The 44,532-nt window shown below is 66.0% G+C and carries 41 protein-coding genes and 1 pseudogene; 14 read left to right on the forward strand and 28 right to left on the reverse strand.

The annotated features are described in order from the left end of the window. The 3 genes and pseudogenes from ACI1US_RS04450 to ACI1US_RS04460 form a co-directional block, all read right to left on the reverse strand. Window positions 1-206 (reverse strand): annotated as a pseudogene (locus ACI1US_RS04450) (heavy metal translocating P-type ATPase); the annotation flags it as partial. A gap of 193 nt (window positions 207-399) precedes the next feature. After that, complete coding sequence (locus ACI1US_RS04455) at window positions 400-1,638, reverse strand: alpha-hydroxy acid oxidase (RefSeq protein ID WP_461638468.1); 1,239 nt, start codon at window positions 1,636-1,638, stop codon at window positions 400-402. 30 nt (window positions 1,639-1,668) lie between these two features. Further along, on the reverse strand, window positions 1,669-2,982 hold the full coding sequence (locus tag ACI1US_RS04460) for an enolase C-terminal domain-like protein (protein ID WP_461638470.1): 1,314 nt from the start codon (window positions 2,980-2,982) through the stop codon (window positions 1,669-1,671). A gap of 219 nt (window positions 2,983-3,201) precedes the next feature. Between ACI1US_RS04460 and ACI1US_RS04465 the strand changes: the two genes are divergently transcribed. After that, a complete protein-coding gene (locus ACI1US_RS04465) occupies window positions 3,202-3,942 on the forward strand; it encodes a GntR family transcriptional regulator (protein ID WP_461638472.1) in 741 nt (246 codons plus the stop codon). Between the two features lie 47 nt (window positions 3,943-3,989). Here ACI1US_RS04465 and ACI1US_RS04470 read toward each other — a convergent pair whose 3' ends face one another. The 10 genes from ACI1US_RS04470 to ACI1US_RS04515 form a co-directional block, all read right to left on the reverse strand. After that, on the reverse strand, window positions 3,990-4,313 hold the full coding sequence (locus tag ACI1US_RS04470; protein ID WP_461638474.1) for an L-rhamnose mutarotase: 324 nt from the start codon (window positions 4,311-4,313) through the stop codon (window positions 3,990-3,992). 14 nt (window positions 4,314-4,327) lie between these two features. Next, window positions 4,328-5,083 (reverse strand): SDR family NAD(P)-dependent oxidoreductase, encoded by a 756-nt coding sequence (locus ACI1US_RS04475; RefSeq protein ID WP_461638476.1) that lies wholly within the window; start codon window positions 5,081-5,083, stop codon window positions 4,328-4,330. Then, window positions 5,083-5,940: a fumarylacetoacetate hydrolase family protein gene (locus ACI1US_RS04480; RefSeq protein WP_461638478.1), complete on the reverse strand. Its 858-nt coding sequence runs from the start codon at window positions 5,938-5,940 to the stop codon at window positions 5,083-5,085. Before ACI1US_RS04480 ends, ACI1US_RS04475 begins: the two co-directional genes overlap by 1 nt. A gap of 169 nt (window positions 5,941-6,109) precedes the next feature. Then, entirely contained in the window at window positions 6,110-6,847 is a 738-nt protein-coding gene (locus ACI1US_RS04485; protein ID WP_461638480.1) for a copper homeostasis protein CutC, read from the reverse strand. Between the two features lie 5 nt (window positions 6,848-6,852). Continuing rightward, a complete protein-coding gene (locus ACI1US_RS04490) occupies window positions 6,853-8,196 on the reverse strand; it encodes an alpha-L-fucosidase (RefSeq protein WP_461638482.1) in 1,344 nt (447 codons plus the stop codon). A gap of 11 nt (window positions 8,197-8,207) precedes the next feature. Beyond that, complete coding sequence (locus tag ACI1US_RS04495; protein ID WP_461638539.1) at window positions 8,208-9,740, reverse strand: M81 family metallopeptidase; 1,533 nt, start codon at window positions 9,738-9,740, stop codon at window positions 8,208-8,210. Window positions 9,741-9,769: 29 nt separating this feature from the next. Next, complete coding sequence (locus ACI1US_RS04500; RefSeq protein ID WP_461638484.1) at window positions 9,770-10,747, reverse strand: ROK family protein; 978 nt, start codon at window positions 10,745-10,747, stop codon at window positions 9,770-9,772. Further along, window positions 10,744-11,667: a carbohydrate ABC transporter permease gene (locus ACI1US_RS04505; protein ID WP_461638486.1), complete on the reverse strand. Its 924-nt coding sequence runs from the start codon at window positions 11,665-11,667 to the stop codon at window positions 10,744-10,746. The genes ACI1US_RS04500 and ACI1US_RS04505 overlap by 4 nt, the downstream gene beginning before the upstream one ends. Further along, complete coding sequence (locus tag ACI1US_RS04510) at window positions 11,657-12,565, reverse strand: carbohydrate ABC transporter permease (protein WP_461638488.1); 909 nt, start codon at window positions 12,563-12,565, stop codon at window positions 11,657-11,659. The genes ACI1US_RS04505 and ACI1US_RS04510 overlap by 11 nt, the downstream gene beginning before the upstream one ends. Before the next feature lie 34 nt (window positions 12,566-12,599). Then, on the reverse strand, window positions 12,600-13,856 hold the full coding sequence (locus ACI1US_RS04515; RefSeq protein ID WP_461638489.1) for an ABC transporter substrate-binding protein: 1,257 nt from the start codon (window positions 13,854-13,856) through the stop codon (window positions 12,600-12,602). A 243-nt stretch (window positions 13,857-14,099) separates the two neighbouring features. Between ACI1US_RS04515 and ACI1US_RS04520 the strand changes: the two genes are divergently transcribed. Together ACI1US_RS04520 and ACI1US_RS04525 are read left to right on the forward strand one after the other, a co-directional pair. Beyond that, entirely contained in the window at window positions 14,100-15,284 is a 1,185-nt protein-coding gene (locus tag ACI1US_RS04520) for an ROK family transcriptional regulator (RefSeq protein ID WP_461638491.1), read from the forward strand. Between the two features lie 39 nt (window positions 15,285-15,323). Then, window positions 15,324-16,688, forward strand: coding sequence for an alpha-L-fucosidase (locus ACI1US_RS04525; protein ID WP_461638493.1), 1,365 nt, complete (start codon window positions 15,324-15,326; stop codon window positions 16,686-16,688). 101 nt (window positions 16,689-16,789) lie between these two features. Here the strand turns inward: ACI1US_RS04525 and ACI1US_RS04530 are convergent, their stop codons facing one another. The 3 genes from ACI1US_RS04530 to ACI1US_RS04540 form a co-directional block, all read right to left on the reverse strand. After that, window positions 16,790-17,098 carry a chorismate mutase gene (locus ACI1US_RS04530; protein WP_416549961.1) on the reverse strand — a complete coding sequence of 103 codons (309 nt, stop codon included), beginning with the start codon at window positions 17,096-17,098 and terminating at the stop codon, window positions 16,790-16,792. A 10-nt stretch (window positions 17,099-17,108) separates the two neighbouring features. Continuing rightward, a complete protein-coding gene (locus tag ACI1US_RS04535; RefSeq protein ID WP_416549962.1) occupies window positions 17,109-18,395 on the reverse strand; it encodes an adenylosuccinate synthase in 1,287 nt (428 codons plus the stop codon). Window positions 18,396-18,526: 131 nt separating this feature from the next. Next, entirely contained in the window at window positions 18,527-19,018 is a 492-nt protein-coding gene (locus tag ACI1US_RS04540) for a Dps family protein (RefSeq protein ID WP_416549963.1), read from the reverse strand. A 181-nt stretch (window positions 19,019-19,199) separates the two neighbouring features. Here ACI1US_RS04540 and ACI1US_RS04545 point away from each other — a divergent pair, with 181 nt between their 5' ends. Next, window positions 19,200-20,267 carry an epimerase gene (locus ACI1US_RS04545; RefSeq protein WP_416549964.1) on the forward strand — a complete coding sequence of 356 codons (1,068 nt, stop codon included), beginning with the start codon at window positions 19,200-19,202 and terminating at the stop codon, window positions 20,265-20,267. A 99-nt stretch (window positions 20,268-20,366) separates the two neighbouring features. Beyond that, window positions 20,367-20,900, forward strand: a complete 534-nt coding sequence (locus ACI1US_RS04550) for an HNH endonuclease (protein WP_461638497.1) — start codon at window positions 20,367-20,369, stop codon at window positions 20,898-20,900. A gap of 28 nt (window positions 20,901-20,928) precedes the next feature. Here the strand turns inward: ACI1US_RS04550 and ACI1US_RS04555 are convergent, their stop codons facing one another. Beyond that, complete coding sequence (locus tag ACI1US_RS04555; RefSeq protein ID WP_461638499.1) at window positions 20,929-22,392, reverse strand: NAD(P)/FAD-dependent oxidoreductase; 1,464 nt, start codon at window positions 22,390-22,392, stop codon at window positions 20,929-20,931. Between the two features lie 248 nt (window positions 22,393-22,640). Between ACI1US_RS04555 and ACI1US_RS04560 the strand changes: the two genes are divergently transcribed. The 3 genes from ACI1US_RS04560 to ACI1US_RS04570 all read left to right on the forward strand — a co-directional run bounded on the left by ACI1US_RS04560 (window position 22,641) and on the right by ACI1US_RS04570 (window position 25,225). Next, a complete protein-coding gene (locus tag ACI1US_RS04560; RefSeq protein ID WP_461638500.1) occupies window positions 22,641-24,101 on the forward strand; it encodes an aldehyde dehydrogenase family protein in 1,461 nt (486 codons plus the stop codon). A 107-nt stretch (window positions 24,102-24,208) separates the two neighbouring features. Continuing rightward, window positions 24,209-24,709, forward strand: coding sequence for an Lrp/AsnC family transcriptional regulator (locus ACI1US_RS04565; RefSeq protein ID WP_461638502.1), 501 nt, complete (start codon window positions 24,209-24,211; stop codon window positions 24,707-24,709). Between the two features lie 93 nt (window positions 24,710-24,802). Next, window positions 24,803-25,225, forward strand: coding sequence for a cupin domain-containing protein (locus ACI1US_RS04570; protein ID WP_461638504.1), 423 nt, complete (start codon window positions 24,803-24,805; stop codon window positions 25,223-25,225). 9 nt (window positions 25,226-25,234) lie between these two features. On the opposite strand, the gene ACI1US_RS04575 is transcribed toward ACI1US_RS04570, so the two are convergent. Beyond that, entirely contained in the window at window positions 25,235-27,853 is a 2,619-nt protein-coding gene (locus ACI1US_RS04575) for an MMPL family transporter (RefSeq protein ID WP_461638541.1), read from the reverse strand. 167 nt (window positions 27,854-28,020) lie between these two features. On the opposite strand from ACI1US_RS04575, the gene ACI1US_RS04580 reads away from it, so the two are divergent. Then, entirely contained in the window at window positions 28,021-28,602 is a 582-nt protein-coding gene (locus ACI1US_RS04580; protein ID WP_461638506.1) for a TetR/AcrR family transcriptional regulator, read from the forward strand. A gap of 290 nt (window positions 28,603-28,892) precedes the next feature. On the opposite strand, the gene ACI1US_RS04585 is transcribed toward ACI1US_RS04580, so the two are convergent. Together ACI1US_RS04585 and ACI1US_RS04590 are read right to left on the reverse strand one after the other, a co-directional pair. After that, on the reverse strand, window positions 28,893-29,309 hold the full coding sequence (locus tag ACI1US_RS04585) for a DUF3151 domain-containing protein (RefSeq protein WP_461638508.1): 417 nt from the start codon (window positions 29,307-29,309) through the stop codon (window positions 28,893-28,895). A gap of 56 nt (window positions 29,310-29,365) precedes the next feature. Further along, a complete protein-coding gene (locus ACI1US_RS04590) occupies window positions 29,366-29,854 on the reverse strand; it encodes a YajQ family cyclic di-GMP-binding protein (RefSeq protein WP_461638510.1) in 489 nt (162 codons plus the stop codon). Between the two features lie 162 nt (window positions 29,855-30,016). Between ACI1US_RS04590 and ACI1US_RS04595 the strand changes: the two genes are divergently transcribed. After that, window positions 30,017-31,519 carry a dicarboxylate/amino acid:cation symporter gene (locus ACI1US_RS04595; RefSeq protein ID WP_461638512.1) on the forward strand — a complete coding sequence of 501 codons (1,503 nt, stop codon included), beginning with the start codon at window positions 30,017-30,019 and terminating at the stop codon, window positions 31,517-31,519. A gap of 101 nt (window positions 31,520-31,620) precedes the next feature. Further along, on the forward strand, window positions 31,621-32,178 hold the full coding sequence (locus tag ACI1US_RS04600) for a septum formation family protein (RefSeq protein WP_461638514.1): 558 nt from the start codon (window positions 31,621-31,623) through the stop codon (window positions 32,176-32,178). Window positions 32,179-32,280: 102 nt separating this feature from the next. On the opposite strand, the gene ACI1US_RS04605 is transcribed toward ACI1US_RS04600, so the two are convergent. The 8 genes from ACI1US_RS04605 to ACI1US_RS04640 form a co-directional block, all read right to left on the reverse strand. Beyond that, complete coding sequence (locus tag ACI1US_RS04605; protein WP_461638516.1) at window positions 32,281-33,807, reverse strand: class I adenylate-forming enzyme family protein; 1,527 nt, start codon at window positions 33,805-33,807, stop codon at window positions 32,281-32,283. A 47-nt stretch (window positions 33,808-33,854) separates the two neighbouring features. Further along, a complete protein-coding gene (locus ACI1US_RS04610; protein WP_461638518.1) occupies window positions 33,855-34,667 on the reverse strand; it encodes an enoyl-CoA hydratase-related protein in 813 nt (270 codons plus the stop codon). Further along, window positions 34,639-35,793 (reverse strand): acetyl-CoA C-acetyltransferase, encoded by a 1,155-nt coding sequence (locus ACI1US_RS04615; RefSeq protein WP_461638520.1) that lies wholly within the window; start codon window positions 35,791-35,793, stop codon window positions 34,639-34,641. The genes ACI1US_RS04610 and ACI1US_RS04615 overlap by 29 nt, the downstream gene beginning before the upstream one ends. Window positions 35,794-35,813: 20 nt before the next feature. Then, entirely contained in the window at window positions 35,814-36,323 is a 510-nt protein-coding gene (locus tag ACI1US_RS04620) for a MaoC/PaaZ C-terminal domain-containing protein (protein WP_461638522.1), read from the reverse strand. Beyond that, window positions 36,320-37,078: a 3-hydroxyacyl-CoA dehydrogenase gene (locus ACI1US_RS04625; RefSeq protein WP_461638524.1), complete on the reverse strand. Its 759-nt coding sequence runs from the start codon at window positions 37,076-37,078 to the stop codon at window positions 36,320-36,322. The genes ACI1US_RS04620 and ACI1US_RS04625 overlap by 4 nt, the downstream gene beginning before the upstream one ends. A 91-nt stretch (window positions 37,079-37,169) precedes the next feature. After that, window positions 37,170-38,330, reverse strand: coding sequence for an acyl-CoA dehydrogenase family protein (locus ACI1US_RS04630; RefSeq protein ID WP_461638526.1), 1,161 nt, complete (start codon window positions 38,328-38,330; stop codon window positions 37,170-37,172). 8 nt (window positions 38,331-38,338) lie between these two features. Then, window positions 38,339-39,124 carry an enoyl-CoA hydratase/isomerase family protein gene (locus ACI1US_RS04635; RefSeq protein ID WP_461638528.1) on the reverse strand — a complete coding sequence of 262 codons (786 nt, stop codon included), beginning with the start codon at window positions 39,122-39,124 and terminating at the stop codon, window positions 38,339-38,341. Window positions 39,125-39,158: 34 nt separating this feature from the next. Beyond that, entirely contained in the window at window positions 39,159-40,013 is an 855-nt protein-coding gene (locus ACI1US_RS04640) for a CoA transferase (protein ID WP_461638530.1), read from the reverse strand. Window positions 40,014-40,095: 82 nt separating this feature from the next. Here ACI1US_RS04640 and ACI1US_RS04645 point away from each other — a divergent pair, with 82 nt between their 5' ends. The 3 genes from ACI1US_RS04645 to ACI1US_RS04655 all read left to right on the forward strand — a co-directional run. Continuing rightward, window positions 40,096-40,698 carry a TetR/AcrR family transcriptional regulator gene (locus ACI1US_RS04645; protein ID WP_461638532.1) on the forward strand — a complete coding sequence of 201 codons (603 nt, stop codon included), beginning with the start codon at window positions 40,096-40,098 and terminating at the stop codon, window positions 40,696-40,698. Window positions 40,699-40,725: 27 nt separating this feature from the next. Next, the gene (gene glsA / locus ACI1US_RS04650; protein ID WP_461638533.1) at window positions 40,726-42,528 is read left to right on the forward strand and encodes a glutaminase A; all 1,803 of its coding nucleotides are present in this window, start codon (window positions 40,726-40,728) and stop codon (window positions 42,526-42,528) included. Between the two features lie 387 nt (window positions 42,529-42,915). After that, window positions 42,916-44,532: choice-of-anchor A family protein (locus tag ACI1US_RS04655; RefSeq protein WP_461638537.1), on the forward strand; the 1,617-nt coding region annotated here is incomplete at its 3' end.

Below are 44,532 nucleotides of genomic sequence, written 5' to 3' on the forward strand. Positions count from 1 at the left end.
AGGATGTCGAGGCCTGCGTGGCCGCGCATGAGCTGCCGCACCATGCCGTAGGCCTCCCACGCGGCGATGCAGAGCGCGTAGCCGCCGACGAACCACGGGACGACGTCGCGCGCGGGCGTCGCGAGCATCACGAGCCCGATGACCGCCACAACAATCGTGAGGGCCACCGCCGGGTACGCCTTGGTCCACCGCAAAAGTGTGCTCATAGCCTTCATCTTGCTACTCCACAGCCCGGCAGCGCAATGGGAGGGCGAGGGGCGCCCGGCCTCCCCGTGCGCCGAAAAGACATCAGTTCAGCAAAACCATGCCTCTTCAGCGGTAGAAAATGGCTTACCTCGCTGAGACGATGTCCTTTGAGCGAGATTTGGGGGCGGGGGGCGAAGTGGGGCGGGGCCTGCCCTACCTCGGGGTGCGCGGCACCAGGCGCTGCAACTGCGTCACGTGCTCCGGCGTCAGCTCCTCGAGACTCTTCACCTCGAGCAGCTTCATGGTGCGCACGATCTGGTCGGAGAGGATCTCGATCGTGCGATCCACCCCCTCGCGCCCGCCGGCCATCAGGCCGTACAGATACGCGCGCCCGATGAGCGTGAACTTCGCCCCCATCGCAATCGACGCGACGATATCTGCGCCGTTCATGATGCCCGTGTCGATCGCGATGTCGGTGTGGTGGCCGACCTCGCGCGCGACCTCGGGGAGCAGATGGAAGGGGATCGGGGCGCGGTCGAGCTGCCGCCCGCCGTGGTTCGACAGGATGATTCCGTCGACGCCGAGGTCGACGAGCTTCTTCGAATCCTCGAGGTTCTGCACGCCCTTCACGACGAGCTTGCCAGGCCACATCGAGCGGATCACGTCGAGGTCTTCGAAGGAGATCGACGGATCCATCGCGTCGTCAAGGAGCTGACCGACCGTGCCGCCGGTGGTCGACAGCGAGGCGAATTCGAGCTTCGGGGTGGTGAGGAAGTCCCACCACCACCAGGGGCGGGGGATTGCGTTCACGATCGTGCCAAGCGACAGCTGCGGCGGGATCGAGAAGCCGTTGCGCGCATCGCGCAGCCGGGCCCCCGCGACCGGGGTATCGACGGTGAACATGAGGGTGTCGAAGCCCGCGGCGGCGGCCCGCTCGACGAGCCCGTACGACACCTCCCGCTCGCGCATCACGTAGAGCTGGAACCAGTTGCGCCCGTTCGGGTTCACAGCTTTCACGTCTTCGATCGAGGTCGTGCCGAGCGTCGAAAGCGTGAACGGAATACCCGCGGCGGCAGCTGCCCCCGCGCCCGCCGTCTCGCCCTCGGTCTGCATGAGCCGGGTGAAGCCGGTCGGCGCGATCCCGAACGGCATCGCCGATTCCCCGCCGAAGATCTGCGCCCGGGTGTCGACCTCGGAGACGTCCTTCAGGATCGAGGGGTGAAACTCGATGTCCTCGAACGCCTGGCGGGCGCGGGTGAGCGACAGCTCCCCCTCAGCTGAACCGTCGGTGTAGTCGAAGGCCGCCTTCGGGGTGCGCCGCTTCGCGATGCGCTGCAGATCGTAGATCGTGAGCGCGCCATCGAGGCGGCGCTTCTTGCCGTCGAGCTCGGGCTTCTTGAACTTCATGAGCTCGAAGATCTCGCTCGGGCGCGGGAACTGTCTCTGAACCACTGGGTGCGGCCTTCCTATCGGGAGCTTTGCTTAGATCTTGCCGGCGGCGCGGAGCTCGTTCCAGCCCTCGCCGTCCGGGAACACCCAGCGGTCGCGCGAGCTTTCGAGCATCTCGGCACCGGTTCCGGGGAGCTTCGGGGCGACGTAGCTGCCGTCGACGACCCGCGCGGGCTCGACGAAGTGCTCGTGGAGGTGGTCGACGAACTCGACCCGCTTCCAGCCGATCTCACCCGTGAGTGACGCGTAGTCGAAGAATGAGTAGTGCTGCACGAGCTCGCAGAGCCCGACGCCGCCGGCGTGCGGGCAGACCGGCACCTCGAACTTCTTGGCCATGAGCAGGATCGCGAGGTTCTCGTTGACGCCCGCGACGCGCGTCGAGTCGAGCTGCAGCACGTCGAGCGAGCCGGCCTGCAGCATCTGCTTGAAGATGATGCGGTTCATTACGGCCTCGCCGGTGGCGACCTTGATGGGCGCGACGCCGCGGCGGATCTCCGCGTGGCCGAGGATGTCGTCGGTGCTGGTGGGCTCCTCGATCCAGAACGGGTCGAACTCTGCGAGCGCGTTGGTCCACTCGATCGCCTCGGCGACCTCCCAGCGCTGGTTCGCGTCGATCGAGATGCGCACATCGGGGCCGACTGCCTCGCGCGCGAGGCGCATGCGGTTCACGTCGTCTTCAAGACTCGTGCCGACCTTGAGCTTGATCATGTCGTAGCCGGCCGCGACGGCTTCTTTCGAGAGCCGCACGAGCTTCTCGTCGGAGTAGCCGAGCCAGCCGGGGGTCGTCGTGTAGGCGGGGTGCCCGTTCTCTTCGAGCCAGGCGATGCGCTCGGCCTTGCCTGGTTCTCTCGCTCGGAGGATATCGAGCGCTTCGGCGGGAGTGAGGGCGTTCTGGATGTGTGTGAAGTCGATCGCGCTGACGATCTCTTCGGGGCTCATCTCAACAAGCAGCTTCCACAGCGGCTTCTGCTCACGCTTGGCGCGGATGTCCCACAGCGTGTTGATGACCGCGCCGGCTGCCATGTGCGAGACGCCCTTCTCGGGCCCGAGCCAGCGCAGCTGCGAGTCGTGCACGAGGCGCTTGGCGGCGTCGCCGAGGTTCGTGACGAGGTCGTCAAGCTCGAGGCCAATGAGGCGCTGGCCGTAGCTTTCGATGGCCTTCGCGACGATCTCGTTGCCGCGGCCCGCGGTGAAGACGAGGCCGTAGCCGCGCTCGCCGTTGTCAGCCTCGAGCACCGCGTAGGCGGCCGAGTAGTCGGGGTCAACGTTGACCGCGTCGGAGCCGTCGAGCTCAAGGGAGGTGGGGAACCGCACGTCGTAGCTGCGGACCGAGGTGATGCTGGGCATGTGTGTCTCTCTTCTCGGCGGGGCCGGTGGTGCCGGGGGTGGATCGGGGCGCGTGCCGTGCCGTCGCTCACCGAGAGCATGCGCAACATCGCTTCGCTAATCCTATACGACTTTGCATGATCGTATATTCTCTTGCGCGGATTCCCGTTCCTCCGAGATACGCTGGGAACATCACGCACTCGCACGGGTGCACAGACGCACAACAGATGGGCACAGCAGATGGCACCGGAGACCGATCCCTCAAGCGCCGAGCGGCACGCATCACAGTCGGTGTACGAGCAGATCCGATCCCGCGTCCTCAGGCACGAGATCCCCCCGAGCACCCGAATCAACATCGACGCCCTCGCCCGCGAGCTGCAGGTCTCCTCGACCCCGATCCGCGAGGCCCTCCGGCAGCTCCAAGGCGACCGGCTCGTCGTCCAAGAACCGGGCCGCGGCTACCGCACGACCCCGATCCTCGACGCGACCGAGCTGCGCGAGCTGTTCGAGTTCCGGCTGCTCGTCGAGCCCTGGGCCGCGAAGATTGCCGCGCAGGATCGGCTGCAGAACCCCGGCCACACCCTCGAGCGCGAAGTGGCCGCGATCTCAGCTCTCATCGAGAAGCAGTCGGACATTCGCTACGAGCTCATGGATCACGACATCAGGTTTCACGATGCGATCCTCGGCAGCACCTCGAACGACGTGCTGCGCTCGGCGTACGCGCAAACCCACTGCCACCTGCACGCGTTCAGGCTCCATCCCGGCGAGCGCACCGGCGAGCTCACGCTCGAAGAGCACCGCGTGATTCTGGCGGCGATCCGCGCGCAGGATCCGGAGGCCGCAGAGCAGGCCATGCGTGACCACCTCGTCGGGGCGTACCTGCGTTTCGAGGCCGGGCGAGAAGAGGATCAGGCCGCCACAGGCTTCCTCCCCGGCACCCACGCGGACCGTCCAGCCCCGAACACCTCGGTCGGGCTGTAACCGAGAGCGCCCCGCCGGAAGCAGTTCCGGCGGGGCGTACGTCTCGCTCAGTCCTGGTGGAACACCTCTGGGATTGTCGTCCACCAGTCACCCTCCGCGCGGTCGGCGAGCGGCCGCTGGAGCGGCTCCTGCACCGACCACCAGCGCTGGGTTTCGGGATCCTCCGCCATCTTCGCCATGTCGGCCTCGTAGTCGTCACCGACGTACTCGAAGTAGGAGAACAGCAGCTCCCCGTGCCGGAAGATGGAGTAGTTCTGGATGTTGCTGAGCGTGATGCGCTCGAGCACCGTGGGCCAGACCGCGGCGTGGTACCGCTCGTACTCCGCCCAGTTCTCTTTCGGCAGGCCGATGACCTGAGCAACGCGCTTCATCTGCGGCTCCCCCGCTAGTTCGCGGGCCGCAGTCGCAGCCCGTCCATTCCGCCGTCGACCGCGATTGCGGTGCCCGTCGTGGAGCCCGCGAGCGGGCTCGCGAGGTACGCGACCGCCGCGGCGACCTCTTCGGGCTGCACGAGGCGGCCGTGCGGCTGCCGCTTCTCGAGCGCCGCACGCTCAGCGGCCGGGTCAACCGCGCTGTCGAGCAGCCGCTGCACCCAGGGGGTGTCTGCGGTGCCTGGGTTCACGCAGTTCACGCGGATCCCCTCACGCAGGTGATCCGCCGCCATCTGCAACGTGAGCGAGGAGACGGCGCCCTTGGAGGCGCCGTAGAGGGCGCGCTCGGGGAGGCCTGCCGTGACCGCGATCGAGCCGGTGTTCACGATGGCCGCGGCCGGCGACTTGCGCAGCCACGGCAGCGCCGCGCGCGACACCCGCACGAGCCCGAGCACATTGATGTTCAGCACCCGCTGCCACTCCTCGTCGTCGTTGGCCTCGATCGTGCCCTGCGCGCCGATGCCCGCGTTGTTCACGACGATGTCGATCCGCCCGAATCGCTCGGCGACTGCGGCGACGCCGGCGTCGACGCTTGCGGTGTCTGCGATGTCGACCCGCTGCGCGAAGCGCCCCTCGGGCACACTCTCGATGTTGATGTCGAGGATCGCCACCTCCGCGCCGCCGTCAGCAAGTCGATCCACGATCGCGGCACCGATGCCTGACGCGCCGCCCGTGACGATCGCAACGAGCCCAGAAAATTCCTTCGACATTAACGCGCCTCCGTGTATGCGATGTAGTTCTGCCGCTGCGAGCCGAGGCCCTCGATCTCGAGTTCGACGACGTCGCCGGCTGCGAGATACGGGAAGCGGCCCGAGAGCGCGACGCCCTCCGGGGTGCCGGTGAGTACGAGATCGCCCGGCTCGAGCACCATGTACTGGCTGAGCTCGTGGACGATGTGGGCGATGCTGAAGATCATGTCGGCGGTGCTCGAATCCTGCCGCGGTTCGCCGTTCACCCAGCTCTTCAAGCGGACGTTCTGCGCGTCGATGTCGTCGCGGGTGACGAGCCACGGGCCCGTCGGCGAGAAGCCGGGGGCCGACTTGCCCTTGCCCCACTGGCCGCCCGAGATGTCGATCTGCCAGGTGCGCTCGGAGAGGTCGTTCACGAGCACGAAGCCCGCGATGTAATCGTGCGCGTCCTCGACCGAGGGGATGTAGCTTGCGCGCTGGCCGATGACGATGCCGATCTCAACCTCCCAGTCGGACTTCTCGCTGCCCTTCGGGATGGTGACGACGTCGTTCGGCCCGGCGATGGTGTTCGGGAGCTTGTTAAAGATCACCATATTCTCGGGCGGGGCCGAGCCCGACTCTGCCGCGTGGGCCGCGTAGTTCATGCCGACGCACACGAGCGCGCTCGGGCGGGCGATCGGCGAGCCGATCCGCATCTCTGCCGCGCCCGCGAGCTCGGGGAGCTCACCGGCGTCGAGCAGCCGCTGCGCCTCGGGAAGCTGGCTCTCAAGGAACGCTCCGTCAATCGCGGCGGTGAGGCCGCGCAGGTCAAGGGCGCGTTCGCCGTCGTAGACGACGGGGATCTCTTCGCCGACTGGTCCGAGCTGAGCAAATTTCACTACTGCATTCCTTCAATCAAAAAGTGAACAACCTGTGGAGGGAAATCCGGGCCCGCGTCTGCGAACCGAAACACCCGCGCCTGCGGCCGTACTCACGCGAAGCTGGCCGACTCTGGCCAGCTAATCCTATAGGACTAGCTCTGATCATATATTCTACGGATCGCGGGGGCTAGCTCCGCCCGTCGCCCGATAGCTGCAGAGCGGCCGCCGCGTCGGCGACGATCCCGCCGTCGGTGACGTCGTATTCGGGAGCCCCGCCGCCCGGACCGCTCGGAGCGGTCGCATCGGCGGGGCGGCGTGCCGACAGGTGCACCGCGTCCACGCCGGCCGCTGCGATGCTGGCGATATCCGCAACGGCGACGCCGCCACCGGCCATGATCTCGATTCGCCCTGCGGAAATCTGCACCATGCGCTCGAGCGCCGAAACACCGTCGATGCTGCGTGCGGCTCCCCCGGAGGTGAGCACCCGCTTCACACCGAGCGCGATGAGATCCTCAATCACCGTCTCGGGTGCCGCAAGGGTGTCGATCGCGCGGTGGAAGACTACGTCGGCCTGGCCGGCCGCATCCACCCAGGCGCGCATTGCGCCGGTGTCGACCGCGCCATCGATCGTGAGGGCACCGACGACGACACCGCCGGCACCGCGGCCGACCGCGTCAGCGATATCGCTGGCGACCAGCGCGATCTCCTCGGCACCGTAGACAAAGCCGCCGGGGCGAGGACGAATGAGCACTGCGACCCGCTCACCCCCGATGGCCGCGGCCACCTGATCGATGGTTCCCGCGGAGGGGGTGAGCCCGCCGACCCCGAGCGCCTGACAGAGCTCAACCCTGACGGCACCACCGGCGACCGCGGCCCTGGCGCCCGCCGCGTCTTGTACAGCGATCTCCAGCGCTGGCACGGCCATGGCGGTTACACCGCGACCGTGAACATGGCAACGGCCTGGGCCCGCAGCGCCTCGGGAACAACGGCACGGGCAACGCCGTCGGCACCGGTTTCGATCTCAACAGCTGTGCCGTCTGCCCAGTGTGCCGCGCGGCCGGTGAGCTCCTCGGGGAGCTCGCACGTGCCGCCCGCCGGTTCCATCACGTGCACGTGCACCGCGCCGGCCGAAGCCGTGTAGCGACGGGGTGCGCCAACGGGCTCCTGCGAGCGGATCCACGGCCGCGTGCCGTAGATGCCCGCGCCGTTGACCTTGAGCCACGCACCCATCTCGCGCATTGCCTTGAGCTGCAGCTCGGGAATCTCGCCCGCAGCGGTCGGCCCAATGTTGATGAGCAGGTTGCCGTTCTTCGAGACGACGTCAACGAGGTAGCGCACCAGTTCGGTGCCGGAGAGCGAGTGCTCCGGGCCCTCGGCCTGGTTGTAACCGAACGAGTACCCGAGGCCGCGCGTCGACTCCCACGGCTGCGCCTGAGTCTCGTCGACGTGAGTGTATTCGCGGGTGAGGAAGCCGCGGTAGGGCACGCCCCAGCGATCGTTCACGACCCCGTCGGGTACCGCGTCGTAGTAGCGGCGAAGGATCGCGGCCACGCCGAACTCCTCCGGCCCCTTGCCGCCGTCTGGCCAGTCGATATCGTTCCAGAGCACGTCTGGTGAGAACTGCTCAACGAGCTCGCCGACCTGCTCAGCCGCGTACCGCGAGTAGGCCTCATCGTTGCGGCGGTAGCGGAAGAGGTCGGTGTCCGACTCAATGGGCGGGAAATCGCTCGCGTGCCAGTCGAGCGCACCCGAGAAGTACAGGCCGAACCGCGCACCCGCGCTCCGGGTCGCGTCGTGCAGCTCACCGATGAGGTTGCGCTGCGGGCCGCGCGCGACCGAGTTGAATCCGGTGGTCTGCGTGTTCCACAGGCAGAATCCGTCGTGGTGCTTCGTCACCGGGATAATGTACTTCGCGCCCGCACCGACGATCTCGCCAACGAACTGCTCGGCGTCGAAGGCCTCCGCCTTCCAGGCATCGGCGAAGTCCTCGTAGCTCGTTCCGGGGCCGTAGATTTCTTGGTGCCGCTTCCAGGTCGGGCTGCCCTGGATGCGCACGGTATTGCCGTACCACTCCGCGTACTTGTGCCAGGCGTACGCATCCTCGGTGGGGATGAAGTCATCGGTCTGCACCGCCCAGGCGGGAACCGAGAACAGCCCCCAGTGCACGTAGAAGCCGAGCTTCGCGTCGCGGTACCACTCGGGCACGCCCTCGCTCGGGTACTCGGGGGCGTACTCGCCAAAGTTTGGACCAATGCGTGACTCAAAATTCATCATGATGTGACTCCTTAGCTGTCTTCACCGCGGCGGGAAACGACCGCCGCGAGCGCGGGATCGCCGCTCTGATCAAATGGGTAGACCCCGGGGAGGAGTCGGTGGTGGCCGAGCCGGAGCAGATCCTGATCCACGCCCCCGGGCGTGAGCGCGAGAGTCCAACCCGCCGCGAGCTCGTAGAGCTCTGGTTCGAGGTAGCCAATCTTCACGACGACGATATCGGCGGCCTCGGGGTCGAGCCCCAGCATGCGGAAGTCGTCGAGGTGGTGGAATGGCTTGCGCCGCTCGGTGACGATGACGTGCAACCCACCGACGGCGATCACGGCCTGCGTGCCGGCGTCGGCGTCGCCATCGGTGAGCGAGAACACGGTGCCCGTGAGAGTCACGGGGCCGGCGGGCCCCGCGTCAACGCGTGCGCCAGCGGTGAGCGTGATCGTCGCGCCGACACCCGCGGCGACGGCCTCCGCCACCGCGCCGGCGTCGAAGATCGAGGCGACGAGCGTCGTCACAGTGCCCGCAGTGAGCTCGGCGCGCTGCAGCAGCTGGTCCAGCGTCCACGTCACGTCGCCCGCCCCGCCGGCGGTCGGGTTGTCGCCCGAGTCGGAGATGACGTAGGGGCGCGCTGCACCCGGGGCCAGCGCGCTCGCGAGCGCGCCGTCGAGCGAAGCGGTTTCGGCGACAAAGACAAAGTCGTCGCGGGCATCCCAGTACATCCGCGCCACGCGCTCAGCCTCGCGCGCGATGAGCTCGCGGTCATCACCCGTCACGACCACATAGGCCTGGCAGCGCGGCTCGTCGGCCCACGCGTAGCCAACCCACACCGCGGCGTCGACCACCCCGGGCAGCGCTTCAATACCCGGCAGCTCGGCGTAGATGCTCAGCGCGGGCTCGAGGCGCGTGCTCGTCTTTTCGCCAGGGAGCAGCACGGGAACCGGCACCCACGCCTTGAACGGCCTGCGCTCAAGCGGATCCGTGCCGTGCGGCCCGCGGAGCCGCGAGAGCAGCCCGTGCACCGCGCGCTCCTTCGTGTTCATCCAGTCCTCGTGCGGGGCCATGCGGTAGCAGGTGAGCAGATCGACCGCGTCGCGCAGCGTCTCTGAAACGTTTCCGTGGAGATCCATCGACGTCGTCACCAGGGTGTCTGCGCCAAGCGCCTCGCGCACCGCGGTCGCAAGGTCGCCCTCGGCGTCGAGCATGCCCTGCACGCTCATCGCCCCATGGATGTCGAAAAAGAAGCCGTCGAACGGGCCCGACTCCCTGATGCCGTCGACGATCGCCTGCTTCATCCGCTGGTACGTCGCCGGAGCGACCGCGCCGCCCGGCAGCGAGCGGCCATGGACCAGCGGGACCCACTCGGCGGCATCCCCCAGTTCACGCCCCTCTGCGAGGAACGGGTAGTAGCCGCGCAGTTCAGAACCGGTGCGAATCGTGAATGCCTCGTCACCCGAGACGTGGGGCGAGAACGTGCTCGACTCGATAGAGATGCCGGCGATCCCGATCCGCGGCCGCGCCATCCCGCCCTCGCTGAGCGCAGGCAGCGGTCCCATCCAAATCTCGTGTGCTTCAACTCGCTCGTTCACGCCGGGACTCCTTTGTCTGCTTGCGCGGCCAGGTCTGCCTGTGCCGTTCGGTATAGCTTTTGTGCTGCAGCGGCCGCGCCCAACGCGACCGCCACTTCGCCGCGTTTTGCTCGCTGGATTCGGAGCGGCGTCCCCGTAATTGGCGACGCGTCGCGCAGCGTTTCCTCGATCGCTGGGTTAAGTAGATCCCACGACTGCGACACCCCACCGCCGACGATCACCTCTGCGACATCCAGCAGCGTAGACATCGAAGCACACGCAAGCGCCACAGCGCGGCCGGCGGCCGCGTACACGGCAGCTGCGTCAGCGTCGCCCAACCGCGCAAGATCTGCGACCTCTCGCGCGGTGAGCCCCGGCACGCCGGTGCGCTCCGCATATCTCAGCCCAATCGACGTGCCCGAGGCCAACGTCTCAAGGTGCCCGGTCTGCTGGCACGTGCAGACAATGTCTCCGTACCCGGGAGTATGACCGATCTCGCCAGCCCCTCCGCGGGCCCCGCGCCGCAGGGATCCATCAAGGATCAGCGCCCCACCAACTCCCGTGCCAAGCATCACGCCAAAGGCATCCTGCTCGGTCCGCGTCTCGAACGAGACCTCGCCGAGCAGAAAAGCATTGACGTCGTTTTCAATCGCAATCGGCACGTGCAGTGCCGATTCGAGGGCCGCTCGCAACGGGAACCCGACCCAATCGACAAAGGTCGAACTCGCTGCGCTCACCACTCCAGTGTCGTAGTCAAAGACACCCGCGGCGCCAACGCCGGCCGCACAGAGCTCGTACGATCCCGAGCCAAGCAACTCGTAGGTGAGGCGAACGGCTGTGTGAGCCATCGCCTCGCCGCCTTCCTTCGCGGGCGCAACGGCAGAGCCGCGAGCGAGTATCTCGCCCGCGGCGTCTGCCAGCACGACCGCGATCTTGGTTCCACCAATGTCAATCCCAGCAAAGACGGCGCTGGGCGGTTCTGCTGAATTCGTCATCGTCCGCCGAGACCTGCCATCGCGATGCCCTTTACGAGGTGCTTCTGCAAGACAATCACGAGGACCGTGGTCGGAACCATCGAGATGATCGCTGCGGCCATCTGCAGGTCCCAACGAGTTCCCGTGAGGCCCGCGAAGCTCGCGAGGCCAATGGGAAGCGTGCCATGGGCGCTCATGTCTACCGTGACGATGAGCGGCCAGAGGTAGCTGTTCCAGAAGTTCAGGAACGTGAAGACCGCAAGCACCGCAACGGCAGATTTGGCGAGCGGGAGCACAATCTGCACGAAGGAGCGGATCGGGCCGGCCCCATCAATGCGTGCAGCCTCCTCGAGCTCAAACGGAATCCCCCTGAAGAACTGCCGCATCAAGAATGTTCCGAAGGCCGTGAATGCGAAGGGAAAGATCAGCGCTTGGTAGGTGTCCACCCACCCCATCCACTGCATCAACTGGAACATCGGAATCACGACAACTTCGGCCGGCACCATGAGCGTGCCGAGGAAGAGTACGAACACAGCATCCCGACCCTTCCACCGCAGCCTGCTGAACGCATACCCCGCTGTGGTCGAAACGAAGAGCACCACCAGGGTGCCCGCGATGGCGACGAAGAACGAGTTGCCGATGTAGGTCAGGAACGGCCCGAACTGGAACACCTCGATGAAGTTCGACCAGCGAACCTCTGAGGCGATCAGAGTTGGAGGAGAGGCGAAAATCTCTTGGTTTGGCTTGAGCGCAGAAAAGAATGCGTAGATGAGCGGGGCGATGAAGATCAGTGCTGCGAGGTACACGCCAACGTGTGCCAACACCAACCGAACGCGCTCCGCTTTGCTCAGCGGGGCACCCTTCGATGCGCGCTTCTTCGCTGCCGGCGATGTGACGCGGGCTAGGGCGATCGCGCGAGTCTCGTTGGTCTCAGTGCTCATAGTGGACCCACTTCTTCTGAACGCCGAACTGGACCGCAGTCAGGCCAATGATGATCGCAAACAGAATCCAAGCTGCTGCTGCGGCAAGGCCAAGTTCTTGGAACTTGAAGCCCTGGTTGTAGATGAATTGCACGATCGGCTGCGTCGCGGTTCCTGGCCCACCGCCCGTAAGGAGCTGAGGCTGCACAAAGACCTGCATCGAGCTAATCATTGTCATGATCGTGGCGAAGAAGATCGATGGCGAGGTGAGCGGGACCGTTACCTTCCAGAGCATGGTTAGGCCCTTCGCGCCGTCAATGCGGGCCGCCTCGATTACTGTCTCTGGCAGCTGTTCAAGCGCGGCCGAGAAGATCAGCATGTTGTAGCCGAGGCCCTGCCACACTGACATCGCCACGACCATGATCATGGCCCACTGCGGATCCGCCAGGAAGTTCGGGAGTTGAATGCCGAACCACGACTGGGAGAGCCCGTTGAACAGGCCCTGGGGCTGCAGCAGCATCTTCCACACGAGCACGTTCGCCACCATCGGCGTGACGACTGGGATGAAGAACAGGACACGCAGCGCGCCGCGCCCGCGAATGCGCGAGCTGAGTGAGAGCGCGAGCAGGTAGGAGAGCACGACGCTCACCGGAACGTACAGCAGCGTGAACACGAAAGTGTTCCGAAGCGCTGGCCAGAAATCAGGGCTCTTAGTGAAGAGCGTGACGTAGTTCTGGATGCCGACGAATGTCTTCTCACCAAAGGTGGGCCAGTCGAAGAAGCCCATGATGATCGACAGGCCAACCGGCACGACAGTGAACAGGGCAAGCCCCGCCAGGGCCGGGCTGACGAAGCCCAGCGCCTGGCGCGACTCGCTGCGAGCGAGGGCCCCTCGACGAGTTGTTTGTTTGGTATTCAAAACTGCAAGTTCTCCTCGCACTGTGAACGGCTAGTTACTTCTCGAACTGCGTCTGCGCCGTGCTCAAGACGTCTGCCATCGAGGTCTGTCCCCCGTAGACGCTGACGAGCTGTGGCTGCAGGAACGTTTCGATCTGGTCCCAGTTGTTCGTCACGTTCTGCCCCTCAACGTTTGCGAACGCTGCGTCGAAGGTCTCCTTCACCTGGTCGCGGTAGGCCGGATCGAGCGATTCGTAGTACAGGGGCTGCGACGAGATTCGTGCGGGGTAGGCACGGCCCGACTCCGCAATGGAATCCTGGCCCGCTGCGCTGAGCATGCCGCCGATGACCTTCAGAGCCGACTCCTTGTCTTCGCAGTCGGCTGACACGCCGTAGCCCGAGCCGAGCACGAGGCCCTTGGACTGCTCACCTGCGGAGGGGAGCGGCGCGAGGCCGCCCTTGAACCCGAGGTCGTTGTCGAGGTAGGAAACTGCGTTCCACGTGCCGTCAACCGCCACGGCTGCCTGGCCACTTGTGAGCTGGTTCTCGCCCCACCCGATGTCCGAAGCCGAGCCTGCGGGGAGCGCCACCTTCTGCTTCGTGACGAGCTCTCCGTACCAGGTTGCTGCGTCGACGAACGCCTTGTTCGTGAGATCGAGTGTTCCGTCGTCCTTCACTGGCTGCTGACCGGCCTTGGCGATCGGAAGCGCCTGCCACTGGAAGCCGCCCATGCCGATGCCGAAGCCGGCGTGCGTATCGGTTGTTCCGCCCTTCACGGTCGCCTCGAAGTCGTTGAAGTCCCAGCCGATCTCAGGGATCGGTGCCCCGGATTCCGCGAGCATATCTTCGTTGTAGTAGGTCACCATCGTCGACATATCGAGGGCGAGGCCGAGGAGATTGCCGTCGTGGCTGAGGATCTCAAAAGAACCGGGGTCGAACTCGTCTGAGACGATGCCTGCGGTCTTGAGGTCTGCTTCAGTCAGCGGCATGAATGCCTCTGCGTAGCCGGCAAGCTTGCCGCTGTTCATGCCAGTGACACAGGCCATGTTGCCCGAAGCCATGTTGGTTGTGAGCTTGGTGAAGAAGTCGCCCCACGGGGAAGTGCGTACTTCGATGTTGATATCAGGGTTCAGCTCGCGTGCTGCCGCGACCTGAGCTTCGAGGGCTGAGACGTCAGTTTCGCTACCGGCCCAGAAGTCTACGACGATGCTCTTCTTGCCGTCGTCTGCGCCGCCGCCCTGGCCTGCAGAGCAGCCGGTCAGCGCGAGCGCTGCAACTGCGGACACCGCTAAAGCTGCGTGAATCTTCTTCATTGAAATTTCGCTTCCTGTAGTTCGATCGCACCAGCGCGATCGGAGTGAGAACACCGATGAGTTCTTGCAGAACCCCTCGACTTATTTCGATAAGTGCATTAAGTTAGTAACAAGGTTGCTGTAAGGTGATGTTTGCAGATTTGAGCGCGGCCGTCAACTTTTTCGCTTGCGAACTTTCTTTGCTCCCCGGGCTCATCCCCAACCACCTGCAGCACCCACACCTGATCCAATGAAGGAGACAACGTGCCCACTTCGCCTGCAGGCCCCCCAGAAAACACGCCAGATCCGCAGTTGCGGGAGATACTCAACCTCATTCGAATCAAGGGGTCGGTCTCGCGGACCGATATCGCGCGAACGCTCGGCATCGCCCCCTCGACCGCCGCGCTCCGAGTTACCGAACTTGAATCGACAGGCCTCATCGAGGAGTTCGGCGAGGGAACTTCGTCCGGCGGACGACGCCCTCGCCTCCTTCGACTTCGAGAGGATCACGGCGTGTTGGCAGTCGTTGAGATAGGCGGAACCCACGCGCGCATCGGGTACGCAGATCTCTCGGGCTCGCTCATCGGGCAATCTACCGTCAGCATCGATATCGCATCCGGGCCAATCGCAACGCTTCGCCTCATCGCCACCAACCTGCAGGAGCTTTTGCAGCAGGTCGCCCCTGAGAGCGTTCTCCACGGAGTTGGGGTAGCCCTCCCAGGGCCCGTGTCTGCGGCTACCGGAGGCGTGGACCTTGCGTCGCGAATGCCTGGCTGGCAGTCCTTCTCCGTTCGAGACTGGTTCGCGAAAGAACTCAGCGTCCCAACCTTTGTCGACAACGACGCAAACCTCATGGCGCTCGGTGAGCATCACGCGCAGCTCGCGGCCACCGAGCACAGCGTGACTGTCAAAGTTGGCACCGCGATCGGCAGCGGCGTCGTGATCGCGGGCTCACTGTACCGTGGGGCCACGGGCGCCGCCGGCGACGTCACGCACACGCGGATCGCTGCGGCGACCGACATCCCCTGTTCTTGCGGAAATACCGGATGCCTGGAGACCTTAGCGAGCGGTGCCGGGCTCGTGCGCCAGCTCCGCGCCGAAGGCTTCGATGTGCACTCCACAGCAGATGTCGTAGCCCTGACGCACGATGCGAACCCCACAGTCACCACCCTGGTGCGCACCGCTGGGACGTACCTCGGCGATGTCCTCAGCCCAGTGGTGAACTTTTTCAACCCCACCGCTCTCTTCCTCAGCGGCGGCATGGCGAGTTGTGAGCCATTCATTGCGGCCGTTCGCGGGCGCATTTACGAGGGATGCCACCCCCTCGCAACGCGAGACCTCCGCATCGAAGCGGCCTCTACCGGCCCCGACGCCGCCCTGCTCGGAGCGGCTCGCATCGCCCTCGAGGGCACCCTCTTTTCTCCGATTTCCATCCCAGCAGAGCCCTAGGGCTCGATTCATAACACAGCAGTTAGGAACGCACCCACCATGACCACCGAAGCCGAATGGGTTGGACGCAAAGTCCACCACCCAAAGGACACCGCGAGCCTCGCAACGGGTTCAGCAGAGCTCACAGCCCCCTGGTTCAGCGGCGCAGGCCTCGGCCTGTTCATCCACTTTGATCACGCGAGCCAGCAGGGCCTTGAGGCATCGTGGCCTCTCGTCGGCGGCGTCTCCACGCTTCCGGGCGCACCGACACTCTCGGTGAACGACTACCACAGCTCCGCGCCCACGTTCGATCCGGTGAACTGGAATCCGACCGAGCTCGCTGAGCTCGCTGCGTCTGCAGGCATGACCTATGCGGTCTTCACTGCCAGGCACCACAGTGGCTGGTCGGCGTGGCCCTCGAAGGTCAGCGACCGCACCATCGCAAGCTCCCCCTACGGCCAGCGTGGTGGCGATCTCGCCGGTGAATACGTTGCGGCGTTCCGCGAAGCGGGCATTCGCGTGGGCATTTACTACTCCCTCTCGGACTGGGGGCACGAGGACTACCCAGCGTTCACCGATGAGATGCGCCCATACGAGCACAAGGATTACCCGCGCCCCTCAGCCGAGCAGTGGAGCAATTACCAGCAGTACATGCGCGACCAGCTCACCGAGCTTCTCACGTGGTACGGCCCCATCGACCTGCTCTGGTTCGACGGCGAGTGGGAGCGCGACGAGCAGGAGTGGGACACCGCGGGACTCGAGCGCCACATCCGAAGCATTGCGCCAGACATCGTCATCAACGACCGGCTGCTCGCGGCCGGAAACTATCGCACGCCAGAGCAGTTCATCCCCCCGCGGCCTCCCGCTGAGGCGTGGGAGTGCGGCATGACCATCAGTGGGTCATGGAGCTACGTACCCTCCGACACGAACTACAAGTCGCTCAATGAAATTGTTCGCACGCTGACCGAGGTCGTTGGCACGGGCGGAAATCTCCTGCTGAACGTCGGGCCGCGGCCCGACGGCTCCTTGGACCCGGTTGAGGCAGAAACGCTGCGGCACCTCGCTGACTGGATGTCGATCAACGGCGAATCGATCCACAGCGTTCTGCCGGGCCTTGAGCCCTGGCAGTTTTACGGGCCGAGTGCCCGCCGCGGAGACCGCGTGTACCTGTTCGATACCTCCAACGCCCAGGAGGCTGTAATCGTTCGCGGGATTCCCGTACGCCAGGTGGCCGGCGTGCAGCTCCTCGGCAGCCCGGATCCGCTGCCGTTCACGTTCCGCACGGCAATGGAAGACGCGTTCCTGTACGACCCTTCCGGCGAGCTCCGGATCGAGATCGGCGGTGTGCCAGCTGGCTCTGGCGTGCGGGTGTTCGCGCTGGATCTTGATCCCACGCGTATCGAGGGATCCGACACGTTCGACTAGCCGCGCTCGCCTGCGCCTGCCGCCGCAGCGCAGCGCAGCGCAGGCCCAGAAATAGCTGATGCGGGCCCCGATCTCCCGGGGCCCGCATCAGCTATTCGTCGCTACGCGCCTTCTCGGGCGTCAGCCGCAATCTCGGTGTGGTGCTGAATCACCTCGGCGACCACGAAGTTGAACCACTTCTCGGCAAACTCCGGGTCGAGGTTGGCATCGCTTGCGAGGCTTCGCAGTCGCGCGATCTGCCTGGCCTCGCGTGCCGGATCCGACGGCGGCATCTCGTGCTCAGCCTTGAGTTGGCCGACCTCCTGAGTGCAGCGGAAACGCTCAGCGAGCATGTGCACGAGAGCCGCATCGATGTTGTCGATGCTCGAACGCAGCCGCCCGAGCCGTTCCTCAGGGGTCAAGCCACTCATCTGGATACCCTCAGCTCAGCAGGTCGTGGAGTTCGACAACCTGCTCGCGCTCCGGGCCGACGCCGACCGCGGAGAAGCGCGCGCCGCTCATCGCCTCGAGCGCCACGATGTAGTCCTGCGCGTTCTTCGGCAGCTCTTCGAACTTGCGGCAGCCGGTGATGTCTTCTTCCCAGCCAGGGAACTCCTGGTAGATCGGCTTCGCGTGGTGGAAGTCGGACTGGTTCACGGGCATCTCGTCGTGCCGCACGCCGTTGACGTCATACGCGACGCAGACGGGGATCGTCTTGATGCCCGAGAGCACGTCGAGCTTGGTGAGCACGAAGTCGGTGACGCCGTTGATGCGTGCGGCGTACCGCGCCATCGGTGCGTCGTACCAGCCGCAGCGGCGGGCGCGGCCGGTGGTCACACCGAACTCGCCGCCCTTGGTCTGCAAGAACTCGCCCATCTCGTCGAAGAGCTCGGTCGGGAACGGGCCCGCGCCCACGCGGGTCGTGTACGCCTTGATCACCGCGATGATGCGGTCGATCTGGTGCGGCGGAACGCCCGATCCGGTCGACGCGCCACCGGAGGTGGCGTTCGAGCTTGTCACGAAGGGGTAGGTGCCGTGGTCGATGTCGAGCATCGTCGCCTGGCCCGCCTCGTAGAGCACCGTCTTGTCGTCGGCGAGCGCGTTGTGCAGCAGCAGTCCGGTGTCGCACACCATCGGCTCGAGCAGCTCACGGTACTGGAGCAGGTCGTTTACAACCTCGTCGGCGTCGATCGCGCGGCGGTTGTAGATCTTGACGAGCACCTGGTTCTTGAAGTCGAGCGCTGCTTCGACCTTCTGTCGCAGGATGCCCTCGTCGAAGATGTCCTGAATGCGGATCCCGACGCGGTTGATCTTGTCTGCATACGCGGGGCCGATGCCGCGGCCGGTCGTGCCGATCTGGCGCTTGCCGAGGAAGCGCTCGGTGACCTTGTCGAGGGTGCGGTGGTACTCGGTGATGACGTGCGCGTTCGCGCTCACCTTCAGCTTCGAGACGTCAACGCCGCGCTCCTTGAGCGCGTCGAGCTCGAGCTTGAGGACGGCGAGGTCGACGACGACGCCGTTCGCTATGACGGGCACAACACCGGGGGTGAGGATGCCGGATGGCAGCAGGTGAAGCGCATATTTCTGGTCGCCAATAACGACGGTGTGACCGGCGTTATTGCCGCCGTTGAACTTCACGACGTAGTCGACACGGCTTCCGAGGAGATCGGTCGCCCGACCCTTTCCTTCATCGCCCCATTGGGCACCGGTGATCAGTACAGCGGGCATCTCAGCCCCTTCCTTCGCACTAGGCAGATACCGAGCTAGTCTAGCGGAGCCACAGATCCCATGCCCCTGAGGGCGCAAAACAGCGCCCGGCAGCAGGCGTTTCTGCTGCCGGGCGCTGCCTGAACTCGGGGCTATGCCTCAGCGAAGTGGGAGGACAGGAACCAGCGATCCTTATCGAGCTGCTGGGCGACCGCGATCGCGATGTCCTGGCTCACGGGGTCGACGCTCTCGAGTCCCTCGATCGCGCGATAGATTGTCTCAAGTGTCGCGTCGAGCTGCGCGACCATCTCGCGGACGGTCACCTTTGCCTGCTGGAATCCTGGGCTGAGCTCGGGGTTCGTCGCACGCGCCGCGACGGTGCTCATGCGAGCGTCGATCGGCAGGCCAAGTGCGACGATTCGCTCAGCGACGGTGTCGGCAGCGTTCTGCGCGTTCTCCACAATCACGTCGAGAAACTCGTGCACGCCGACGAAGTTCATGCCGCGCACGTGCCAGTGCGCCTGCTTCGCGTTCACGTGGAGCGCGGTGAGGTCGTGGACGACCGGGCTCAAGTACTGGGCGACCCCACTCGGGCGATTCATGTCACCCTGCGCGGCCGGGATCCGGGCTTCTTGCATTGTCATACTGGCTTCCCTCTCTCTCGGGAGCGCCCGTAGGTGCTGGGCACTCGGTACACCTCAGGGTACGCGGTGCACCTGAACACCGCACTAAGAATTCCATGTGCTTTTGCCACGGCCTGGCTAGGCTGATGCCAAGTTGCCAGGATCCTCCTGCCGCAGCCACTGCCCGTCACGAAGGGGATCAATGACCACCAACCGCATCGTCATCGGCGGGGCGTCCGGCTTCCTCGGATCGCGCCTCCGCGAGGAACTCACCGCCGACGGTTGGCAGGTGGCGACGATCGGCCGCAGCGGTGCCGACGCGAGTTGGGATGACCCGGCCGCGATCCTCCGCCTCGTTGACGGTGCCGACGCAGTCATCGGCCTCGCCGGCAAGAGCGTCGACTGCCGGTACAACGACGCCAACCGCACTGAGATCCTCCGCTCGCGCGTGGAGACGACTCGGGCGCTGGCGACCGCGATTGCCGCGAGCGAGCGCCCGCCTGCGGTCTGGCTGAACGCGAGCACCGCAACCATTTACCGGCACGCGATGGATCGCCCGCAGACCGAGAGCACCGGTGAACTCGGGAGCGGATTCTCCGTCGACATCGCTCGCAATTGGGAGCGCGAGTTCTTCGCCCCCGAGCTGCCGGACACCCGCCGGGTCGCGCTGAGGATCGCAATCGCGCTCGGCGACGGGCCCGCCACGAACATGCTGTTCCGGCTCGCGAGGCTCGGCGTTGGCGGGCCGCAGTTCGACGGGCCGTGGTTTCGGCATCGCCGCTATCGAGGGATCGGCTCCGACCCGACCGAGCCCGCCGGTCACGGTTGGCATCGCACGCGCGGCCGGCAACGCTTCAGTTGGGTGCACGTCGACGACGTCGTGGGGGCGGTGCGCTTTGCGCTCGCGACCGACTCGCTCGCGGGGCCGGTGAACGTCGCGTCGCCCGGCGCGAGCGACAACCGCACGGTGATGCGGGCGATGCGGCGCACCGTCGGGGCCTGGTTCGGGCTGCCCGCGTTCAGGTGGATGCTCGAGCCCGCGACGTGGGTGCTGCGCACCGAATCCGAGATGGTGCTGAAGAGCCGCTGGGTGGCTTCCGAGAAGCTGCTGGCCGCGGGCTACGAGTTTCGCTGGCCGGAGCTTGAGCCGGCGCTGCGCGACATCTACGCGGGGCGCCGCGCTGGGTCCGCCCGATCCGCCGCCGCGACCCCGGGCTCCGCGGCGACCCCAGGCTCCGCGGCGACCCCCAACCCCAACCCACCCGATTAATCCATTCCGACCCTTATACAGGCCATACAAGCCTCGGAATAGATTAAACGGGGGGGGTGGGGTGCGCAGGAGTTCCGCGCCGCAGAGTACGGTGGAGCCGTGCCTCCTCGCCGCAAATACCCCGCAAAGCGCTCTGCCGCGACGAACGCGCGCTACGCGAAGCGCCGCCAGAACCGCCTCGCTCGCGTCGACAACGACCTCACGGACGACCAGTGGCAAAGCCTGCTCGACGCCTGGGGCGGCTGCGCCTACTGCCAGGGCGACGGGGCGGCGCTGCAGCGCGACTGCGTCCAACCCGTCTCGCGCGGCGGCCGCTACACGCTCGGCAACGTCGTGCCCGCCTGCGCCTCCTGCAACGCGAGCAAGCACAACACCGAGGTCACCGGCTGGCTTCGCCGCAAGAAGCTCGACGAGCGCGCATTTCTACTGCGGCACGCGACGATTCTGCAGGAGTTGCTGCCGGACGAGGATCCCGCGCCCACGGGCGAGCCGGCCGCGGGCGCCCCGGCAGCAGGCGCCCCGGCAGCAGGGGCCCCGGCAGCAGGTGCCCCGGCAGCAGGTGCCCCGGCGGCAGCTGATCCCGCAGCAGCGGATCTCCCGCCGAACGCCGAGGTCAGCACCGAGCCGCGCTAGCCGCCCGCAGCTCTAAGCGCGCGCAGTACTACGAGTCGAAGCCCATCCCGACCGCGTCCATCGTCGACAGCCACAGCCCGCGCTTGCCCTCGTTGCGATCCGAGCGCGCCATCTCTGCGGTGGTGATGCGCACGCCCATCCACGCGACCGGCTCTGGGGGGAACGGGATCGGCTTCTTGCGCACGAGCTTCAGCCGGGTGCGCTCGTTGTCGATGCCGTCGAGCAGGTCGAGCGTGACGTTCGCGCCGAAGCGGGTCGCGCCCACGCCAAGGCCGGTGTAGCCGGAGGATCCGACGACACGGTCGCCGTGCGCCCGCGTAAAGAACGAGAAGAAGCGGCTGCAGGAGTCGATCGCCCCGCCCCAAGCGTGGCTGAAGCCGATATCGCCGAGCACCGGGAAAGTCTCATAGAAGTGCGCGACGAGCCGGCGGTAGGTCGGTTCGCTGTCGTAGTACTCGTCTTTCAGCTGCTTGCCGTAGTGGTACAGCGCGTCGTAACCGCCGAAGAGGATCCGCTCACGGCCCTCGTCGTCACGGGTCTTGCGAATGTAGTGGAAGCGGTTATTCATGTCGGCGAGGCCCTGGTTCTCCACCCAGCCGAGTGCCTCGGACTGCTCAGGGGTGAGCGGGTCGCTCATGATCGAGTAGTCCCACACCGGCACAATGAAGGGCCGCGCGCGCCGCAGCAGCGACGGGAAGACGTTGCTCGCGAGCGCGACGCGGTCAGCGCGCACAGTTGCCACGGTCTCGTCGACGTCGCTCGCCGTCGTGCCGCCGACGGTGAGGGTGATCGCGTCGGGCGCGGCCTGCAGGTCGCGCACGGGTGAGTGCTCGTAGATCTCCACTCCCAGTTCAAGGCAGACGCGACGGAGCTCCCAGGCGAGTCGCGCGGGCTGCACGAGCACGTTGCCCTCGTGCTCCCAGAGGCCCGCGTGGTACGCCGGGGAGTTCACCTCGGCCCTCACACGCTCGCGATCCATGTAGACCGCGTCGGGGTTCTTTGCGGCCTCCGCTTCAAGCCAGGCGACCTGGTGCTCTTCGGTCGCCACGCGCAGCACTCCCGTCTCCTGGTAGCCGCAGTCCATGCCGTAGCGGCGTACGGTATCGCCGAACTCGCGAATGTTCTCGAGCCCGAGCTCGTGCAGTCGCGCGGTCTCCTTGGGAAGGTGCCGCTCGCCGTTACTTGCGCCGTGCGTGAGGCTCGCTTCACAGAAGCCGCCGTTGCGGCCGGAGGCTGCCCAGCCGATCCGCTTGCCCTCGAGGAGCACGACGCGGCGGTGAGGATCGCGTTCCTTCGCCAGCAGCGCTGTCCACAGGCCCGTGTAGCCGCCCCCGACGATCGCGAGGTCGGTCTCGATGCTGCCGCGGGCCGGGGCGAGCGCGTCCGGGCGGCGGGGATCATCGAGCCAGTACGGTTCGCGCTTCGTGCCGGCGAGGGCGGAATCGATGCGTTCCGCCGATACGGCGGCCTCGGCGCGTTCGTATGTGGTCATGCTGCTCCTTCGGGGTTGGGTGCCGGTCCTGCGCCGATGTGGTGTTGCGCCGCTGCTGTGCGGGCCTGCGTGGCGATCTGCGGCCGGATGTCTCACCAGTAGCATCGTGCCCCGAGTTGCCGAAATAGTCAATATTTGAAGCACGCCTTGCTGTCAGAGCAAACTCTCAGGGATTAGTTTTGTGTTTCCATGAAGTCTGACCTACAGTGATGGGACACAACGAAGTTTCGATACACGGAGGTATCCCCATGAGTTCTCTGCCAACGCCGCCTCGGACCCAGCTGTTCATTGCCGGCGAATTCACTGACGGGCAGTCGACCGAGCGTGTGGACATCACGAGCCCCGGCTCCGGCGAGGTTATCGCCTCGATCCCGGTTCCCACCCAGGCAGACCTCGACCTCGCGGTTGCCAAGGCGCACGAGGCAAAGACCGCCTGGCGCAAGCTCGGCGTCTTCGCTCGCGCTGCCATCTGCCACCGCGTCGGCGATGCGCTCGAAGCACGCGTCGATGAGCTCGCCAAACTGCAGTCCCTCGAGCAGGGCAAGCCGCTTGAGGAGTCCCTCGCAGACGTGAAGGAAGCAGCGCAGCTGTTCCACCTGCACGCCGAAGACGCGATGCGCCTGTACGGCGAGACGCTGCCGTCGAACGACATCAACAAGCGCCAGATGACCACGCGCGCGCCGATTGGCGTGTTCGGCATCATCACCCCCTGGAACTTCCCCCTCCTCATGTTCGCCGAGTTCGTCGCACCGGGCCTTGCCACGGGCAACGCACACGTCGTCAAGCCACCGACGAACACGCCGCTCACAGTCCTCGCCGCGATGGATGCCATCGTCGAGGCGGGCGTTCCCGCAGGCCTCGTCAGCGTGCTTCCCGGCGGAGGCGACTTCGGCGCAGCCCTCGTGTCGCACCCGGGCATCGACGCCGTCGGCTTCATCGGCTCCTCGGCAACCGCCGCGAAGATTCAGGCCACCGCGGGCCTGAAGCCCCTGCTCATCGAGGCATCGGGCAACGGCCCGGTTGTCGTGCTCGCTGACGCCAACATCAAGCGCGCCGCCAAGGCCGCTGTCGACGGCGCGTTCTACTGCGCCGGCCAGGTGTGCTGCGCAACCGAGCGCGTCATCGTTCACCGGGACGTCCACGAAGAGTTCGTCGCGGCTGTGCTCGAGTACGCGAAGGAGACCGTCGTGCTCGGCGATCCCTTCGACCCGAAGACGAACCTCGGCCCGCTGAACAACGAGGGCGTCGCAGAGAAGATGGACCGTCACCTCGCAGACGCACGCGAACGCGGCTTGAACATCCTCATGGGCGGCGGCCGCCGCGAGGGCCAGGCGACTGACCTCTACTACGAGTTCACCGTCGTCGATGACGTTCCCGTCGATAGCCTGCTCTCCCGCGAGGAGTCGTTCGGCCCGGTCCTCCCCATCATCATTGCGGAGGACGACGACGACGCGCTGCGCATCGCCAACGACGACCCGCTGGGCCTGCAGGGCGCGGTCTTCACCGAGAACCTCACCAAGGCGTTCCGCTTCATGGAGGAGATGGAGGTCGGCCAGGTCATCGTGAACGACTCCAACGGCTGGTGGGACGTCAACATGCCGTTCGGCGGTGCCGGCGGCAAGGGCACCGGCTGGGGGCGCATCGGCGGCATGTACACGCTGCACGATATGACCTACCTCCGCAACGGCGTAATCCACATCGGCGAGTAGCCGAATGCGCTGGCCGGCCGGTTGCGAGTGTGCGAACACTCGCAACCGGCCGGCCAATCTTGGTAGGTTGTGAACACAACCGAACCGACGAACACCAAGGAGCCCGCATGCCGGTCGACCTCGACGAGACCGATCGCAAACTCATTGCGATCCTGCAGCAGGACGGCCGCCGTTCTTTCAAGGACATCTCTGAGGAGACTGGTATTCCGGCATCATCGGTGCGCTACCGCGTGCAGCGCCTCGAGGAGTCGGGGACGCTCCAGATCGTGGGCGTCGCCGACCCGCTGAGGATCGGCTTCGACCGCCTCGCTCTCATCGGCATCAAGTGTGCGCTCGGCAAGGCCCGCGAGGTCTGCGAGGAGCTCTCGAAGCTCTCGGAGACAAGCTACGTGGTCCTCACCACCGGACAGTTCGACGTGATGGTCGAGGTCGTGTGCCGCGACATCGCTCACTACACCGAGTTCTTGCACGAGCTCCTGCCGAAGATCGACGGCATCACCGGCACCGAAACATTCTTCGTACTCGAGGCCCACAAGCTCGCGTACGGCTGGGGCATCGGTGACGAAAGCCCCACCCCCACCGACGGCGCCGCGGGGGATCCCAGCTAGGCCCCGCCACAGAGCGCTCCTGCGGGGGATGCCAGAGCCGTCGGCTCTGGCATCCCCCGCAGCTATTTCAGCGACCACGCAAAGGAATTCAGTATGACCACCGAGAACACCGCCACCACCGAAGCCACCGTCAACGCCACCGCCCCACTCGCGCTATCGCCGGGAACTGTCATTCAGCTTCCGGAAGCTGCTCTGCAGCTGGCAGAACTGCCCACTGACGAGATCCGCGCGGGGGCACCGCAGGCAGGCTCCCGCAAGATTGCAGCAGGCCCGGGGCTGAACATTGGCATCTGGGAGATGACCACGGGCACCGCCGTCGATGTCGAGGTCGACGAGTGCTTCCTCGTGCTCGAGGGCCGCGCGACGGTGACCGTGCAGCCGAGTGATGCAGCGCAGGATCCGCGCGTGATGGAGCTCCGCGCGGGCACGATCGGGCGGCTGGCGGCGGGGATGCACACCGAGTGGGTCGTGCACGAGACCCTGCGCAAGGTCTACCTCTTCCCCGCCACCGCGTAACGCTCCGGGCTACGCGCCCGAACCGGCTTGCACAGGGTGCTTGCGCTCGATGCCCGCGCCCTCGACGTCGACGTTCGGGATGATCCGGTCGAGCCACTTCGGCAGCCACCAAGCGGACTTGCCGAGCAGGTGCATGATCGCGGGCATGAGCAGCATCCGCACGAGGAACGCGTCGAGCGCAACGCCGACCGCGAGCCCCACACCGAAGGACTTGATCATCACGGAGTCCGAGGTGATGAAGCCGCCGAATACCGCGATCATGATGAGCGCCGCCGCGATTACCACGCGCCTGCCGGCCCGGAAGCCCTGCGCGACCGCAAGCCGGGCGGGGGCGCCGTGCACGTAGGCCTCGCGCATCCCTGTCGAGAGGAACAGCTGGTAGTCCATTGCGAGCCCGAAGAGGATCCCGACGAGGATGATCGGCAGGAAGCTGAGCAGGGGCCCCGGGGTGTGGATCCCGAGCAGTTCGCCGAACCAGCCCCACTGGAAGACCGCCGTCGCGACTCCGTAGGTGGCGAACAGCGACAGCACGAAGCCGGCGGTCGCGATGAGCGGGACGAGCAGCGAGCGGAACACCATCGTCATGATGATGAACGACAGGCCGACCACGACGAGCAGGTAGACGGGCAGCGCGTCTGCAAGGCCCTCCGAGATATCGATGTTGATGGCCGCCTGGCCCGCGACGCCGAGCTCGATGCTGCCGTCGACCGGCGGTAGCTCGCGGAGTTCACGCACGAGCGTTTCGGTGGATTCGCTGTTCGGGCCCTCGGCCGGAATCACCTGGAACGCCGCCATGCGGTTGTCGTCTGACACCGCAATCGGGGCGACGGCGGTCACATCGTCGAAGGCCGCCAGTTGCCGGGCGACGCTCACCTGAGCGTCGAGCAGCCCTGCGTCATCGAGGCCCTCGGGGAGGTCCGCCGTCACGAGCACGGTGCCAGTTGCGCCCTCTCCGAACTGGGATTCGGTGAGGGTGTGCGCGAGGTGCGAGACGGAGCCCGCGGGCTCCGACTCGCCGCCTGGCAGGCCCATGCGCATCGAGAGCGAGGGGATCGCGATGACGAGCAGCGCGACCACGACGCCAACCGCAGTGACGACGGCACGCCACGTCGGCATCGGTCGGATCGGCTTCGCGGGCTTCGCACCGGCCGTCGCCCGTGTGGGATCCACCGCGGGGCCACCAGCGGATCCACCAGCGGATCCACCAGCAGACCCAACCGCCGCGAGCTGCGCGATGGCTGCGCGCCCCTTCTTGCCGAGCACTCGCTCACCGGCGAGGCCGAGCAGCGCGGGAATCGCGGTGATCGTGAGCAGCACCGCAATGAGGATGCTGAACGCACCTGCGGTGCCCATGAGTCCGAGGAAGGGGATCCCGGTGATGTTCAGCGCGAGCAGCGCGACGATCACGGTGGCTCCTGCGAAGACAACTGCGGTGCCGGCCGTGCCGTTGGCGAGCGCAATCGACTCGCGCACGGGCATGCCCTCGAGCAGCTGCTTGCGGTGCCGGTTGATGATGAACAGCGCATAGTCGATGCCGACGGCGAGTCCGAGCATCACGCCGAAGATGGGGGTGACGGAGGCCATCTGCACAACACCGGAGAACGCGAGCGTCGCGAGCGACCCGATCCCGACTCCCGCGATCGCGGTGATGAGCGGGAAGGTGGCGGCGAGCCAGGAGCCGAGCACGATAATGAGCACGATCGCGGCGATGAGCACACCGATCACCTCGCCGACGCCGAGGATCTTCGGAACGCCCTGCGCGATGTCGGTGGAGAAGCCGAGCTGCAGCCCCTCGATCGGCGAATCGGAGAAGTGCGCGATGACCCCGTCTTTCGCCTCCTCGGACAGGTCGAGCCGAGGCTCGGTGAACGCGACATTCACGAGCGCGGTGCTGCCGTCTTCTGAGACCATGCGGATGCCGTCGGCGAAGCCCATGAGCTCGGCTCCGAGTTCGAGCTGGGTGGAGCCGTCGTCGAGCTGTGCCTCCTGTGCGGTGAGCTCAGCCAGCCCATCGTCGAGGATCCGCTGCTGCGCGTCGAGCTCAGCCGCCTGCGCGTCGAGCATCGTGAGCTGCGCATCGAGTTCGGCGGTGGGGAAGCCTGCGGCCTCGGCCTGCGCCTTGCCCGATTCGAGCTGCTGGCGGCCGTCTGCGAGCTGTGCCACGCCTGCGTCGAGCTGCTGCTGCCCTCCGTCGAGCTGTGCGCGAGCGCTCTCGAGCTGCGCTCGGCCTGCGTCGATCTCGGTTCGGCCGTTCGCGAGCTTCGCGCGCTGATCGGCGCGCTCGGCTTCGGTGTCGAAGGGATCGACCACGGCGGCGACGTCGGTGAGCCCGTCGGCGGAGTCCACGAGGGCGCTGATCTCAGCACGCTGTGCTGCGGACAGCGGGCTGCCGTCGTCGGTCGCGTAGACGACGGTTCCGGCTGCTCCGCTGAAATCAGGGAGCTTCTTCTCGAGGTCCTTGATGACCTCGCCGGATGCGGTTCCCGGCACGTCGAAGCTCGAGGTGAGCGTCGTAAACCCGAGCGCGAAGCCGCCTGCGGAGAGTCCGAGAATCACGATCCAGGCGGTGAGTACCGGCCACGCCCGGCGGGAGGCGAAGCGCCCCAATCGATGTAACAGCTCGGCCATGTGCTTCCCGTTCCCGCGCAGACGCGCATTGTGCATGCTGAAAGCTCGTCCCGGAGGTCCGGGCTGCGAGCATCTGGCCAACGCTTCCCCGGATTGGCCACCCCAGGTAGACTAAGACGCAACGTCTCGTCTAGACAAATTACCGACGAGATACACAGGAGGTTCCCATGTCGCCCACGAGAAGCGGCCCGGTGCGCAGCGAGACAGCGAGGCTGAAGATCCTCGAGACGACGGCCCGCCAACTCGCAGACGTCGGCTTTGAGCGGCTCACGATCGAGGGCATCGCCGCCGAGGCAGGGGTCGGCAAGCAGACCATCTACCGCTGGTGGAAGTCGAAGAGCGCCATCGTCGCCGAGTGCCTGGTCGAGGGCATGCTGCTCGAGGAGGTTCAATCCATTCGCACGAGCGGCAACGTCAAAGCAGACCTCGCCGAGTGGCTCGACCGAGTCTTCGCGACGATCAGCAATTCAGAGAGCGAAGGGCTGCTGCGCTCGCTCATCGTTGCATCGGCCGACAACTCCGAGGTGGCTGTGCGGGTGCGCGGTACGATCAGCGGCGAAGACACCCTCACGTCGCGGCTCCGGGCGGGCATCGGCGAGGCCCCGAACCTCACCGCAGACGCCCCGTTTCAGGAGATTGCCGAGGCGCTTGTGGGCGCGATCATTCTGCGCACCCTGGCCCGCGCGCCGATGACACCACAGGAGACGCGACGCCTCCTCGATGCGACGCTCGGCACGCGGCCCGAGTAGCGGTCAACGGCTCATCGGTGCGTCGCCGTTGAAGGTTCCGCGGCCCAGAGCACGGTCCCGAGCGCCGTCCCAAGCGCCGCCCCAAGCGCCGTCCCAAGCGCTCAAAGGACATGTCCTCAGCGAGGCCAGGGCTGCTCGGCAGCTGAAAGACCCCGACCTCGCTGAGAGCATGTCCTTTCGGCGGTATTCAGGTGGGGGGGGGAGGGGGATCAGCACGCGCTCACGGTCATTGCAGACGTCATGAGCTCCTGCTGATCGCCGAGGCCCACCCCTCAGCTACGAAGAGCTGACTACTGGGCAGCCTCGATCTCAGCGATCGCGGTCGCGTCTGCGCCGTTCAAGAACTCAGTGAGGCGCTCGACTTCACCGGTCTCGCCAATCGCTTCGGCCCCGCGACGCAGCGCGTAGAGCGCGCGGAGCACTCCGCGGTTCGGCTCGTGCGACCAGGGCACCGGCCCGGCACCGCGCCAGCCCGATTTGCGGAGCGTGTCGAGGCCGCGATGGTAGCCGACGCGGGCAAAGGCGTACGCCTCAATCTCTCGCCCCTCAGCGGCTGCGGCATCAGAGAGCTCCACCCACGCGAGCGGCGACTCGGGGTGCGCGCGCACGACCGACTCGGGGTCTCCCCCTGCGGCGAGCGCCGCGGCGACCCCCGTCTCGGGAGCGAGGAGCGTGGGGTCTGGGCCTAGGAGATTCTCACCGATCATGCCGCCAGCTTAGCGAGGCCCGCTGAGCACTCAGCGGGCCTCTCGCACATACGCGACTAGCGGTAGTTCACGAACTGCAGCGCGACCTCGATGTCGGCTCCCTTGAGGAGTGCCATCGTGGCCTGCAGGTCGTCGCGGCTCTTTGAGGAGACGCGGAGCTCGTCGCCCTGGATCTGCGACTTCACGCTCTTCGGCCCTTCGTCGCGAATGAGCTTGTTGAGCTTCTTCGCGGTCGGCTGGTCGATGCCCTCCTTGAGCTTCGACTCGATGCGGTATTCCTTGCCGCTCGGGTAGGGGTCGCCGGTGTCGAGCACCTTGATCGACATGCCGCGCTTAATGATCTTGGACTGGAGCACGTCGAGCACCGCGAGCGCGCGCTCCTCGGTGTTCGCCTTGATGAGGATCGTCTCGCCTGAGTGCGACACGTCCGCCCCAACGCCCTTGAAGTCGTAGCGCTGCTCGACCTCCTTGCGGGCCTGGTTTACGGCGTTCTCGACCTCCATCGAGTCGATCTTGCTCACAACGTCAAATGAAGAATCAGCCATGTCTCCAGCGTAGACGAAAGGGGGCGCAATGCGTAGCGGGCGCAGTTCCCGCCGCTGTCACAAAAGGTAATGCGTGACATAAGCAAAGCGAAAGTGTTGCTAGGATCGTTGTTTGTCGCCAGCTCAGACCTGCGCTGCTGCTCACCCGCTGAAAGGATCCACATGTCGTCACCGGCATCTTCACCCGCCACCGCACCCTCCGCGGCATCCGCGCCCACACCCCCATCGGGGTCGGCACGGCGCCGCCTGCCGAAGTGGATGACGTCGTTCGGCTGGCAGATCCTCGCGGCCCTCGTGCTCGGTCTCGTGCTCGGCGCGGTCGCCCTGAACCTCGGCAACGACGCGGCCGATAACCCCAACGGACTGCACGCCACCCTGAAGGTCATCGGCTCGAGCTACGTGACGCTGCTGCGCGCCGCGGTCGTCCCGCTCATCTTCACGGCGATCGTCTCGAGCATCGTTGGCCTGCGCAAGGTCACCAACGCCGCGCGCCTCGCCGGCCAGACGCTGCTCTGGTTCGCGATCACCGCGCTCATCTCGGTCGCGATCGGCATCGCCCTCGGCGTCACGCTAAAGCCGGGCGAGACCGCCGCCGGCTCGAACCTCGAGACCTCAGACCCGTACACGGTCGGCACGTGGTGGAACTTCCTCACGGGCCTCGTGCCCCAGAACTTCCTCGGCCTCGGCGTCTCGGGCCGAGTGGACCTCGAGACGGGTGCACTCGCGGCAAACGCGAGCTTCAACGTGCTGCAGGTCATCGTCGTGTCGGCTGCCGTGGGCATCGCCGCGCTGAAGATCGGCAAGAAGGCCGAGCCGTTCATTCAGCTCACCGAGTCTGCGCTCACGATCATTCAGAAGGTGCTGTGGTGGATCATCCGGATCGCCCCCATCGGCACCCTGGGCCTCATCGGCAACGCGATTGTCGAATACGGCTGGGACAAGATGGGCACGCTCACGCTGTTCGTCGCCGTACTGTACCTCGGTCTCGCAATCGTGTTGTTCGTCGTGTACCCGGTGCTCGTGAAGGCGCACGGCCTCTCGATCCGGCAGTACTTCTCTGGCGTGTGGCCGGCGGTGCAGCTCGGCTTCGTGAGCCGATCCTCCATCGGCACGCTCCCCCTCACGCAGCGCGTGACCGAACGCAACCTCGGCGTGCCCCGCGGCTACGCGTCGTTCGCCGTGCCGCTCGGCGCGACGACCAAGATGGACGGCTGCGCCGCGATCTACCCAGCGGTCTCCGCAATCTTCATCGCGCAGTTCTTCGGGATCGAGCTCTCGCTCGTGCAGTACCTCCTCATCGCACTCGTCTCGGTGCTCGGCTCCGCCGCGACCGCAGGAACCACCGGCGCAACCGTCATGCTCACCCTGACGCTCTCGACGCTTGGCCTGCCGCTTGAGGGTGTTGGCCTGCTGCTCGCAGTCGACCCGATCGTCGACATGGGCCGCACCGCGGTCAACGTCGCAGGCCAGGCGCTCGTTCCCGCGATCGTCGCCAAGCGCGAGGGGATCCTCGATGAGGAGCTCTACAACGCACCCCGCAAGGGCCTCGCCTTTGACAACACCGACACCGACGGTGACGACGAGGTCGACGCCGCTCCCGTGAGCGCAAGCACCTCAGACACGAGCTCCCCGGAGCGCGCAGAGGCTGCCGCAGCCACGCGCTAACTCGGCCACCCGCAGGTCACCTGACGCTGCCCCACTCCTTCCCCTGACACCTCGGTGCCACCGGGAGGAAGTGGGGCAGCGTCCTACGTTTCGATAGAATTGTGCGCGCCGAAGCTGGACACCCGAGCGCACGCGAGGGGACGAAAGGACACATCATTTCAGCGAACCACATTCGCCCCCGCGCCACCGTTGGCGCAGCCCTCGCCGGCCTCCTGCTGCTTCCGGCACTCGCGGGGTGCAGCATCTTCCAGGTCACGCCGACGTTCTCCGAGGAGTCTGCGACGGGCAGCAAGGAGACCCAGGCGGACATCGCCGATATCGCCGTTGGGGACTGCCTGAACGCTACGGAAGACTCGGTGGTCTTCGACGTGCCAGTTGTGCCCTGCGCAGAGAGCCACGACGAAGAAATCTTCGGCGAGTTCGAGCTCGCCGGCACCGAGTACCCCGAGGCCGCCGTGATCGAGCAGGAAAGCGACGAACGGTGCACGGCGCTCTTCGCCGATTTTGTTGGTATCGATTACTACGACTCCGAGCTCGACTTCTACACACTGACCCCGACCGCGGAGGGGTGGAACGACTTCGGCGACCACACCGTCAACTGCGTGCTCATCGACCCTGCTGGTCCCGTGACGGGCAGCCTGCGCGGGGCTGCACGCTAGGCGATCACGGAAACCGCGCTGTGTCGCGCCTCCCGTGCCGGTTGCCGACGCTCGCACACTGCGGCGGCGCCAACCGGCACGGAAGGCGGCGCTAGCTGCACCTCACAGCGCGGCCGCGCGCACCTCGCTGCGGAGAACGTGCTTGAGGATCTTGCCGGACGGGTTGCGAGGGATGTCGCGGGTGATCAGTTCACGAGGCAGCTTGTAGTCAGCGAGATACTCGGCAGCGAAGGCGCGGAGCGCGTCAAGCTTCACATCACTGCCTGGAACCGGCGTGACGATCGCGACGATGGTCTCACCAAACGTGTCGTGTTCGCGTCCGACTACGGCGACGTCCTGCACATCGGGGTGGCCCGCTAGGGCGTTTTCGACTTCGATCGAGTAGACGTTGCGCCCGCCGGTAATGATCATGTCTTTCAAACGGTCGACAATCGTGATGAAGCCGTCTGCGTCGCGGACCGCAAGGTCGCCCGTGTGCAGCCAGCCGTCCCGAATCGCCTCGGCCGTAGCCTCAGGCTTGTTCCAGTAGCCCTTCATGATCGTCTCGCCGCGCAGCAGGATCTCTCCGGTCACACCTGTCTCGACGTCGTTCCCCGCGGCGTCTACAAGCCGCAACTCCGTGTTTGCGACCGGCCAGCGCCCGGTCGCGTCTGGCCTCGCGACGACGTCCTCGGGCGTTGAGTAGATCCCGGCAGGGCCGCCCTCTGTTGGCCCGCACAGCTGCAGGAAGTCCACCCTCGGGAGCGTCGAAACGAGCTTCTCAACAGCGCTTGGCGGCATCGGAGCCGCACCGAAAAATCCGAGTCGCCAGCTCGAGAGGTCACGGTCACCGATGTCGGGGACCATGAGCATCATCTGATACATCGTCGGCACCCCGAGGAACACCGTGATGCGATGCTCCTCCAGGGCGTTCAGCACCGCGGTCGGCTCGAACGCTGGCAGCACGACGTGCGTCGTCCCGAGCGAGAAGCCACTGAGCACGAAGAGCACGAGCTCTGCGCAGTGGTACATCGGAGCCACATGCAGGTTACGGTCGAAGGAATTTACGCCGATCGACGACATCGAGACGCCGACCCACAGCAGTCTGTGGTGGTCAAAGACAGCCCCCTTGGGGTTTCCAGTGGTTCCGGAGGTGTAGATGATCATGCAGTCGTCGTCTTCATACACTGCGATCTGCGGGTCACTGTCGGGCATCGTCGCGGCGAGTTCGACAAAGCTCGCAAAACCCGGCTCTGAGCCCAGCGACATCAGCTGAGCAGCCGGCGGCCGTTCAAGACTGGCAAGCCCCTTCACCGCAGCGGCGGTTTCACCCGCGAACAGCAGCAGCGAAGTGCCTGAATCTTCGAGCAGGTACGCCAGCTCCCGAGCAGTGGATCGCGGGTTGAACGGCGAGACGATCGCGCCGATTTTGAATGCGCCGTACATCGCGAGGATGAAGCGGTCAGAGTTCGGTGAGATGATCGCCACGCGATCACCCTTCTGCACCCCGAGCGAGAGCATCGCGTGCGCGTACTGGTTGATCTCGCCGTCGAGCTGCGCGTAGCTGCGCTCGGTGCCCTCAAAAATCAGTGCGATCCGGTCTGGGTGGCGGTGTGCATTTCGCGTGAGTTGTCCGCTCAGTGTTGCCATGATTTTCTCCTCTTCATTGGGGGTAAGTCAGGTTCATTGGGGGTAAGTCAGGAAAACGTTGGGGGCCGCTTGGCGAGCACGGCAGCCACCCCCTCAGCGAAGTCAGACGTGTGAATGAGCTCGATCTGGCCCGCGCGCTCGCCATCAAGCGCTCGGTCGAGGTTGCCGAGTGTCGCTGCGGCGAGCGCACGCCGTGTGAGTTCGAGGGCGCGGCGCGGCCCCCTGGCGAGCTGGCGCGCCACGGCCTCCACGTACTCCTGAAGCTCACCGTCTGGAAGCACCCGCGCGACGAGTCCGGCGGCCGCGGCCTCGGCGGCGGGGAGCCGCTGCGCAAGCAGCGCTAATTCTGCAGCCCGCGCCCGCCCGATCGAAGCGGCGAGCAGCGCAGTGGATCCACCATCGGGCATCAGCCCGACCTTCGTAAACGACAGCAGAAAATACGCATTCTCCGCCGCATACGTGAGATCCGCGGCGCAGGCGAGGGCAACACCGTAGCCGACAGCTGGCCCGTTCACCACCGCGATCACGGGCACGGGAGCCGAGACGATGCGCCGGATCACGGCGTTGGCCGCGTCCATCACCGCCCCGGGGTCTGCAGCGGTCACGGCAGTGAGGTCTGCGCCTGTGCAGAAGGCCCGCCCCTCTCCCGTGAGCACGATGGCTCTACACCCGCTCTTCTCCGCTCCCGCGAGCGCGGAGTCGAGCGCTGCGAGATCCGCGAGGCTGAGCGCGTTCAGCCGCTCGGGCCTGCTGAGGGTGATGCGCAGCACCCCGTCGCTCGTTGACACCCGGACGCCATCTGAGCCCGCCTGGCCCGGCGTTTCCGCCTGCTCAGCCAAGTCGCTCGATGATGGTGACATTCGCCTGCCCGCCACCTTCGCACATTGCTTGCAGGCCGTAGCGGCCACCGGTGCGCTCGAGCTCGTGCAGCATGGTCGTCATCAGCCGGGTACCCGTCGCACCGATCGGGTGCCCGAGTGCGATCGCGCCGCCGTTGGGGTTCAGCCGTGCGGGGTCGGCTCCGGTGTCTCGCAGCCACGCAAGGGGGACGGGCGCGAAGGCCTCATTCACCTCAAACGAGGAAATGTCGTCGATGCGCAGCCCGGTGCGTTCGAGCGCACGCGCCGTTGCGGGCATCGGCGCTGAGAGCATCACGATCGGGTCGGCGCCCAGCACGGTCATGTGGTGGATCCGCGCGCGGGGCGTGAGGCCAAACCTGCGCACCGCTTCCGCTGACGCGATGAGCATGCCGGAGGCGCCGTCGGAGATCTGGCTGGCAACGGCGGCGGTGATTCGCCCGCCGGGTGAGAGCGTCGACAGCCCTGCCATCTTCTCTAGCGAGGTGTCCGCGCGCGGTCCTTCGTCGCTCGCGAGATCGCCGTAGGGCAGGATCTCGGCGTTGAAGCGCCCTTCGGCGACCGCTCGCAGCGCGCGGGTGTGGCTCTCGAGCGAGTAGCGCTCCATTTCTTCCCGCTCGATCCCCCACTGTTCAGCGAGCAATTCAGCTCCGCGAAATTGCGAGACCTCCTCGTCGCCGTAGCGGGCCCGCCACCTGGTCGAGCCAGAGTACGGGTCGCTGACGCCGAGGGCCTTGCCTGCGGCCACAGATGACATGAGGGGGATCTGGCTCATGTTCTGCACTCCGCCGGCGATGATGAGGTCGGCGGTGCCGCTCATCACGGCCTGTGCCGCAAAGTGCACGGCCTGCTGCGATGACCCGCACTGTCTGTCGACCGTCACGCCGGGCACCGTTTCCGGCAGCCCTGCTGCGAGCGCCGCCGTGCGAGCGATGTCACCCGCTTGCTGTCCGATCGCGTCGATGCAGCCGAGGATCACGTCGTCGACCGCTGCGGGATCGAAGCCGTTGCGTTCGACGAGCGCCGCGATCACGTGTGCTGCGAGATCCACCGGGTGTGCTTCGGCGAGCGACCCGCCGCGACGGCCGACAGGGGTCCGTGCCGCGTCGATGATGTATGCCTCGTTCATGTTTGCCTCCTTGGTATGCCTCAATGTCGTGAATCGCTCTCTGGCTGCGGCGCGCGGGCGTGCAGGTAGACCTCAAGCTGCACCGTCAGCACCGGCTTCCCGTGCTGCTCGACGAGTGTGTTCGCCGTCGTCACAAGCGCTCGGTCGCGTTCGTCGAATGCGATGTCGGTTACTGTCACTGTGCCGGTGAGCCGGTCTCCCGGGCGCACGGGCCGAGAAAATCTGAGCTCCCTCATTCCCCTGCCCGCAATCATCGCCCAGCGGTAGCCGGCCGCCTCATAGGTCAGTCTGGTGAGGATCGCCAGCGTCTGAACGCCGCTGGCGATGAGCCCGCCATACAATCCCTTCTGCGCCGCCTCACTGTCGGTGTGGAACCACTGCGGATCCCACTGCGCTGCGAACTCCACGAGTTCGGCGCTCTCTACCTCGTAAGTACCGAGCTCCATCTGTTGACCAATGCGCAGGTCTGCCGCGTAGACGAGGTCTGCTTGCGCGGGACGTGTCCGAGCCGCTGCGCCTTCCGTTCTCATCGCGGAGCCATTCGGATCGCGCCGTCAAGGCGGATGGTCTCGCCGTTGAGCATCGGGTTCGTGACGATTGCTTCGACGAGCTGGGCGAACTCCGACGGGTCGCCCAGCCGGCTCGGGTGCGGGACCTGCTGCCCAAGCGAGTCCTGGGCGGCCTCCGGAAGGCTTCCCAGCAGCGGGGTCTTGAAGAGCCCGGGGGCGATCGTGTTCACGCGGATGAGCAGCGATGCGAGATCCCGTGCGATCGGCAGTGTCGCTCCGACCACGCCGCCCTTCGAGGCTGAGTATGCTGCCTGGCCGATCTGGCCGTCAAAGGCAGCGACCGAGGCGGTGTTGACGATCACCCCGCGCTCGGAATCGACAGGATCGTTGAGCGCCATGGCCTGTGCGGCGAGGCGAATGACGTTGAACGTTCCGATGAGGTTCACGCGAATCGTCCGTTCGAAGTCGGCGAGGGGGAACGGCCCGTCCCTGCCAACTGTCTTGTGCGCGCTGCCGATGCCCGCACAGTTCACGAGGATCCGGAGCGATGCGTTCTCGTTTGCGCGTTCGACCGCGGCCATCACTTCGTCCTCGTCGGTGACGTCTGCGGGCACGAACTCGACGGCGTCGCCGAGCGCTGAGAGCGCCTCGGTGTTTGCGGTCGGAAGGTCAACGGCGACCACCCGCGCGCCGGATCTTGCGAGGGCGGTGACCGTGGCGAGGCCGAGGCCAGAGGCGCCGCCTGTCACGAGTGCTGTGGTTCCGGTGATGAGCATGGGACTCCTGTCGTAAAGGGATGAGGGTTACTGGTGCGCGCCGCGTTGCCGGGTCGCGGCCGGCGGTGCGGTTCGGCCCGATTCGGTCGGGTCAGAGGTTGCGGCCGATGAGCTCTTTCATGATTTCGTTCGTGCCGCCGTAGATCTTCTGCACCCTGGAGGCCGCATACATTTGCGCGATCGGGTACTCCATCATGTAGCCGTAGCCGCCGAAGATCTGCAGGCACCGGTCGACAATCTCGCACTGCTTTTCGGTGCCCCACAGCTTCGCCATGGAGGCGGTCGCTGCGTCGAGCTTGCCGTCAATTTCGAGTTGGACGCAGTGGTCCATGAACGTCTTGCCCGCGAGCACGTCTGTCTTGCACTCCGCGAGCACGAACTGCGTGTTCTGGAAGTCCATGATCGGTTTACCGAAGGCCTCGCGTTCTTTTGCGTACTTGATCGCCTCCACGACAGCAGCCTCTGCAACCGCAATGCCAGCGACGCCGAGGATGAGCCGCTCGCGCTGAAGCTGATTCATGAGTTGGTAGAAGCCCTGGCCTTCGACGCCCCCGAGCAGGTTCTCGGCAGGCACCCGCATGTCGGTGAAGGAGAGCTCACGCGTGTCCTGGCCGTGCTGCCCAATCTTGTCGAGTACGCGTCCACGCTCGAAGCCCGCGAGGTTCTCCGTCTCGGCGACGAACAGCGACATGCCTTTCGCCCCCTTGCTCGGGTCGGTCTTCGCGACGATGATGAGCAGGTCGCAGTGAGAGGCGTTCGAGATGAAGGTCTTGGATCCGTTGATCACGTAGTGGTCCCCGTCGCGGACCGCCGTGGTGCGGATCGCTTGCAGGTCAGAACCGGTCCCGGGCTCCGTCATTGCGATCGCGAGCACGCTTTCGCCCGAGACGCACTGCGGCAGCCAGCGCTGCTTCTGCTCCTCAGTCGCGAGGCCAGAGATGTAGTGCGCGGCGATCGTCGAGTGCACTGAGAACCCGAATGCGGTGTCGTGCGCGAGGGCCAGCTCCTGCTGCACGACCGCTTCGTGTCCAAAGTTGCCGCCCCCTCCCCCGTACTCCTCAGGAATATCTAGGCACAGCAGCCCGGCAGAGCCCGCCCCGGTCCAGAAGTCTCGGTCGACGCCGTGCTGCTGCGCCCACCGCGCTTGATGCGGCGTTGCCTCCCGGCGGAAGAACTCGGCAGCGTGCTCGCGCAGCCGGGTCTGATCCTCGGTTTCCCACGGGGAGCGATAGTTCGGAAAAAGTGCGCTCATGGCTGCACCTACTTTCGGTTGAATACGGGGACTCGCTTGGCGAGAAAGGCGGCCTGCCCCTCGCGGCTGTCCTCGGAATGGATGGCAACGTGGAAGTTACGCTTCTCGTGTTCGATGCCCTGCGCGAGTGAGGTCTCGAACGACTGCAGGGCGGCGTCTTTGGCAAGCGCGACCGCAACGGGAGAGTTCGCGGCGATGCGCTCGGCCATTGCCTGCGCTGACCCAAGCGCTTCTCCGTCGGCGACAACTTCGGCGACGATGCCCGCGTCGCATGCGCGCTGGGCCGAGATGAAGTCGCCCGTGAGCAGCAGCGCCATCGCCTTAGACTTACCGATTGCGCTCACGAGCCGCTGGGTTCCCCCGCCGCCGGGAATCACTCCGATCTTCACCTCGGGGAGGCCGAACCGGGCCGATTCGCCCGCGATCACAATGTCGCAGGCGAGCGCCAGCTCGCAGCCACCGCCAAGCCCGAGCCCCTCGACCGCGGCGATGACGGGCTTCGGGAACCGTGCGAGGTCGGACCAGATCGTTCCGCCCGCTGCCCGTCGATCGCCAAGCAGCGGAAGCGCCCTGAACTCGTCGAAGGCAGTGATGTCGGCACCGGCGCAGAAGACACTGCCAGCGCCCGTCAGCACAACAGCCCGCACCGAGTCATCGTGTTGGAGGCGTTCGAGTTCGGTGGCGAGGGCGGTGAGCACCGCCTCGTTCAGCGAGTTCTTGGCCGCGGGACGGTTCAGGGTGAGGGTGACCACTGCGCCTTCGCGCGTCGTCAAGAGTGGGGTTTCGGTCATCATTGCTCCGTGTGTAGTGAGATGGTCGCGTTGCTGGTCAGTGCGTGACGGCAGGTGTGGCCGCGCCCCGCACCCCGACCAGGGGGATGTCACGCTGCTCCGCGAACTCTTCCCAGTCGCTCGTCGACTTCGTGAGGAACACGCGTTCGAGGTCTTCGTGGGTCTCCGCCCCGCCCAACCCGACGCGGGTCCGCTCCCAAAAGTGGGGTTCGATGGCGGCGAGGGCGATGAAGCCATCGGCGCTCGCATACACCCGGTATCCGGGGTGCGTTCCGCCAAGCGGTGCCCCCGAGCCTGTCAGCCCGTGGCGCACTGCCGCTCCTGCATCCGCAGCGGCGTGCGCGAGCACGACCCGCTCGTGATGACCGGCGCCGGTGCTCGCTGCGACACGAAGTGCCACAAGCGCTGCAGACACCGCTCGTTCCGCGCCGAGGAGATCGGCCACCGGCACAGTGGGCAGAGCCGGCGGTTGTAGCGTGCCGTGGGCGGCCTGATAGGTGAGGTCGTGGCCGGGCACCTCGGCGGCATCACCGTCATGGCCGACGATCTCAATGTGCGATAGCCGCCGAAACCGGGCAGGCAAATCGGCGAGGCCGAGTTTACGCAGCGCCGAAGGCCGCATCGAGGTGATGAGCAGGTCTGCCGCAGCGAGTTCCTGTTCGACCAAGGCCCGGTCGCTCGCGGCTTTGAGGTCGAGGGTCTTCACCTGCTGTCCGCTCGCGAGATCGGCGTACCAACCGGGTGCGGCTGCCCGAAGCGGGTCACCCGCTGGCGGCTCAACCTTGGTGACGGTTGCTCCCAGATCACTCAGGCGCTTAGCCGCGAGGGGGCCGGGAAGGTTGATCGCGAGGGACAGCACTCTGACGCCCCGCAGTGGTTGTAGCTCTGACATCTCAAATCCTCTTCGACTATACGGATGTATAGCAATTAATGCGTATGTACTGGACTTTGTCAAGGGTGTAGGGTTTTTGCTGATGGACATGAACCCTGCAACCGACCCGCGCGCCAACGGCGAGGACCTGACGGCGAAGGCGCGCATCCGCAACGCCGCACTCGACCTCTACGCCGAGTACGGCGAGGAGCGGGTCTCAATGCGCACCGTTGCTGCGCATACGGGTGTCGCGGTCGGGCTCGTGCAGCACCACTTCAAAACAAAGGAGGGGCTCCGCGCCGCAGTTGAACAACTCGTCGTGGACTACTACGTCGCGGCCATTGCCTCAGTGCCGCACGAGGGAACACCAGCACAGATCGCTGCAGCAAAAGACGACGCCGTGCAACGCATGCTCGCGGAGCACCCGCCCGTCGTGAACTACATTCGGCGCACCGTGCTCGACCCCAGAGCAGGCGGCACCCTGCTCGAGCGCCTCACCGACCTGAGCCGCGGCGAGGTATCGAAGGCCCGTGCCGCGGGCAAGACCTCATCGAAGAGGTCGGAGTCGTCGCAGGTCGTCAAGCTCATGGTGCGCCAGCTTGGGCAGCTACTTATTCAGCCCATGGTCGACGACATCTGGGATCACCTCGGCGCAGACGACCCCGACGCCGGCGACAAGCCGACACTGTCGGTAACGATCGCCTAGCTGGCGATGCCCCGCTAGGCTCCAGGTATGGAGTCGCCGGTACTGAGCTACCTGCGCGAGGTGCACGCCGAGCTCGCGCAGCTGCGCGACGGCGCGCCATATAGCGTGGGGCCGGCGAGCGCAGTCGCTGATCCCAACGATTTCGGGATCGCCCTCGCCACGGTCGACGGGCACCTCTACGAGGTCGGCACCACCCGCACCGAGTTCTCGCTGCAGTCGATCTCGAAGCCACTGGGCTACGGCCTTGCGATTGCAGACCTCGGCATGGATGCCGTCGATGCGCACGTCGACGTCGAACCATCAGGCGATCCGTTCAACGAACTCTCGACGAACCCCGATACGGGGCGACCAGCTAACGCGATGATCAACGCTGGGGCGATCGCGGTCGCATCGCTCATTAAAGGCTCGGGCGGAAGATCCCCGATCCAGCGCATTGAGCACACGTACTCAGAATTTGCGGCCCGCAGACTCCGCAGCAACGGGCACGAGTACCGCGCCGAGCGCGCACGGAGCGACCGCAACCACGGCCTCGCCTACCTGCTGAGCTCAGCGGGCATCATCGAGGGCGACCCCACGAAGGCGCTCGAAACCTATCTGCGGCAGTGCGCGGTGCGCGTCGACACCCGCGACCTCGCGATGATCGCGGCGACCCTCGCCGCCGGCGGCACCAACCCGGCAACCGGCACCGAGGTGCTGCCCTACGAGGCGGTCGAGCGCATGCTCTCCGTGATGATGACCTCGGGCATGTACGACGACGCTGGCGACTGGGCGACGAGCGTCGGCATGCCTGCGAAATCAGGCGTCGGTGGCGGGATCATTGCCGTGCTCCCCGGGCAGGTGGGGCTCGCCGTGTACTCGCCGCCCCTGGATAAGCACGGCAACAGTGTGCGCGGCGCAGCCGCCTGTCGCCGCATCTCCTCTGATCTCCAAATGCACTTCGTGCGCTCTGCGCGCGTGGGCCGTTCAGCGATCAAGTCAAGCCACACAATCGACCAGGAGCCGTCGAACATTCGCCGCACCGAAGAGGCCGCGAAGGTGCTCGAGGAGCACGGTCACCGCGCGCTCGTGATGGAACTCACGGGCGATCTCTTCTTCGCCGGAACCGAGACCGTGGTGCGCGAGCTCAGCGCGCTCGAAGCTAGCATTGACCTCCTCGTGCTCGACGTGCGCGACGTCGACGAGGTCGGCGACGCAGGGGTGCGAATGCTGGAGGCGGTGTTCGCGCAGCTCACCGGCTCGCACCGCCAGATTCTGCTTGTGGACCCGGAAGACGCGCTTGCGGGCCTGTCGACGGACCTCACGGTGTTCGATTCGCACGACCGCGCGATCGGGTTCTGCGAGCGGCTCATTATCGAGCGGTACGGAACGGCGGCTTCGATTCCAAGTTCTGTTCCGGTCACCCAGTCGCCGGTGCTGGCGCCGCTGTCGCCCGCCGACGTCATGAGACTCGCGGCGCGCATGACCGCGCGGCACTGCCTCGACGGCGAGGTGATTCGCCGCGTTGGGCAGCGCTACGGCGGCGTATTCTTCATCGTTTCGGGATCGATCAGCATCATCGCCGCCCACACCGACGGCACCAGGTTCAGACTGCGCACCCTCGGGGCAGGCATGAGCTTCGGCGAGCTCGTGCTCAGCGCCGACGAGCGGCAGGAGACGACCGCGAAAGCGGAGGGGCCGGTCGAGCTGATGATGCTCGACTCAGATGCGATTGACGAGCTGGAGCGGGACGATCCCGCGCTCGCGGCGCAACTCTGGCGTGCGCTCTCACGCGATGCCGCCCTCCGAGTGGATCGACTCACCCGGGCAAACGCGGCACGCATTCGGGACTAACCGCCTCCCACGGCACGGTCACGCCGGCGAAGGTGGCCGGTGCGCACGGGTGCTGGCGCGGCTCCTGGCACGGATCACCCGTGGGCGCGGCAGCGCGCACCGTCGACCCGCTGAGGCGCCGCCTAATACCCGAGGGAGGCGCCTTCTTCAACCCTGGCGACAGACAATTTTCGTTCGCCGAACGGCGTTTGACTGTGGGCAGTGAACAACCATTGTGTTTTGTTAGTAAAGCTTACGAATTATTGATAGGTTGTCTGCTGGCTTGCTTTGGAAGGGAACCAAAGCTCGCATCCAGGCGCGATGTCGCCCTGGAATTCGCAAGCTGCGGTTCTTCGCAGCCCAATTTGGGGGGTTTCTGTAGTGTCTTTGATCCAAACGCTGTCGAAGGTGGCAAGCACTGCCATCATCGCTGGGGCAGCGCTGGTCGCCATCCCGAGCGTCGCGCTCGCGGCGCCGGTTTCCGCGAGCAACGCGGACTCGTGTATTCCTGAGGGCGGCGGCATCGGCACCGGCACGCCCAACCCGGTCGATGGCCAGGCAAACGTCTACGTCGGCGGCAACTTCAACCTCCGGGCCGGCGCAGAGCTCGAGGGCCTGCTCGTCGTCGAGGGGAACGCCACCTTCGGCGGTGCCGGACTCTACAACGCGGGCGTCGTCGGGGTTGGATCGCTCCTCACCCCTCCGGCAATGAGCGACATGATCATTGTGGGCGGTGACCTCACGGTTGCCGCAGAGCGCCGTCTCGACGTCGGAAGCTTGATCGGCGGAGGCGTTCGGGTCGGCGGTGCCGTCACTGCAGCGGACAACGCTATCGACACCAACGGCGCGGAGCTTGTATCAGGCCTGGGCAAGCCCGCCGCACTCGGCGAGCGCGCGGCCCTCGGGGGGATCCTCACCCAGCAGTCGGCTGCATACGCAAAGATGCCAGCCACTGGGACGTCCACGGTGGAGTACGGAACGCTCACCCTCACTGGCGACGGCACGACGAAGCGCCAGGTCTTCACGCTCGACGCAGGCAAGCTCGCCGGCTTCGGCTCCATTAAGTACGACAACATCGACCCCAAGGCGATCGTCGTCGTCAACGTCATTGGCGACAGCGCTAAGTTCAACGTGTCGTCGATGCTCAATGCCAACGGCTCGCCCATGGACACCGGAAACGGCGACAAGGGAGCCTTCGGAGCGCTCACCCAGCGGCTCATGTGGAACTTCCCGACCGCAAGTGAGGTCGTGATTGGCGGAACCGCTCAGTTCCCTGGCTCCATGCTCGTTGCAAACCCTGCATCTCAGACCACGGTTCAGGTGCCCGGCACCAATGGACGTATGTGGGTCGCGGGCAATCTCATCCATGATCTTGGCACCGGAAGCGAGATTCACGCGTTCCCGTTCCTCGATGGTGAGGTATTCGGCTGCGATCCAACCCCGCCGCCTACGGTAGCCCTTGCTGCTCCGCTCGTCGAGCAGGCCGTGTGCACCGCTGACGGCGCAGTATCTGTGCCGAAGGTCACGCTGCCCAAGAGCTCGGATCTGAAGTACGCGATCGTTGGGGAGGTCGCCGCAGGCAAGACGGTAACCGTTACGGCAACCTCGCTGACCGGCAAGCTGATTTCACCGCTTGCAGGCTGGGCCCTCGCGCACGACGCGCTCTCAGCGACCTTCGAGATCACTCTCGCTGACGTCGCGTGTGACCAGCCCGTCACCCCGGTCGCGCCCACTGTCACCCAGGCAGAGTGCACGGCCGACGGCAGCGCAACCGCACCGTCACTCGCACTCGCAGACACCGCAGGCATCAGCTACGCCACCACCGGCGACGTCGAGGCCGGCGGCACCGTGACCGTTACCGCGACCGCAGGTGAGGGATCCTTCCTCACCGCCGCAGACGGCTGGACCCTCGCAGACGACAAGCAGACCGCCACCCTCGAAATCGAGTTCGCTGACGTCGCGTGTGACCAGCCCGTCACCCCGGTCGCGCCCACTGTCACCCAGGCAGAGTGCACGGCCGACGGC

Source organism: Leucobacter sp. BZR 635, assembly GCF_048061935.2.
Taxonomy (GTDB): Bacteria; Actinomycetota; Actinomycetes; order Actinomycetales; family Microbacteriaceae; genus Leucobacter.

What these genes read in the sequence shown, in the direction of transcription:
- ACI1US_RS04475 (WP_461638476.1), bottom strand. Translation starts at nt 5,083, where the DNA reads ATGTCGAAGGAATTTTCTGGGCTCGTTGCGATCGTCACGGGCGGCGCG.
- ACI1US_RS04605 (WP_461638516.1), bottom strand. Translation starts at nt 33,807, where the DNA reads ATGGCAACACTGAGCGGACAACTCACGCGAAATGCACACCGCCACCCA.
- ACI1US_RS04570 (WP_461638504.1), top strand. Translation starts at nt 24,803, where the DNA reads ATGACCACCGAGAACACCGCCACCACCGAAGCCACCGTCAACGCCACC.
- ACI1US_RS04525 (WP_461638493.1), top strand. Translation starts at nt 15,324, where the DNA reads ATGACCACCGAAGCCGAATGGGTTGGACGCAAAGTCCACCACCCAAAG.
- ACI1US_RS04535 (WP_416549962.1), bottom strand. Translation starts at nt 18,395, where the DNA reads ATGCCCGCTGTACTGATCACCGGTGCCCAATGGGGCGATGAAGGAAAG.
- ACI1US_RS04610 (WP_461638518.1), bottom strand. Translation starts at nt 34,667, where the DNA reads ATGTCACCATCATCGAGCGACTTGGCTGAGCAGGCGGAAACGCCGGGC.
- ACI1US_RS04615 (WP_461638520.1), bottom strand. Translation starts at nt 35,793, where the DNA reads ATGAACGAGGCATACATCATCGACGCGGCACGGACCCCTGTCGGCCGT.
- ACI1US_RS04470 (WP_461638474.1), bottom strand. Translation starts at nt 4,313, where the DNA reads ATGAAGCGCGTTGCTCAGGTCATCGGCCTGCCGAAAGAGAACTGGGCG.
- ACI1US_RS04485 (WP_461638480.1), bottom strand. Translation starts at nt 6,847, where the DNA reads ATGGCCGTGCCAGCGCTGGAGATCGCTGTACAAGACGCGGCGGGCGCC.
- ACI1US_RS04460 (WP_461638470.1), bottom strand. Translation starts at nt 2,982, where the DNA reads ATGCCCAGCATCACCTCGGTCCGCAGCTACGACGTGCGGTTCCCCACC.
- ACI1US_RS04585 (WP_461638508.1), bottom strand. Translation starts at nt 29,309, where the DNA reads ATGATCGGTGAGAATCTCCTAGGCCCAGACCCCACGCTCCTCGCTCCC.
- ACI1US_RS04575 (WP_461638541.1), bottom strand. Translation starts at nt 27,853, where the DNA reads ATGGCCGAGCTGTTACATCGATTGGGGCGCTTCGCCTCCCGCCGGGCG.
- ACI1US_RS04530 (WP_416549961.1), bottom strand. Translation starts at nt 17,098, where the DNA reads ATGAGTGGCTTGACCCCTGAGGAACGGCTCGGGCGGCTGCGTTCGAGC.
- ACI1US_RS04590 (WP_461638510.1), bottom strand. Translation starts at nt 29,854, where the DNA reads ATGGCTGATTCTTCATTTGACGTTGTGAGCAAGATCGACTCGATGGAG.
- ACI1US_RS04490 (WP_461638482.1), bottom strand. Translation starts at nt 8,196, where the DNA reads ATGATGAATTTTGAGTCACGCATTGGTCCAAACTTTGGCGAGTACGCC.
- ACI1US_RS04580 (WP_461638506.1), top strand. Translation starts at nt 28,021, where the DNA reads ATGTCGCCCACGAGAAGCGGCCCGGTGCGCAGCGAGACAGCGAGGCTG.
- ACI1US_RS04545 (WP_416549964.1), top strand. Translation starts at nt 19,200, where the DNA reads ATGACCACCAACCGCATCGTCATCGGCGGGGCGTCCGGCTTCCTCGGA.
- ACI1US_RS04630 (WP_461638526.1), bottom strand. Translation starts at nt 38,330, where the DNA reads ATGAGCGCACTTTTTCCGAACTATCGCTCCCCGTGGGAAACCGAGGAT.
- ACI1US_RS04495 (WP_461638539.1), bottom strand. Translation starts at nt 9,740, where the DNA reads ATGGGACCGCTGCCTGCGCTCAGCGAGGGCGGGATGGCGCGGCCGCGG.
- ACI1US_RS04560 (WP_461638500.1), top strand. Translation starts at nt 22,641, where the DNA reads ATGAGTTCTCTGCCAACGCCGCCTCGGACCCAGCTGTTCATTGCCGGC.
- ACI1US_RS04540 (WP_416549963.1), bottom strand. Translation starts at nt 19,018, where the DNA reads ATGACAATGCAAGAAGCCCGGATCCCGGCCGCGCAGGGTGACATGAAT.
- ACI1US_RS04620 (WP_461638522.1), bottom strand. Translation starts at nt 36,323, where the DNA reads ATGAGAACGGAAGGCGCAGCGGCTCGGACACGTCCCGCGCAAGCAGAC.
- ACI1US_RS04625 (WP_461638524.1), bottom strand. Translation starts at nt 37,078, where the DNA reads ATGCTCATCACCGGAACCACAGCACTCGTGACAGGCGGCGCCTCTGGC.
- ACI1US_RS04635 (WP_461638528.1), bottom strand. Translation starts at nt 39,124, where the DNA reads ATGATGACCGAAACCCCACTCTTGACGACGCGCGAAGGCGCAGTGGTC.
- ACI1US_RS04515 (WP_461638489.1), bottom strand. Translation starts at nt 13,856, where the DNA reads ATGAAGAAGATTCACGCAGCTTTAGCGGTGTCCGCAGTTGCAGCGCTC.
- ACI1US_RS04645 (WP_461638532.1), top strand. Translation starts at nt 40,096, where the DNA reads ATGGACATGAACCCTGCAACCGACCCGCGCGCCAACGGCGAGGACCTG.
- ACI1US_RS04505 (WP_461638486.1), bottom strand. Translation starts at nt 11,667, where the DNA reads ATGAGCACTGAGACCAACGAGACTCGCGCGATCGCCCTAGCCCGCGTC.
- glsA (WP_461638533.1), top strand. Translation starts at nt 40,726, where the DNA reads ATGGAGTCGCCGGTACTGAGCTACCTGCGCGAGGTGCACGCCGAGCTC.
- ACI1US_RS04565 (WP_461638502.1), top strand. Translation starts at nt 24,209, where the DNA reads ATGCCGGTCGACCTCGACGAGACCGATCGCAAACTCATTGCGATCCTG.
- ACI1US_RS04465 (WP_461638472.1), top strand. Translation starts at nt 3,202, where the DNA reads ATGGCACCGGAGACCGATCCCTCAAGCGCCGAGCGGCACGCATCACAG.
- ACI1US_RS04640 (WP_461638530.1), bottom strand. Translation starts at nt 40,013, where the DNA reads ATGTCAGAGCTACAACCACTGCGGGGCGTCAGAGTGCTGTCCCTCGCG.
- ACI1US_RS04500 (WP_461638484.1), bottom strand. Translation starts at nt 10,747, where the DNA reads ATGACGAATTCAGCAGAACCGCCCAGCGCCGTCTTTGCTGGGATTGAC.
- ACI1US_RS04595 (WP_461638512.1), top strand. Translation starts at nt 30,017, where the DNA reads ATGTCGTCACCGGCATCTTCACCCGCCACCGCACCCTCCGCGGCATCC.
- ACI1US_RS04555 (WP_461638499.1), bottom strand. Translation starts at nt 22,392, where the DNA reads ATGACCACATACGAACGCGCCGAGGCCGCCGTATCGGCGGAACGCATC.